The sequence below is a fragment of the Ruegeria sp. HKCCD4315 genome, from assembly GCF_013112245.1.
GTDB lineage: Bacteria > Pseudomonadota > Alphaproteobacteria > Rhodobacterales > Rhodobacteraceae > Ruegeria.
The window spans coordinates 1,241,623-1,298,833 of sequence record NZ_WVRN01000001.1 but is presented as its reverse complement, the minus strand read 5'-3'; the positions used below and the strand labels follow the sequence as shown (position 1 = coordinate 1,298,833).

At 57.4% G+C, this 57,211-nt stretch carries 55 protein-coding genes (2 of these 55 running past the window's edge); 24 read left to right on the top strand and 31 right to left on the bottom strand.

The features are described from left to right. Positions 1–1,399, bottom strand: partial view of an arginine--tRNA ligase gene (gene argS, locus GS646_RS06475; protein WP_171183589.1) — the 5' portion only. 347 nt of this gene lie to the left of the window's left edge; the window shows 1,399 of its 1,746 coding nt (coding positions 1–1,399); it begins with the start codon at positions 1,397–1,399; the stop codon falls past the left edge of the window. Positions 1,400–1,530: 131 nt separating this feature from the next. Here argS and GS646_RS06470 point away from each other — a divergent pair, with 131 nt between their 5' ends. Beyond that, a complete protein-coding gene (locus GS646_RS06470; protein WP_171183591.1) occupies positions 1,531–2,082 on the top strand; it encodes a hypothetical protein in 552 nt (183 codons plus the stop codon). Here the strand turns inward: GS646_RS06470 and GS646_RS06465 are convergent, their stop codons facing one another. Beyond that, on the bottom strand, positions 2,083–3,222 hold the full coding sequence (locus tag GS646_RS06465) for a deoxyguanosinetriphosphate triphosphohydrolase (protein WP_216600499.1): 1,140 nt from the start codon (positions 3,220–3,222) through the stop codon (positions 2,083–2,085). A 76-nt stretch (positions 3,223–3,298) separates the two neighbouring features. Between GS646_RS06465 and GS646_RS06460 the strand changes: the two genes are divergently transcribed. Both GS646_RS06460 and xth read left to right on the top strand, forming a co-directional pair. Continuing rightward, positions 3,299–3,622, top strand: coding sequence for an iron-sulfur cluster assembly accessory protein (locus GS646_RS06460; RefSeq protein ID WP_171183595.1), 324 nt, complete (start codon positions 3,299–3,301; stop codon positions 3,620–3,622). Positions 3,623–3,901: 279 nt separating this feature from the next. Beyond that, on the top strand, positions 3,902–4,681 hold the full coding sequence (gene xth, locus GS646_RS06455) for an exodeoxyribonuclease III (RefSeq protein ID WP_171183597.1): 780 nt from the start codon (positions 3,902–3,904) through the stop codon (positions 4,679–4,681). A gap of 4 nt (positions 4,682–4,685) precedes the next feature. Here xth and GS646_RS06450 read toward each other — a convergent pair whose 3' ends face one another. Further along, the gene (locus GS646_RS06450; RefSeq protein ID WP_171183599.1) at positions 4,686–5,837 is read right to left on the bottom strand and encodes an FAD-dependent monooxygenase; all 1,152 of its coding nucleotides are present in this window, start codon (positions 5,835–5,837) and stop codon (positions 4,686–4,688) included. A gap of 71 nt (positions 5,838–5,908) precedes the next feature. Continuing rightward, entirely contained in the window at positions 5,909–6,331 is a 423-nt protein-coding gene (gene dksA, locus GS646_RS06445; protein WP_170354457.1) for an RNA polymerase-binding protein DksA, read from the bottom strand. Between the two features lie 382 nt (positions 6,332–6,713). Between dksA and GS646_RS06440 the strand changes: the two genes are divergently transcribed. From GS646_RS06440 to GS646_RS06420, 5 genes are all read left to right on the top strand, one after another. Continuing rightward, positions 6,714–7,559, top strand: coding sequence for a MoxR family ATPase (locus GS646_RS06440; protein ID WP_171090569.1), 846 nt, complete (start codon positions 6,714–6,716; stop codon positions 7,557–7,559). Positions 7,560–7,660: 101 nt separating this feature from the next. After that, positions 7,661–8,110, top strand: coding sequence for an N-acetyltransferase family protein (locus GS646_RS06435; protein ID WP_371732058.1), 450 nt, complete (start codon positions 7,661–7,663; stop codon positions 8,108–8,110). Further along, on the top strand, positions 8,107–9,483 hold the full coding sequence (locus GS646_RS06430; protein WP_171648455.1) for a DUF2927 domain-containing protein: 1,377 nt from the start codon (positions 8,107–8,109) through the stop codon (positions 9,481–9,483). The genes GS646_RS06435 and GS646_RS06430 overlap by 4 nt, the downstream gene beginning before the upstream one ends. A gap of 7 nt (positions 9,484–9,490) precedes the next feature. Then, positions 9,491–9,661 carry a hypothetical protein gene (locus tag GS646_RS06425; RefSeq protein WP_171183603.1) on the top strand — a complete coding sequence of 57 codons (171 nt, stop codon included), beginning with the start codon at positions 9,491–9,493 and terminating at the stop codon, positions 9,659–9,661. Positions 9,662–9,665: 4 nt separating this feature from the next. Next, a complete protein-coding gene (locus GS646_RS06420) occupies positions 9,666–10,850 on the top strand; it encodes a VWA domain-containing protein (protein ID WP_171090575.1) in 1,185 nt (394 codons plus the stop codon). A gap of 152 nt (positions 10,851–11,002) precedes the next feature. Here GS646_RS06420 and GS646_RS06415 read toward each other — a convergent pair whose 3' ends face one another. Next, positions 11,003–11,293, bottom strand: coding sequence for a hypothetical protein (locus GS646_RS06415; protein WP_171648456.1), 291 nt, complete (start codon positions 11,291–11,293; stop codon positions 11,003–11,005). 202 nt (positions 11,294–11,495) lie between these two features. On the opposite strand from GS646_RS06415, the gene GS646_RS06410 reads away from it, so the two are divergent. Both GS646_RS06410 and GS646_RS06405 read left to right on the top strand, forming a co-directional pair. Further along, on the top strand, positions 11,496–12,767 hold the full coding sequence (locus GS646_RS06410; RefSeq protein WP_171678518.1) for a hypothetical protein: 1,272 nt from the start codon (positions 11,496–11,498) through the stop codon (positions 12,765–12,767). A gap of 90 nt (positions 12,768–12,857) precedes the next feature. After that, positions 12,858–13,544 (top strand): M48 family metallopeptidase, encoded by a 687-nt coding sequence (locus tag GS646_RS06405; protein WP_171186231.1) that lies wholly within the window; start codon positions 12,858–12,860, stop codon positions 13,542–13,544. Between the two features lie 70 nt (positions 13,545–13,614). Here GS646_RS06405 and GS646_RS06400 read toward each other — a convergent pair whose 3' ends face one another. The 5 genes from GS646_RS06400 to GS646_RS06380 are packed head-to-tail and all read right to left on the bottom strand — an operon-like array spanning position 13,615 to position 18,885. After that, positions 13,615–14,157 carry an RSP_2648 family PIN domain-containing protein gene (locus GS646_RS06400; protein WP_171647627.1) on the bottom strand — a complete coding sequence of 181 codons (543 nt, stop codon included), beginning with the start codon at positions 14,155–14,157 and terminating at the stop codon, positions 13,615–13,617. After that, positions 14,154–15,356 carry an RSP_2647 family RNA methyltransferase gene (locus tag GS646_RS06395; RefSeq protein WP_171185740.1) on the bottom strand — a complete coding sequence of 401 codons (1,203 nt, stop codon included), beginning with the start codon at positions 15,354–15,356 and terminating at the stop codon, positions 14,154–14,156. The genes GS646_RS06400 and GS646_RS06395 overlap by 4 nt, the downstream gene beginning before the upstream one ends. A 38-nt stretch (positions 15,357–15,394) precedes the next feature. Beyond that, positions 15,395–15,667: a hypothetical protein gene (locus tag GS646_RS06390; RefSeq protein WP_171185742.1), complete on the bottom strand. Its 273-nt coding sequence runs from the start codon at positions 15,665–15,667 to the stop codon at positions 15,395–15,397. Further along, complete coding sequence (locus GS646_RS06385) at positions 15,651–18,446, bottom strand: glutamine-synthetase adenylyltransferase (protein WP_171647629.1); 2,796 nt, start codon at positions 18,444–18,446, stop codon at positions 15,651–15,653. The genes GS646_RS06390 and GS646_RS06385 overlap by 17 nt, the downstream gene beginning before the upstream one ends. Positions 18,447–18,495: 49 nt before the next feature. After that, complete coding sequence (locus tag GS646_RS06380) at positions 18,496–18,885, bottom strand: nuclear transport factor 2 family protein (protein ID WP_171185745.1); 390 nt, start codon at positions 18,883–18,885, stop codon at positions 18,496–18,498. 141 nt (positions 18,886–19,026) lie between these two features. Between GS646_RS06380 and GS646_RS06375 the strand changes: the two genes are divergently transcribed. From GS646_RS06375 to GS646_RS06360, 4 genes are all read left to right on the top strand, one after another. Continuing rightward, positions 19,027–19,449 carry a DUF2852 domain-containing protein gene (locus GS646_RS06375; RefSeq protein WP_171647631.1) on the top strand — a complete coding sequence of 141 codons (423 nt, stop codon included), beginning with the start codon at positions 19,027–19,029 and terminating at the stop codon, positions 19,447–19,449. A 65-nt stretch (positions 19,450–19,514) separates the two neighbouring features. Next, complete coding sequence (locus tag GS646_RS06370; RefSeq protein WP_171090593.1) at positions 19,515–19,946, top strand: RDD family protein; 432 nt, start codon at positions 19,515–19,517, stop codon at positions 19,944–19,946. 75 nt (positions 19,947–20,021) lie between these two features. Next, positions 20,022–20,846: an arginyltransferase gene (locus GS646_RS06365; protein ID WP_171185747.1), complete on the top strand. Its 825-nt coding sequence runs from the start codon at positions 20,022–20,024 to the stop codon at positions 20,844–20,846. 7 nt (positions 20,847–20,853) lie between these two features. Then, positions 20,854–21,243 carry a VOC family protein gene (locus GS646_RS06360; protein WP_171647633.1) on the top strand — a complete coding sequence of 130 codons (390 nt, stop codon included), beginning with the start codon at positions 20,854–20,856 and terminating at the stop codon, positions 21,241–21,243. A gap of 130 nt (positions 21,244–21,373) precedes the next feature. On the opposite strand, the gene GS646_RS06355 is transcribed toward GS646_RS06360, so the two are convergent. The 3 genes from GS646_RS06355 to GS646_RS06345 form a co-directional block, all read right to left on the bottom strand. Further along, complete coding sequence (locus GS646_RS06355; RefSeq protein ID WP_171185751.1) at positions 21,374–23,728, bottom strand: TRAP transporter large permease subunit; 2,355 nt, start codon at positions 23,726–23,728, stop codon at positions 21,374–21,376. A gap of 17 nt (positions 23,729–23,745) precedes the next feature. Next, positions 23,746–24,672 carry a TRAP transporter small permease subunit gene (locus GS646_RS06350; RefSeq protein WP_171090601.1) on the bottom strand — a complete coding sequence of 309 codons (927 nt, stop codon included), beginning with the start codon at positions 24,670–24,672 and terminating at the stop codon, positions 23,746–23,748. Between the two features lie 120 nt (positions 24,673–24,792). Continuing rightward, positions 24,793–25,875: a TRAP transporter substrate-binding protein gene (locus tag GS646_RS06345; protein WP_171090603.1), complete on the bottom strand. Its 1,083-nt coding sequence runs from the start codon at positions 25,873–25,875 to the stop codon at positions 24,793–24,795. Positions 25,876–26,120: 245 nt separating this feature from the next. Here GS646_RS06345 and GS646_RS06340 point away from each other — a divergent pair, with 245 nt between their 5' ends. Together GS646_RS06340 and GS646_RS06335 are read left to right on the top strand one after the other, a co-directional pair. Beyond that, positions 26,121–27,554 carry a cache domain-containing protein gene (locus GS646_RS06340; RefSeq protein WP_171185753.1) on the top strand — a complete coding sequence of 478 codons (1,434 nt, stop codon included), beginning with the start codon at positions 26,121–26,123 and terminating at the stop codon, positions 27,552–27,554. Next, the gene (locus tag GS646_RS06335; protein ID WP_171185756.1) at positions 27,551–28,198 is read left to right on the top strand and encodes a response regulator transcription factor; all 648 of its coding nucleotides are present in this window, start codon (positions 27,551–27,553) and stop codon (positions 28,196–28,198) included. The genes GS646_RS06340 and GS646_RS06335 overlap by 4 nt, the downstream gene beginning before the upstream one ends. A 66-nt stretch (positions 28,199–28,264) precedes the next feature. Here GS646_RS06335 and GS646_RS06330 read toward each other — a convergent pair whose 3' ends face one another. Both GS646_RS06330 and GS646_RS06325 read right to left on the bottom strand, forming a co-directional pair. Next, positions 28,265–28,648, bottom strand: coding sequence for a VOC family protein (locus GS646_RS06330; RefSeq protein ID WP_171090609.1), 384 nt, complete (start codon positions 28,646–28,648; stop codon positions 28,265–28,267). Between the two features lie 46 nt (positions 28,649–28,694). Next, a complete protein-coding gene (locus tag GS646_RS06325) occupies positions 28,695–29,540 on the bottom strand; it encodes a 2OG-Fe(II) oxygenase (protein ID WP_171185758.1) in 846 nt (281 codons plus the stop codon). A gap of 423 nt (positions 29,541–29,963) precedes the next feature. Between GS646_RS06325 and GS646_RS06320 the strand changes: the two genes are divergently transcribed. The 3 genes from GS646_RS06320 (at position 29,964) to GS646_RS06310 (ending at position 33,371) form a co-directional block, all read left to right on the top strand. Next, a complete protein-coding gene (locus tag GS646_RS06320; protein ID WP_171090613.1) occupies positions 29,964–31,715 on the top strand; it encodes an acetolactate synthase 3 large subunit in 1,752 nt (583 codons plus the stop codon). A gap of 69 nt (positions 31,716–31,784) precedes the next feature. Further along, positions 31,785–32,345: an acetolactate synthase small subunit gene (gene ilvN / locus GS646_RS06315; RefSeq protein WP_170382781.1), complete on the top strand. Its 561-nt coding sequence runs from the start codon at positions 31,785–31,787 to the stop codon at positions 32,343–32,345. Between the two features lie 306 nt (positions 32,346–32,651). Beyond that, the gene (locus GS646_RS06310; RefSeq protein WP_171185759.1) at positions 32,652–33,371 is read left to right on the top strand and encodes a helix-turn-helix domain-containing protein; all 720 of its coding nucleotides are present in this window, start codon (positions 32,652–32,654) and stop codon (positions 33,369–33,371) included. Here the strand turns inward: GS646_RS06310 and GS646_RS06305 are convergent. The 4 genes from GS646_RS06305 to prfB all read right to left on the bottom strand — a co-directional run bounded on the left by GS646_RS06305 (position 33,368) and on the right by prfB (position 37,529). Further along, positions 33,368–34,165 (bottom strand): DUF2189 domain-containing protein, encoded by a 798-nt coding sequence (locus tag GS646_RS06305; protein ID WP_171185761.1) that lies wholly within the window; start codon positions 34,163–34,165, stop codon positions 33,368–33,370. The genes GS646_RS06310 and GS646_RS06305 overlap by 4 nt on opposite strands. Positions 34,166–34,190: 25 nt before the next feature. After that, on the bottom strand, positions 34,191–35,591 hold the full coding sequence (locus GS646_RS06300; protein ID WP_171185764.1) for an amidase: 1,401 nt from the start codon (positions 35,589–35,591) through the stop codon (positions 34,191–34,193). A 104-nt stretch (positions 35,592–35,695) separates the two neighbouring features. Continuing rightward, positions 35,696–36,400 carry a M50 family metallopeptidase gene (locus GS646_RS06295; RefSeq protein ID WP_371732055.1) on the bottom strand — a complete coding sequence of 235 codons (705 nt, stop codon included), beginning with the start codon at positions 36,398–36,400 and terminating at the stop codon, positions 35,696–35,698. A 1-nt stretch (position 36,401) separates the two neighbouring features. Continuing rightward, positions 36,402–37,529, bottom strand: coding sequence for a peptide chain release factor 2 (prfB, locus tag GS646_RS06290; RefSeq protein ID WP_171090621.1), 1,128 nt, complete (start codon positions 37,527–37,529; stop codon positions 36,402–36,404). A gap of 77 nt (positions 37,530–37,606) precedes the next feature. Between prfB and GS646_RS06285 the strand changes: the two genes are divergently transcribed. Continuing rightward, the gene (locus GS646_RS06285; protein WP_171647635.1) at positions 37,607–38,437 is read left to right on the top strand and encodes an aminoglycoside phosphotransferase family protein; all 831 of its coding nucleotides are present in this window, start codon (positions 37,607–37,609) and stop codon (positions 38,435–38,437) included. On the opposite strand, the gene GS646_RS06280 is transcribed toward GS646_RS06285, so the two are convergent. The 3 genes from GS646_RS06280 to GS646_RS06270 all read right to left on the bottom strand — a co-directional run bounded on the left by GS646_RS06280 (position 38,431) and on the right by GS646_RS06270 (position 43,465). Beyond that, on the bottom strand, positions 38,431–40,920 hold the full coding sequence (locus GS646_RS06280; protein ID WP_171647637.1) for a PBP1A family penicillin-binding protein: 2,490 nt from the start codon (positions 40,918–40,920) through the stop codon (positions 38,431–38,433). The two genes, GS646_RS06285 and GS646_RS06280, sit on opposite strands and share 7 nt — an antisense overlap. Positions 40,921–41,014: 94 nt before the next feature. Continuing rightward, entirely contained in the window at positions 41,015–42,235 is a 1,221-nt protein-coding gene (locus GS646_RS06275; protein ID WP_171185769.1) for an N-acetylmuramoyl-L-alanine amidase, read from the bottom strand. Between the two features lie 66 nt (positions 42,236–42,301). Continuing rightward, the gene (locus GS646_RS06270) at positions 42,302–43,465 is read right to left on the bottom strand and encodes a pyridoxal phosphate-dependent aminotransferase (RefSeq protein WP_171647639.1); all 1,164 of its coding nucleotides are present in this window, start codon (positions 43,463–43,465) and stop codon (positions 42,302–42,304) included. On the opposite strand from GS646_RS06270, the gene GS646_RS06265 reads away from it, so the two are divergent. After that, entirely contained in the window at positions 43,464–44,846 is a 1,383-nt protein-coding gene (locus tag GS646_RS06265; RefSeq protein ID WP_171647641.1) for a M48 family metalloprotease, read from the top strand. The two genes, GS646_RS06270 and GS646_RS06265, sit on opposite strands and share 2 nt — an antisense overlap. Further along, on the top strand, positions 44,843–45,601 hold the full coding sequence (locus GS646_RS06260) for a DsbA family protein (protein ID WP_171647643.1): 759 nt from the start codon (positions 44,843–44,845) through the stop codon (positions 45,599–45,601). The genes GS646_RS06265 and GS646_RS06260 overlap by 4 nt, the downstream gene beginning before the upstream one ends. 127 nt (positions 45,602–45,728) lie before the next feature. Here GS646_RS06260 and GS646_RS06255 read toward each other — a convergent pair whose 3' ends face one another. From GS646_RS06255 to hemA, 4 genes are all read right to left on the bottom strand, one after another. Then, complete coding sequence (locus tag GS646_RS06255) at positions 45,729–46,145, bottom strand: VOC family protein (RefSeq protein WP_171185776.1); 417 nt, start codon at positions 46,143–46,145, stop codon at positions 45,729–45,731. A 61-nt stretch (positions 46,146–46,206) separates the two neighbouring features. Then, positions 46,207–47,328 (bottom strand): flavodoxin-dependent (E)-4-hydroxy-3-methylbut-2-enyl-diphosphate synthase, encoded by a 1,122-nt coding sequence (gene ispG, locus GS646_RS06250; protein ID WP_171090637.1) that lies wholly within the window; start codon positions 47,326–47,328, stop codon positions 46,207–46,209. A 71-nt stretch (positions 47,329–47,399) separates the two neighbouring features. Beyond that, entirely contained in the window at positions 47,400–48,605 is a 1,206-nt protein-coding gene (locus tag GS646_RS06245; RefSeq protein WP_171185779.1) for a helix-turn-helix domain-containing protein, read from the bottom strand. 129 nt (positions 48,606–48,734) lie between these two features. After that, complete coding sequence (hemA, locus tag GS646_RS06240) at positions 48,735–49,958, bottom strand: 5-aminolevulinate synthase (RefSeq protein ID WP_171185781.1); 1,224 nt, start codon at positions 49,956–49,958, stop codon at positions 48,735–48,737. Between the two features lie 319 nt (positions 49,959–50,277). Between hemA and GS646_RS06235 the strand changes: the two genes are divergently transcribed. Beyond that, a complete protein-coding gene (locus tag GS646_RS06235) occupies positions 50,278–51,663 on the top strand; it encodes a M20/M25/M40 family metallo-hydrolase (RefSeq protein ID WP_171185783.1) in 1,386 nt (461 codons plus the stop codon). Between the two features lie 131 nt (positions 51,664–51,794). On the opposite strand, the gene lpdA is transcribed toward GS646_RS06235, so the two are convergent. Continuing rightward, entirely contained in the window at positions 51,795–53,189 is a 1,395-nt protein-coding gene (gene lpdA / locus GS646_RS06230) for a dihydrolipoyl dehydrogenase (RefSeq protein ID WP_171647645.1), read from the bottom strand. A gap of 214 nt (positions 53,190–53,403) precedes the next feature. Between lpdA and GS646_RS06225 the strand changes: the two genes are divergently transcribed. Then, positions 53,404–53,838, top strand: a complete 435-nt coding sequence (locus tag GS646_RS06225; protein ID WP_171185786.1) for a hypothetical protein — start codon at positions 53,404–53,406, stop codon at positions 53,836–53,838. 49 nt (positions 53,839–53,887) lie between these two features. Here GS646_RS06225 and GS646_RS06220 read toward each other — a convergent pair whose 3' ends face one another. From GS646_RS06220 to GS646_RS06205, 4 genes are all read right to left on the bottom strand, one after another. Further along, positions 53,888–54,463 carry a DUF924 family protein gene (locus GS646_RS06220; protein ID WP_171090649.1) on the bottom strand — a complete coding sequence of 192 codons (576 nt, stop codon included), beginning with the start codon at positions 54,461–54,463 and terminating at the stop codon, positions 53,888–53,890. 109 nt (positions 54,464–54,572) lie between these two features. Then, positions 54,573–55,850 (bottom strand): MFS transporter, encoded by a 1,278-nt coding sequence (locus GS646_RS06215; RefSeq protein ID WP_171090650.1) that lies wholly within the window; start codon positions 55,848–55,850, stop codon positions 54,573–54,575. Between the two features lie 111 nt (positions 55,851–55,961). Then, entirely contained in the window at positions 55,962–57,008 is a 1,047-nt protein-coding gene (queA, locus tag GS646_RS06210; RefSeq protein ID WP_171186235.1) for a tRNA preQ1(34) S-adenosylmethionine ribosyltransferase-isomerase QueA, read from the bottom strand. A 42-nt stretch (positions 57,009–57,050) separates the two neighbouring features. Continuing rightward, a protein-coding gene (locus GS646_RS06205) for a DUF3971 domain-containing protein (RefSeq protein WP_371732052.1) crosses the window boundary here: on the bottom strand, positions 57,051–57,211 show its 3' end. Its footprint extends 3,217 nt past the window's final position; 161 of the gene's 3,378 nt are visible here — the last part of the coding sequence; the start codon falls outside the window, past its right edge; its stop codon occupies positions 57,051–57,053.

Below are 57,211 nucleotides of genomic sequence, written 5' to 3'. Positions count from 1 at the left end.
CAGCAGCACGGCGCAGAACGCTCATCACACGGGCATGAGCGTATTGCACATAGAACACGGGGTTTTCCCGGCTCTGTTCCAACACCTTGTCAAAATCGAAATCCAAGGGCGCGTCGTTCTTGCGGGTCAGCATCACGAAACGGGTCACGTCCGGCCCCACCTGATCGACCACATCGCGCAAGGTGACAAAGTTCCCCGCCCGTTTGGACATTTTGAATGGCTCACCATTCTTCCACAGCTTCACCAACTGCGTCAGCTTGATATCCAGTGGCACTTTGCCGTCGGACAGTGCCGATACAGCCGCCTTCATCCGTTTGACATAACCGCCATGGTCGGCACCGAACACGTCGATCAGCGCGTCAAAGCCACGGCTGACCTTGTCATAGTGATAGGCGATATCCGGGGCGAAATAGGTCCAGCTGCCATCCGATTTCTTGACCGGACGGTCCACGTCATCACCATGCTCGGTCGACTTGAACAGGGTCTGCTCGCGCGGCTCCCAATCCTCGGGCTTCTTGCCCTTCGGCGGCTCAAGGACGCCTTCGTAGATCAAACCTTTGTCGGTCAGCGACTGAAGTGCCGCCTCGATCCGCCCTGTGCCATAGAGCGATTTTTCCGAGAAGAACACATCCATCTCGACGCCCAACGCCTTCAGGTCAGCGCGGATCAGGTCCATCATCGCGTCCGTGGCGAAGTTGCGCAGATCCTCCAGCCATTCGCTTTCCGGCTTGTCGATCAGGCTGTCGCCGTATTTCTCTTTCAGCGCCTCACCGATTGGGATCAAGTAGTCACCGGGATACAGACCCTCGGCAATCTCGGGGCTCAGACCATTGGCCTCGCGATACCGCTCATAGGCGGACCGCGCCAGCACATCCACCTGTGCGCCGCCGTCGTTGATATAGTACTCGCGGGTCACATCATGGCCGGAATAGGCCAGCAGGCTTGCCAAAGCATCTCCGAAAACGGCCCCCCGCGTATGGCCCACATGCAACGGGCCGGTGGGGTTGGCCGAGACGTATTCCACGTTGACCTTCTGTCCCTGCCCCATGGATGAGCGGCCATAGTCGGTACCTTTTTCCAACACCGCGGCTAGCACACCCTGCCAAACTGAAGCTGCGAGCCGGAGGTTGAGGAATCCGGGACCAGCCACTTCGGCGCTGGTGATCCGGTCATCCGCTGCTAGCTTCCCAGCCAGCACATCAGCGATATCCCGAGGCTTCATCTTGGCCGGTTTCGCAAGCACCATCGCAGCGTTGGTCGCCATGTCACCATGCGCGGAATCACGCGGGGGTTCGACCGCCACGTTGTCAAAGCTCAACCCCTCGGGCAAAGCGCCTTCGGACTGCATCTGCGTCAGTGCGTCCAGTACCAGGCCGCGGATCTCGGAAAACAAGTTCATTTCGGATGTCCTTTTGCTTGCCGGGCGGTTTAACACGCAAAGCGGCAAGGTCAATGGACGCCTAATGTTTAAGCTTGGTTTGAGCGCAAACCTCGCTACTCTCGGCCTGATCACAACGACCGGAGACACACATGCGCCGTGCCTTGCCTTTTGCCCTGCTTCTGACGACAGTTATTCCGGCTCTGGCCGATCTGCCACAGCCGCAAGGCCATGTGTTGCTGACGCTGGGCGGCGCTGTCAGCGAAACAAACCTGCCAGCGCGCGGTGAGAATGACGGCGGCTTGCTAGGATACCTCGAAGTCACACATGACGGCGCTGCCGGATTTGATGCGGCCATGCTGGATGCGCTGCAACAGGTTGAAATCACCATCCCCTATGGCTCTCCGGGCAATCAACGAGATTATACGTTCTCGGGCCCCCTTCTTTCAGAAGTCATGATCATGGCTGGTGCCGAAGGTAAATCAGCGCTGCCCATGGCTTTGGACGGGTATCAGGCCGAAATCGCGTGGGACAGCATCACCACCCATAAACCAATCATCGCCACGCACGCCGATGGTTCACCCATGGGGATCGGAGGGTACGGCCCCACGATGATCGTATTCCCGCCAACAGACGACGCTGACCAATCGGCGGAACAAGCGGGGCAGCAAGTCTGGGCCATAGCTTACATCGCTGTAGAGTGATCAGCCCGTCAGCCGGGCGTGATCCTGCAGAGCAAACCGGTCGGTCATACCCGCAATGTAGTCCGAAACAATACGCGCCAAGGCGGTCTCATCCTTGGCAGCTTCAATGTCATTGTGCCAGCGCGCAGGCATCTGTTTCGGATCATTCAGATAAATGGGGAACAGGTCCTCAACAATCGTTGCGACTTCGGCCCGGACCTTCATGACACTTGGGGCACGATACATCCGGGTAAACAGAAACGCCCTGATTTCGCGAAGTTGCGCCCAGACCCCGTGTGAAAACTGTATGACGGGATAGCCCAGATGGCGGATATCCTCGACAGACTGCGCCCCCGAGTTTTCAATCAGGTCACGGGACGTGTTGATAACGTCAGACACCATAACGCCAAACACCCGCCGCAGCGCTTCGTGACGCTGCCGATACGGGTCAAGGTTTGGATATTTTGCGTCTACTTCCGCGTAACACTGCCCAACAATGGGCATGTCGCGCAGATCATCGTCTTTGAACAAGCCTGCCCGCAACCCATCCAGCAGGTCGTGATTGTTGTAAGCGATGTCGTCAGACAGCGCCGCCACCTGCGCCTCGGCGCTGGCATGGGTGTGGAGTTCAAGATCGAATCCCTCATTGCACTCGGCCAGCGCCCAGGGCAGTTCTCCGACTACCGGGCCGTTATGTTTGGCGATCCCTTCCAGACATTCCCATGTCAGGTTGCAGCCGTCGAACTCGGCGTAGTGGCGCTCTAACCGCGTCACAATCCGAATGGCCTGAGCGTTGTGGTCAAAGCCACCATAGCGCTCCATCAAGGCATGTAAGGCGTCTTCACCAGTATGACCAAACGGCGTGTGCCCCAGATCATGGGCCAAAGCCACAGCCTCGGTGAGTTCTGGGTTCAGACCCAACGCCCCGGCGATGGTCCGCGCCACCTGCGCCACTTCTATGGAATGGGTCAGGCGCGTGCGATAGCTGTCGCCCTCATGCTCGACAAAGACCTGTGTCTTGTGCTTGAGCCGCCGAAATGCGCTGGCATGAATGATCCTGTCCCGATCGCGTTGAAAGCATGACCGGAAGCTGCTCTCTTCCTCAGGTACCAGCCGCCCTCTTGCGCGGTCCGGGTCCGAGGCAAAACTCGCTCTGACCAAAGGTCTAGTCCTTGTCGCCTGTCCTCGAGTTCCATATATTGTAGGATGCTGAGGAAATAAACCTTTGGAGAGCGGCATGAATCTGCCCCCTACAGTCACTGATCGCGCTTTTGAACGTCTGGCCGAAATTGGCGCGGCGGATCAGGGCCAGGCTCTGCGTGTTGCAGTGGAAGGCGGCGGTTGCTCGGGCTTTCAGTACGAAATCGCGCTGGACACCCCTAAAGAGGATGACCTGATCCTTGAAGGCAATGGTCAGAAAGTCATCGTTGATGCGATCTCGCTGCCTTTCCTGGAAAATGCGGTCATCGACTTCACTCAAGAGCTGATCGGCGCGCGTTTTGTGATCGACAATCCCAACGCAACCTCTTCCTGTGGATGCGGCACATCTTTTTCGATGTAAGCGCCGCGGGGGCTTTGCCCCCACACCCCCAAGGTATTTTTAGCCAGATGAAGCAGGGATCCGCTCTCTGACCCAACGATCAGAGAGCTTCACCTGGCGCGGTCATTGGCGCCTCCGCCTGTACCGCCTCAAAACCATCGAGTGAATGGGTTAAGGATCCGTTTCTACATCTGGCCAAATTACCTCGGAGCGCGAGGCAGAGCCTCGCAAACCCCACCGCCACCTTGCCGCTGGGTTCATTCTGAGCGATAGGTTGCCAAAGGCTTCGGAGGATCGCGCATGAAAATCGCCACATTCAACATCAACGGCATCAAAGCGCGGGCCGAAGCCCTTCCCCGTTGGCTGGACGACGGGCAACCTGACGTCGTTCTTTTGCAAGAAATCAAATCCATCGACGAGAACTTCCCCCGCGAAATGTTTGAAGAGCGTGGATATAACGTGGAAACCCACGGGCAAAAGAGTTTCAATGGCGTGGCCATCCTGTCGAAACTGCCATTGGAAGATGTCTCGCGCGGTCTGCCGGGTGACGAAGAAGACGAGCAAGCTCGCTGGATCGAAGCCACGGTTATCGGAAAAAAAGCGCTGCGGCTCTGCGGCCTGTACCTGCCCAATGGCAATCCCGTGCCTGGCCCGAAATACGACTATAAGCTGTCGTGGATGGAACGACTGTATCAACGCGCGCGTGACCTGCTGGACAGTGAAGAGCCAGCCCTGATGGCGGGTGACTACAATATCATCCCGCAGGCCGAAGATGCCAAACGTCCTGAGGCATGGCGGGAGGACGCCCTTTTCCGGCCCGAAAGCCGCGCGGCGTTTCGCAAGATCCTGAACCTTGGGTTTACCGAGGCATTCCGGGCCACGACCCAAGGCCCCGGGCATTATTCGTTCTGGGATTATCAGGCCGGTGCCTGGAACCGAAATGACGGCATTCGGATCGACCATTTCCTCTTGACCCCTCAGGCTGCGGATCTGATGCGCGATTGCCGGATCGACTTTGAAATCCGTGGACATGAAAAGCCTTCGGATCACGTGCCGGTCTGGGTTGATTTGGACCTGTAGTCCCTCAGGCCGTCGGATCGTAGCTGTAAATCCACTCGTATCGTTGCGCGAGCCTTGGACCAAGCGCCATCAAAGCGGCCTGTGCAGCTAGGCGCATTGGGCCCCTGAGATGAAAGTTCCGCGCGTTTGATCCCGCTGCAGCAACGACTTTTCGCGCGCGTGCTTTGCGCGCACTTTCGTATGCAGCCAACGCCTGTGCGACACCCGACTGCGCCTCGAAGGCGCGTGCAAGACACCATGCATCCTCCAGTGCCAAGCAAGCTCCTTGCGCCATGAAGGGCAGCGTCGGGTGCGCCGCATCCCCCAGCAGGGCAAGGCGACCGTTTTGCCATTTCTCGGCAACCGGGCGCAGGAACAAAGCCCAAATGTTGACATTCTGGACTTGCGCCAAAATATCGCCCACTTCCCCGCTAAAGTCCGCGAAGCGTGCACGCAGATCAACTGGATCGCCCTCCAGACGCCAGCCTTCCTCATGCCAGTCTGACCGTTCTTCGATCGCTACGATGTTCATCTGGCTTTGGTCGCGCAAAGGATACGTCACCACGTGACGTCCGGGGCCCATTGTCAGCGCTGCGCGCGGCATCTGCTCGGGACGGTTCCATGGAATCGTGGCCCGCCATGCGACTTGATGGGTGAAGGCTGGTGTTTCGGGCCCGTTGAGGATCGGCCGGATCGCGCTGCGTCCACCGTCTGCCGCAATGGCACATTCGGCCCGCAGCCTTTCGCCGCCTTCCAGAACGATCTCGGCCTCTCCGGGGTGTTTGCGCACTTCCGTAACGCGTGATCCTAGACGCAGTTCCACTCCGGCGCGCAACGCGGCCGTGTGCAGTAAATCAAGCAGGTCAGCGCGGTGGTAGTAATATGTTGATCCTGCGGCGGGACTGGGTACGCGGCTGATCACCCGCCCTTTCCGATAATCACGCAGAACTGTGCCAAACGATTTTTGCCCTAAAGCAGGCCTGCCCTCTGCAACGCCAAGAGCCCTCAGCACAGCCGTGCCATTGGCGCTGATTTGCAGACCTGCTCCGACTTCGGTCAGTTCGGCAGCCTGTTCAAGCACAGTGACCTGTGCGCCCCTGACTTGCAGTGCTAGCGCGGTGGCCAGACCTCCGATGCCGCCACCAATCACGCAGAATTTCAAACCATGGATATTCATGCCCCCGCCTTAACGCAAAAACGCCGGAGCCACAGGCCCCGGCGCTTAAGTTTTTAACCCCAAACCGGCGATCAATCGTCGCGGTGGACCTTTTCGCGGCGCTCGTGACGTTCTTGTGCCTCAAGCGTCATGGTGGCAATGGGACGCGCGTCCAGACGTTTCAGCGAGATCGGGTCGCCGGTCTTTTCGCAATACCCGTATTCCCCTTCGTCGATCCGGCGCAGGGCCGAGTCGATCTTGGCGACCAGCTTACGCTGACGATCCCGTGTACGCAGTTCCAGCGCACGGTCGGTTTCCTCGCTGGCGCGATCTGCGACGTCCGGAATGTTACGGGTGTTGTCCTGCAGCCCTTCAATCGTGTCGCGACTGCCTGCCAATAGTTCTGTCTTCCAATCCAGCAGCTTGCGCCGAAAATACTCAAGCTGACGATCATTCATGAAAGGTTCATCTTCGGCCGGACGGTAGTCCTCCGGCAGAAAAACTTCCTGCTTCATATTTGCTCCCTCGGTATGGCCAGAAACGTCGGTCGCGGTTGTTTCACCTGACATTTGGCTCTCCCTTCTGCGCAGCGTTTAGCCGACGGGCCGTGGAATGTCACTACACAAACTTTGCATCCACATTCGCCCACGCGGATTTGTCTAAATATGAGACAAACATCAAGAAAACCTTGTTTTTCTATGAAATTCAGCAGGCTTTTTTGGGGCGGCTAACTTAACGCCTTAACGTCGACTGCACGCGAATCAAGCAAAAGGGCTTGGAGATGCAGTAAAAATCCCGTTGTTCGACGCAGGGACGCGGGTTGTCAAAAACCTTGCCGCTCTGTAACCCGGAAAACACAGTTTGCCCGACCACGTCGCACAACCACATGAGAGGCCCATGACAGCACGTTTTCAAGGTACAGCCGAATATGTCGCCACAGACGATCTGACCATTGCCGTGAACGCAGCCGTCACACTCGAACGCCCTCTGCTGGTCAAAGGGGAACCCGGCACTGGCAAGACTGAGTTGGCCAAACAGGTGGCCGGCGCGTTGGGCGTACGGATGATCGAGTGGAACGTGAAATCCACCACCCGCGCGCAGCAGGGGCTGTATGAATATGATGCTGTCAGCCGCCTGCGCGACAGTCAGTTGGGCGAAGAGCGCGTGCATGACGTGTCGAACTATATCCGCAAGGGTAAGTTATGGCAGGCATTCGACGCCGATGAAAAGGTTGTTCTGCTGATCGATGAGATCGACAAGGCGGATATCGAATTTCCCAACGATCTTTTGCAGGAACTCGATAAGATGGAGTTCCATGTCTATGAGACCGGAGAAACAATCCGGGCCAAGAACCGCCCCATCGTCATCATCACTTCAAACAATGAAAAAGAGCTGCCCGACGCCTTTCTGCGCCGTTGCTTCTTTCACTATATCCGCTTCCCGGATGAGGCCACGATGCGCCGTATCGTCGAAGTTCACCACCCCGGCATCAAAGACGCGCTTTTGACCACGGCGCTCACCCAGTTCTATGAAATCCGTGAGACACAGGGTTTGAAGAAAAAACCTTCAACCTCAGAAGTTCTGGACTGGCTGAAGCTGTTGCTGGCCGAAGACCTGAGCGCCGAAGACCTCAAGCGCGACGGGGCCAGCGCCCTGCCCAAATTGCACGGAGCGTTGCTTAAAAATGAGCAGGATGTGCATTTGTTCGAACGCCTGGCCTTCATGGCACGCGGCAAACGGTAGCTGAAACCTGAACATTTGGTGATCTTGGCTTGCGTTGCTGCACCCCGGCTGTCAGCATCGCGAAAGTGACAGGCTCAACCTCACAGAATTGGATAGATCGCTTGGCGAACACATTGAAAATCCGCCCACTTCAAGCCGAAGACAAGGATCAGTGGGCTGACATGTGGCGGGACTATCTAGCGTTCTATGAAACCACGCTGCCCGCAGAGGTGTACGAGACGACATTCTCAAGACTGTTGGGTGATGATCCGCAGGATTTTTCATGTTTTGTCGCCGAGCAGGATGGCAATCTGGTCGGGTTGACGCATTACCTGTTTCACAGCCACGCATGGAAAGTGGAAAAGGTCTGCTATCTTCAAGACCTGTTCGCCCGCCCCGAAGCCCGTGGAACAGGCGCGGGCCGTGCGTTGATCCAGGCGGTGTATGACGAGGCTGACCGGCAAGGTGCCCCGTCTGTCTATTGGCTGACACAGGAGTTCAACAAAACCGCGCGCCAGCTCTATGACCGCATCGGAACGGTCACGCCATTTATCAAGTATTCCCGCACATGATGCGTTGGTCCGCTCTTGTTCTGGCGTTGTTTGCGGCGGGCTGTACAACTGTAGAAACCATTCAAACGGTTCCGGTGTCAGACGAGGTTCGCTCGGTTGAGGCGACATTGCCTCCGACCAAGACCTTTGGTGCTCCGCGGCCCTGGCCACCTGCCCGATCCAACAAGAACATCGCCGAAGACTTTGTGGCATTGCATTTCGCGTTAGAAAGCGGGGCCGCGCTGCCCGTGTTCACCCGGTTTGAAACACCGGTCACAGTAAGGCTGACAGGTTCACCCACCGCCAGCATGCAACAGGATCTGACACGACTGCTGAACCGCCTGAAACGCGAAGCCGGGATCAATATCCGGCAGATCCGTGAGGGTCAGGCCAATATCACGATCGAGGCAGTCAGCCAGGAAGACATCCTGCGCATTCTGCCCAATGCAGCCTGTTTCGTGGTTCCAAACGCCTCAAGCCTGGACGAATACCGCCGTGACCGCCGCAAGGCGAAAAGCAGTTGGACCGAACTGCGCCAACGCGAACGGCTTGGCATTTTCATCCCTTATGATGTCAGCCCACAAGAAATACGGGACTGCCTGCATGAAGAGCTGGCCCAGGCCCTTGGGCCGTTGAATGACCTCTATCACCTGCCGGATTCTGTGTTCAACGACGACAACATCCACACCGTTCTGACCGGGTTTGACATGTTGATCCTGCGTGCCGCTTATGCGCCCGAACTGCGCACGGGCATGAGCCGCGAAGAAGTTACCGCCGTGATCCCCGGGGTACTGAGCCGCCTGAACCCGCGCGGCAATCGGCTGGCTGCGCAACCTGCAACCGAAACTCCACGTGAATGGATCGACGCCATCCAGAAATCGCTGGGGCCTGGGCCCGGTTCGCCCCGGCAAATGCGGGCAGCCAGAAAAGCAGCAAGCATCGGTCAACGACTGGGATGGACGGACCACCGCCGCGGTTACCCCCACTACCTGATGGGTCGGATGGAGCAGTTCCGAAATCCGAACGAAGCGCTGCGCCAGTTCCAGATTGCTCAGCAGTTTCTGAAGGCAACGCCTGGAACCGAAGTTCACCAGGCCTATGTGACCACTCAGACCGCTGCATTTGCTTTGGCTCAAAACCAGGGGCCCCGCGTCTTGCCTGAACTGAACAACGCCATTGACGTGATGACCCGCGCCGAAAACGCCTCGATTTTAGCTACGTTGCTTCTGTTGAAGTCCGAAGCTTTGAAACAGTCCGGACAGCTTCAACAGGCCCGTTCGGTCAGGCTGGACAGCATTGGTTGGGCGCGATACGGGTTCGGCTCGGAACTGGTGGCCCAATCTTTGATTGAAAGTGCAGGCCAGCGGAGTTCCAGCAGCACGACAGACGGGTGAAACGCATATGGTGGTAGTTTTGGGAATGGCGATCCTGGGGGCAATCCTGGGCGCTTTGACCGCGAAGAGACGCAATGGCAACGGGGCCGACATGGCGCAATATGCGGCAGGCTACGGGATCGCGTTTGCGCTGGTCGGGTTAATAATATCGCTCGTTCTGGTCCGCTTGGTGGTATAGCGCGATGTTTCTGCCCTTCTTCGAAAACCTCCGCAAAGCTGGAATTCCGGTCTCGCTCCGAGAATACCTGACTTTTCTGGAGGGCATGAAAAAGGGTCTCGCCACTTATGATGTCGAAGCGTTTTATTACCTCGCGCGTGTGTCGATGGTGAAAGATGAACGCAACATCGACAAGTTTGACCGCGCTTTTGCTGCCAGCTTCGAAGGGCTGAATGAGATCAGTTTCGATCAGGTTCTGGAAGCCGTGGATATCCCTGGCGACTGGCTGGCCAAGATGGCCGAAAAGCACCTGTCGGATGAGGAAAAAGCCGAGATTGAAGCGCTTGGCGGGTTTGATAAGCTGATGGAAACCCTGCGCGAGCGGCTCAAGGAACAACAGGGCCGCCATCAAGGGGGCAACAAGTGGATTGGCACAGCCGGAACCTCTCCATTTGGGGCCTACGGGTATAACCCCGAAGGCGTCCGCATCGGTCAGAAGGAAAGCCGCCATCAGCGCGCCGTAAAGGTCTGGGACAAGCGGGAATTCAAAAACTTAGACGACACAGTTGAACTGGGCACACGCAACATCAAGGTCGCCTTGAAACGGCTGCGCCGCTGGGCCCGTGAAGGCGCGGCTGAAGAGCTGGATCTGGACGGCACCATCCGCGCCACGGCTGAACATGGCTATCTGGACGTCAAGACCCGCCCCGAGCGTCACAACGCGGTCAAGGTGCTGCTGTTTCTGGACGTGGGCGGATCAATGGACCCGCACATCAAGGTGGTCGAAGAACTGTTTTCCGCTGCCCGAACCGAGTTCAAGCATCTGGAATATTACTACTTCCACAACTGCCTTTATGAAGGTGTTTGGCGCGACAATCGCCGTCGCTGGGATCAACAGACCCCCACGCACGAAGTGCTGCGCACCTATGGCGGTGACTACAAATGCATCTTCGTCGGCGACGCCTCGATGAGCCCGTATGAAATCGCCTATCCCGGCGGTGCCAACGAACACTGGAATCAGGAAGCCGGACAAGTCTGGCTGCAACGGGCGCGCGAACAGTGGGCATCCAACCTTTGGATCAATCCAGTGCCCGAGAAATATTGGGAATACACCCATTCCATTGGGATGATCCGAGAGATTTTCGAGGATCGTATGGTGCCCATGACACTGGCCGGCCTGGAACAGGGCATGAGGGAACTTACGCGGTAGCCAAAGCAAGCCCCCAAGCGCCGCCTTATTGTTTCCGAATTATGAACAGATTTGAAAGATAGGCGCGCAAATGCGCCGATTGTTTGCGAGTTCCGTACTAAAGCGGCCTCAAGGCTCGCCGATCTTCAGTTTCATGTTAATGTGCAAGCGGGTCAAAGCTTGGGGGCAGACATGACCAACCGCAAATTAAGAAATCTTCTTGCGTCCGTGGCAACCGCCATTTCATTGATCGTTACGTTCGGGGCGGCCGCGACATTTGCACTTGCGCCGGATACAGCTTTTGCAAAGAACGGCAAAGGGAATGGGAATTCTGGGAAAGCAGACAATGGGGGCGGATCCAAAGGAAAAGGGAATTCGTCAAGGGGATCGCAGGCCGACGGCGGTGGCAAAGGAAACTCCTCAAAAGGATCCCATGCCAGTAGTGGTGGGAAAAACAAATCCAAGGGCAAATCCTCAGCTTCGGGGAAAGGTGCCGGAGCGAAAAAGCAACACGCGGCCAAGACAAAAAAGTCTAAATCTATCGCTGGAGGAAACCAAAAAGCTCGGCGGGTCTCACTTGGCGAATTTGGGCGAGAGTTCAAGAAGGATGTACGGCAGCTGTTTGGCAAACAGCCCACAAAGAAGTCCAACGGCAAGTCCGCAAAAATGACACGCGCATACAAGACCGTTTCAGTGAAACCGGTCGAACGTTCTTTACGTCCTGTTGTACGATATGATGTTGCTCCTGACTTGGATGGCCGCAAAAAACACCGCTATCACGACCCTTTGGTTGCTGCGATTACCGATCCTTACGGTTCGGATAAGCTGCGCAATCTGAATGCGTCGAAAGCGGCGGCTCCTGCCTTCCAGAACGCTGCAGCCAACAGCAATGTTGGGAAAATCGCCACTTATCAGGCTGCTGCCGCGGAATATTACGATTTGCGTGGGCAGTTGTATGACACGAGACGCGATTTGCTAGATCTGAACGAAAGCTATGACGGGCGAACCAGCGACCAAATTGCCGACGACATCGCAGCGCTTGATCCGAATGATCCGGATTATGACAGCAAACGCGAAGCTCTGGAATCCGAATTGCAGGACGCTGAAACATATGAGGAAACACGCGACGGATTGCGCGCCGATCTGAAAGACCTGCGGTATCAGACAAATGATGCGCTGCAAGAGGCAGAAGACGCGTTCTTTGACGCCTCCAAAGGGCGTTCCCTGACCAAAGATACTTTGGGAGATTTCCATGACAATCTTGGGCTTCCGCAACCCAAGAACCGTTACAAAGACGATGTGACTGTGCAACCGGTGCCTTACGATCCAAGCTATCATCAGTATTCTCAGACCCATAACTACAACCCGAAAGAAACCGAATTCCAACTTCGCCATAAGACGCCTTATAACGGTAAGAAACACCGCTATCATGACCCGCTGGTTGCTGAGATCACCGATCCTTACGGTTCGGACAAGCTGCGCAATCTGAATGCATCGAAAGCGGCGGCCCCAGCCTTCCAGAACGCTGCAGCCAACAGCAATGTTGGGAAAATCGCCACTTATCAGGCAGCGGCGACCGAATATTACGACTTGCGCGGGCAGTTATATGACGCACGGCGTGATTTGCGGGATCTGAACGAAAGCTACGACGGGCGAAGTAGCGACCAGATTGCCGATGACATCGCAGCGCTCGATCCCGGTGACCCGGACTACAACGAGAAACTCGATGCGTTGGAAAACGAACTGCGGGACGCACAGACCTTTGAGGAGGCACAGGACGCTCTGCGCGCTGATGTGAGAGATTTGAGAACGGATAGCCTGGTCGCGCAAAAAGAGGCTGAACACGCATTTTTTGAAGCCTCCAAGGGTTCCACACTGACAATCGAAACTCTGGCTGACCTACATGAAAACCTGAAGCTTCCTGCACCCCGGAAGTGATCATAGCCTGGGCAGTACAAAACGGTATTGAAGCGTCTGGCAGGGCCATTGTGCCTTGCCGAACTCGCGATGAAGAACCATATCTGGGCTATGATCAAACTCACCCCGATCTTTCTGGCCGTTTTGTATGGCCTTGCGATGTACCGGATATCCGTCTGGCGCACCCACCGAGAGCTGGACGCAAAGTCGACCGAACTGGCCGACCCCGCGCTGAAACGCATGACGGACCGGCTGGCCGCTGCTTTGGGTATCGATCGGGTACCGGTTTACATCTATGAGATCGACCCGGTGAATGGGTTGGCCGCCCCAGACGGGCGGATTTTCATTACGCGGGGGTTCTATCGCAAGTTTCGCAATGGCGAAGTTTCAGCCGAGGAAATGGCCAGTGTCATCGCGCATGAGTTGGGGCATGTGGCGCTGGGGCACGCACGTCGACGGATGATTGATTTTTCCGGTCAGAACGCGATGCGGACGGCGTTGATACTGGTCCTGAACCGGTTCATCCCGTTCATCGGTGCGATGATTGCCAATGCTTTGACCGCTCTTTTGGCCTCGCGCCTGTCACGTGGGGATGAGTATGAGGCCGACGAATATGCCGCAGCTTTGTTGACCAAGGCCGGGATCGGAATTGGACCGCAGAAATCACTGTTTCACAAGTTGGAGGACCTGACGCAGCAACGCGCCGGTGTCGTTCCGGCGTGGTTGATGAGCCACCCCAAGACGGACGAGCGGATTGCAGCGTTGGAAGCTCTTGAGCAGCGTTGGGAACGTGGCTGAGGGTGCGCAGCGAGAGGCCAGCCTCTCGCGCTCTCCGAGGTATTTTTAGCCAGACGAAGATAGATCCCGTTTACGTGGTAAGGGCTTTGCCCAATCGGGGAAAGCGGGCTTTTTTCATCAATGCGCGCAACGTCCATTGAACACCTGAGAGACGGTTGGCCTCGGCAAGGACCTGAGCCGCGAGTGCGTTCATCCCGGTTGCGTCTGCTTGCCAGAAACCGTGAAGCAGACTGTCAGGGTCGACGCGATCAAGCCCTTCTTCGGCTAGGATATTTCTGGGGAAATCTTTCGCATTCACCGTCACGATTACATCGGCGGACGCAGCAATTGCGGTGGCCAATACATGAATGTCAGCAGCATCAGGCAGCCAAAGGCGGTTTTGCAGTCCCTCGTTCGGCGCGCGCTCGGCATCGGGCCAATTGGCTTGTGTCAGTGCGATTTCGGCACGGGCTTGTGCCTCACCCGTTGGGCCAAGTTTGCGGGCGGCGCGGGCCCATTCCTCGAGGATACGTGCAGACCAAATCGGGGTGAAATGACCCAGACGCGCGGCCCCCAACAACATCTCGCGCATCACCGTGGGGTAGATCACGCAGGTGTCGAGCACGGCTTTCATAGGCGATAGAACACCGCTTTGAGATAGCCGCTTTCCGCCAGTTGCGGCAATTGCGGGTGATCCGGGCCCGCAAACCCGGTATGGATCAGTTGTGCCTGCCGTCCGGCCCGACCGATCCCGCGGGATGAGGCATCGCGGAATCGCCCCAGATCAGCGGCGTGTGAACATGAGCACAGCCCCAGGTAACCGCCGGATTTGACCAGAGGTGCGGCCAATCGGGCGATCCGCTCATAGGCGCGCAGCCCTGCATCCAGCGCTTGTTTCGACGGCGCAAAAGCGGGCGGGTCGCAGATCACGACGTCAAACTGCGCGCCCTCTTCCCCCAATTGGGTCAACACGTCGAACGCGTCGCCTTGCCGGGTTTGGAACTTGTCAGCAAGGCCCGAAGCCTCAGCACCCTTTGCCGCCAACTCCAGTGCGGCGGCAGAGCCATCCACAGACAGCGCCTGCCCAGCACCGCCTGCCAGCATGGCGAGACCAAAGCCGCCTACATGGCTGAAGACGTCCAACACGTGCGCTCCGGGATGAACAAGCCGCGCAGCGAAGGCATGATTGGGACGCTGGTCATAGAACAGGCCGGTTTTCTGCCCGCCGGTCAGATCGGCCATATAGGTCGCGCCATTCATCGGCACCGGCAGGGGTGCATCGGGTGCGGTGCCGCGCAGGGTTAGGTTGACATCGTCCAGCCCCTCCAGCCCGCGCGTGCGACCCGAGGCGTTCTTTAGAACCGTGGTCACGCCAGTGACCCTGACCAGAGCATCTGTCAGCAGGTCCAGATGCGCCTCGGCCCAGGCCGCGTTCGGTTGGATAACGCAGGCGTCTCCAAAACGGTCGATGATCACGCCGGGAAAGCCATCCGCCTCGGCATGGATCAGGCGGTAATACGGCGCGTCAAACAGGCGTTCGCGCATCTCAAGAGCGCGCCGCAGGCGGGTTTCGAACCACGCGGCGTCAAGCTGCGCGTCAATATCCCGGTCCAGCACCCGGCACATGATCTTGGACTCGGGGTTGACCGCCACCAGCGCGATGGGCGCGCGTTTTTCATCCTCAAGCACGGCCAGTGCACCGGCAGGGATTTTACGGGTACGGCGGTCGGTGACGATGTCGTTGGCATAGACCCAAGGGAAGCCATGACGCAGGCCGCGCGCATTGGCTTTGGGTTTCAGGCGGATACGGGGGCGGTCGGCAGATTGGGTCATGGCGCCCTCATAGTCATGAACGCGGCGGTCGAAAACCCCTAGCGGTTACGGGATCGCCATCCGCCTCGGCGTTTGGGGGTCTGAGCCGCCTGAAGACCCTCGCTCAGGACTTGTGTCATGGGATGATCGGGGTTTTGGTCCACGTAGCCCGCGTGCAATTCCGCCAGCGCTGTATTCTGATCGCGATCGGCAGGCAGGCTGAGCGCCCAGTCCAGAAAAATACTGCGGCATTCGGGCAAGGTGATGCCCTCAATGCGATAGGCTTCAAGGATCAGACCCTTGTGGTCGTTGGGATCAGTGCTGCGCGCCATCTTCGCCCCCTTTGATCACGCCTCCGATCAGATCGGCTGCGGTCGTGTAACTGTCCTGCAATGCCGCCTGCAGCGCCTCGACCTGTTCGAACCCGGTTGCGCGGCATAGAAACGCGGTGCCACCCTCACCGATCTTGTCCGCTTCGATGACCTTGCCCGACAGTAGGCGGGCGGCACATTGCACGGACCAGCATAAATCATAGCATTCTTTCAGCGATTGCGCCTGCGCGACATTCAGCAATCCGGCTGCGACGGCCCCATCCAGACCCGACGATACATCACGCTGCGCCGAGCCGGCCAGCAAAGCGCCGGTCTCGGCCATCAGTTCGATGTCCATCAGACGCCCCGGTCCGTTCTTGGCATCCCAGATGCCCGCAGGTGCCTTGGCGGCGGCGAGGCGCGCGCGCATCTCTGCCACTTCGCGCAGGACTTTAGCCTGTTCTCGTGGGTGAGACAGGAATTCAGCCCGGAAGGATTCAATGTCCTCAGCCAGCCCCGCGTCACCCGCGACGACATGCGCGCGAGTCAGGGCCAGATGCTCCCACACCCAGGCTTCGTTTTGCTGATAGTTGGTAAAACTGGCCCAGCTTGTTGCCACCGGCCCCTGATTGCCCGAGGGGCGCAATCGCATGTCGACCTCATACAAACGCCCTTGCGACATGGGGGCCGAGAGTGCGGTGATCAGCGCCTGCGTAAACCTTGCGTAATATGTCCGCGCGGCCAATGGGCGCGGGCCATCCGACATCTCTTGGTCCAAGGGATCATAGATCACGATCATGTCCAGATCGGATTGCGAGTTGATCCGCCCTGCCCCAAGTGAGCCCATGCCCAGAATAGCCGCCCCGCGCCCCGGCGCAGGACCATGTTTGCGGGCGAAGTTTTCAGTGACGTGTGGGAGTATGGCTGCAATCACCGATTGAGCAAGCTGTGCGTATTGCTGACCGGCCTGTGCCCCGTCAATCAGGCCGCGCAGATGGTGCACACCAATACGGAAATGCCATTCTTTGCACCAGCGCCGCGCCAGATCGAGCTGAGTTTCATAGTCCGTTTCCTCTGAAAGGGCTTGTGCCAGTTCGGCCTGCAGCGCCTCTTGCCCCGGCCAATCGGTAAAGAAACTGCCCCCGATCACTGCGTCAAACACAGACGCATTGCGTGACAGGTGCGAAGCAAGCGCATGGGATGTGCCAACAATATCGACCAAGAGGTCAATCAGATGCGGGTTCGCTTCGAACAAGGAAAACAGCTGCACGCCGGCGGGAAGACCGGCCAGAAACCCGTCCAAGGCCATAAGCGCCTCGTCTGGCTTGGCCGTCTTGGCGAGGCGCGACAGCAATTCTGGCCGCAGACGTTCGAAAATCCGAGCACCTCGCTGGCTTCGCAACGCCGGATATGTCGTCCAACGCGCCAGTATCTTTTTGTCGAACTCGACATCCTGCGCAGGCGCGGGCGGTTGTGATTGGCCCGGAGCAAAGAACCCCTCGGTCAGTTCATGTACTTCGGTCAGGCGGTTCGTCAGGTCTTGCATCAAATCGGCGCTGCTGATCCCCATCAGGCACGCAACACGTTCGATCCCATCCGGCGTTTTGGGAACCTTGTGGGTCTGCGCATCGTGGATCATCTGAATGCGATGCTCGACCTCGCGATGCGCCCGGTAATGATCGGTCAGTTTCTCGGCTACGTCCTCTGGCACCCAGCCTTTTGACGCCAGCGCTGCCAGCCCCGGAACAGTCCCCCGCACCCGCAGGTCAGCATCCCGCCCACCTGCGATCAGTTGGCGGGTTTGAGTGAAAAACTCGATCTCTCGGATACCGCCCTGCCCCAGCTTCATGTCGTGGCCGGGGATTGACATGGACCCACCCGTACCTTTGTTTTCGCGGATACGCAGACGCATATCATGGGCGTCCTGAATGGCCGCAAAGTCCAGATGACGGCGCCAGACGAATGGGCGCAGGCTGTCCAAAAACCTTTGACCCGCAACCAGATCCCCGGCACAGGGTCGTGCCTTGATATAGGCTGCCCGTTCCCAGGTACGACCAAGGCTTTCATAATACCGTTCAGCCGCCTCCATCGCCATGCAGACCGGTGTCACGGCGGGATCAGGACGCAGCCTCAGATCGGTACGAAACACATACCCGTCCGCCGTCTTGTCGCTGAGCGTTGCGCAAAAGTTTCGCGTCGCCCGGACCATGCCCTGCCGGGCTTCGTAAAAATCATCTGGGTCAAAACGCGTCTCATCAAACAGGACTATCAGGTCAATGTCCGAGCTATAGTTCAGCTCATGCGCGCCCATCTTGCCCATCGCAAGAATGACCAGCCCAGCTGCGTTTTCGACATCATCTTCAGTCATTCCGGGCAGTTTCTTGCGCCGGATCAAAGCAGCGATCTCGGCCTTGGCCGCAACATCCGCAGCCAGGGCTCCGAAATCCGTCAGGGCCGCCGTGACCTTCTCTAACGGCCACGCACCTGCAATATCAGCCAAGGCGGTCAGCAGCGCCAAACGTCGCTTGGCCTGCCGCAAGCCGGGTTTCAACTGATCGGGCGGCAGATCACGCGCTGCAGCCATAACGTTCGCAAGGGCCTGATCCGGCTGCTCCAATGCCTCGGGCAACCAGCTTTTCTCACGCTCGATCAGACCTTTCAGATAAGGGCTGGACCCGGCAGTGCCCGCCACGAGCTCACCCATTTCCTGCGGCAAATCTGGCATAAGGGCCCGCGCTTCATCTCCTAAAGACGGATCAAAAGCACGTGGAAGTCGGGTAATGGCAAGTGCGTCAGTCATGCGCGCACCCTGCGCATCGCGGCGCGTCATCGTCAATGGGGCATTCTGATCAGACGTCCTGAACGGGTGTGTCCTGACTGAAACTGTTGACCCAGACGTCGTTCCTTCGTTCCCACAATGAGGAAATCAGCATCGCTTCGCGCTCTGTCGCACCGGGACGCAAGTAATCAGCCCTATAAGACAACAAAACGATATCCGATGTCAGAACCCGCAACCGCGCATCGCTCAGATCAAACTCCACCATCGTCGGAGAATCCGCGAATTGGCCAACATGATCATCGCGATTGGCAAACCCGGTTGGGTAAACCCCCAGAAAATCTGCACTCAGCAAAGCACGGTCTGCGCTTGCATTACCTTCGACCAACGCCATCCAGACCTGCTTTTCCAGATCAAGAATTTCATTCAACGCCGGAGCTGTCTTGTTTTCAGTCATATTCATGACCGCACCCTGCGATCAGAGGTGTTCAACGTCAACCGAGTTGCAGAATGTAAATCTTTTTCACATCACCCCTTGCATCACCAAAATGCATCCCCATCTAGACAATGTGAAAAGAATTTACATCAACCCTGGAGAGCTTTCATGACTGCACTGTCAGACCCCGCCGTCCCCGCAAATCCGGGATGGCTTTACCGAATTGAAGCCTGGCTGGACGACAAAGGCAAAGGGGCCTGGATCGCCGCCATGGTCCTTGGGTTCATCTTCTTCTGGCCCGTTGGCCTAGCCCTTCTGGCTTATATGATCTGGAGCAAACGCATGTTCAGCAAGTCCTGCAGCCGCCGCAAATCCTGGCACAGTCACATGAGCGCGATGAAACCTTCGGGTAACAGCGCCTTTGACGCCTACAAGGCTGACACCCTTGCCCGTCTGGAGCGCGAACAGCAGGATTTCGAAGCCTTCCTGCGCCGTCTGCGCGAGGCCAAGGACAAGGCCGAGTTCGACCAGTTCATGGACGAACGCGCCAGCGAGAACCACGAAGACGACGGCAAAGGCGCACCTGCCTGATAGCCCTTGCCCTGCCCCGATTCTTCGGGTCAGGGTGCCTCAACCCTATCTTTCGGACCTGACGAATGAACCACCTGCCCAACCCGGATACTCAACCAGAATTCTACAGCTCGGTTGCGACCAAGCGCTTTGTCGCGTGGTTGTTCGATATCGCCTTCATCTCGCTGCTGTGCATCGTGCCCGTCTTCCTGACATTCGGTGCGGGGCTGTTTTTCCTACCGCTGATTTATGCGGTGATCAGCTTTGCGTATCGGGTCATCACCATCTCGAACGGCTCAGCCACGCTGGGTATGCGCTTCATGGGCATCGAACTGCGCGACGCGTTTGGCGAACGTATGGATATGGGCAAAGCCATCGCACATACTGCCGGTTATTTCGTCAGCATGGCGTTTTTCGTGGTCCAGATCATTTCGGTCATCATGATGCTGACAAGCGCTCGCGGTCAGGGCCTGACCGACAGTTTCCTGGGGACTGTTATGATCAATCAAAGAGCGTGAGGCCCAACTGCGTGAATCACTTGGCGGTCTCGGGAACGGTTGTTATCATCTGTCCCGAGGCTAGATGGGAACTTCATGCGACACACGCTGCCAATTGCGCCACAATTCTATGTGACCGCTCCACAACCCTGCCCCTATCTTGACGGCAGGATGGAGCGTAAATTGTTTACAGCCCTTCAAGGTGAAGGCGCTGAGCAGTTGAATAACTCGCTTTCGCAGCAGGGGTTTCGCCGATCGCAAAACGTGCTTTACCGACCGTCCTGCACGGACTGCGCAGCTTGTTTGTCCGCCCGGATCGACGTTTCGGCCTTTCGCGCCACCAAAAGCCAGAAACGCGCTGCAAAGCGCAACGGGTATCTGGAACGCCGCGCAACGTCACCCTGGGCTACAGACGAACAATACGAACTGTTCCGCCGTTATCTGGATACCCGGCACGCCGACGGCGGCATGGCCGACATGGATGTATTCGAATTTGCTGCCATGATCGAAGAGACTCCGATCCGCAGCCGTGTGGTGGAATATGCCGACCCGAAAACCGGCGATCTGATCGCAGTCAGTCTGACCGATGTGCTCGATGACGGGCTAAGCATGGTTTATTCCTTCTACGATCCAAACCAGCCCCAGAATTCGCTGGGCACATACATGATCCTCGATCACATAGACATCGCGCGCGAAGCCGGCCTGCCCTACATTTATTTGGGCTACTGGGTCCCGGGCAGCCCCAAGATGGGCTACAAGGCCAAGTTCTCAGGGCTCGAGGCTTATATTCAGGGCCAATGGCAAAAGATCAAAGATCCAGATGCCTTTTCCGATGCATCGCATCACCCGTTGTCCTCAGCCCCAATAGCGGAACAAGTGGCCAATATTCAGTTGCCCGACCGCCATCCGACCAAAGGCTGACATCATCATGAAGCAAAATTTGCACGCGGTTACCCTTGTGGTGCCCGACTACGATGCCGCGATCTCATTTTATACCGAAGCGCTCAAGTTCCAGCTTCTGCAGGACATCGACCTGGGCGACGGCAAACGCTGGGTATTGATCGCCCCACCCGGCTCAAATGGCAGTTCTCTTCTGCTGGCCAAAGCTGACGGCCCCGACCAGGAAACCGCTATTGGCAATCAGACCGGTGGCCGCGTGGGTTTCTTCCTGCAAACAGATGATTTCTATCGCGACCATACCGACATGTTGGCACGGGGCGTCACGTTTGAAGAAACCCCGCGCTCCGAGCCTTATGGCCAGGTCGCAGTCTGGCGTGACCCCTTCGGCAATCGTTGGGACCTGATAGAATTCAACTGATCCGCATCTTCATCTGGCTACAAATACCTCGGGGATGAATTGGCCGCAGGCCAAGAAGGGGCTGGCCCCTTTTCCAAAGCAAAAAAGAAAAGGGGGCCACCAGGCCCCCTTTGCATCTTGCTCACCGGGATCAATTCGGGATCAGATCCGGCACGATGGTGACGATCGAGGGGAAGAACCACAAGATCGCAATGCCAACCACCTGGATCAACACAAACGGTATGATCCCTCTGTATATGTGGCCGGTCGTGACCTCTTTTGGGGCAACCCCCCTTAGATAGAACAAGGCGAATCCGAAGGGTGGTGTCAGGAACGAGGTCTGCAGGTTCACAGCCACCATGATCGTCACCCATTTCGGATCGAAAGATCCACCATAAATCACCGGCCCCACAATGGGGATCACGATGTAGATGATTTCAAGGAAGTCTAGCACAAAGCCCAGAATGAACAGCACCAACATCACGATCAGGAAGACCGTAAACTCGTTGTCAAAGCTCTTCAGGAACTGCTGAATATAGTGCTCGCCTCCAAACGAGATCACCACAAGGTTCAGCAACTGTGACCCGATCAGAATGGTAAAGACCATCGAGGTCACTTTCGCTGTCTCGCGAACAACAGGCGTCAGAACACCGCTCGAAAACAACACCCAGCAGCCAAATAACAGGCCAAACAGAGCATACAGATACGTTGCATAAGCCAGAACAAAAGCGATCACGGTTTCGACCGAAGCACCTTCCTGATTGACCCTGAGGTCAAAGTTCACGCCCAACAGCAAACAGATGATCACGGCAAAGGTCGACCAGATGATGACGCCGCCGGAACGACCCTGATCATGCAGTTTGCGATAAGCGGCCAGCATGATTGCCCCGCCCGCACCCAATGCGGCGGCAGGTGTCGGGTTGGTGATACCGCCCAGGATCGAACCCAGCACCGCGATAATCAGAACCAAGGGTGGAAACACCACTCGGATCAGGTCGTTGGTCGCACAGCGTGCTGCCGCTTCCCGGCAACCATAGATCGCAATGGCAAAGGGAATGGCCAACAGAACAAATGTCAGCCCCGCAGATGTAGTCGGTGCAACAAACAGAACATCGACCAACAACATCAACAAAAGACCAATCGCACCAACGATCAATGGCTGTGGCGAGCGCGAGGGCGCGATGCCCCGACCCAGAACCAGGGTCAGCGCCAGCAGCACCACAAAAACCGCAACTCCGTTTCCAATCGGCGCTGCATTCGCGATTTTTGCCTCGCGGGCTTCGACCAGCTCTTCCTCGCTCAAACGCTCGGCATTGGCGATACCACCGGCAGCGTCGATCTCTTCCTGCTCGGCAACCGCCTGATCCCAGGCGGACTGGCCATGCAGATCGATCATCGATGCCTTGCATTCTTCCGATACGTTGGTGCGCAGCGATGCGCCCTGCCCGACATCCGAGAATGCTGAGACCGAGATGTTCTGGCTGCCGATGACGCCAGCACTGCCCAAAAGCACGGCACCGACAATGATCGCGACCGGCGCGCCCAGCAGCCAGGTCAGACCCTCAGAGCGGGTGATCGTCTCACCCGAGCCACCGGACATTTCAACGGCTGGCGCTTTGTCCGGGTTCAGCAACGCGTACCCAAAGGCATAGAGCGCATACAGCAAGGCCAGCATGATCCCTGGCAGAAGTGCCGCCTGAAACAGGGTTCCGACCGAGACCACTGCGGGCTCACCCAGATAGGTCAGCGCATCGGTACATCCGGCCTCGACCGCACGCGTTTCTTGCGCGGTCGAATAAAGATCACCGGCCAGCGTTCCCAACAAAACGATGACAATCGACGGTGGAATGATCTGTCCCAACGTGCCCGAGGCCGCAATCACACCAGTCGCCAGCTCTGGTGAGTAATTGTTCCGCAACATGGTCGGCAAGGCCAGCAGACCCATGGTCACCACGGTTGCGCCGACGATACCGGTCGAGGCCGCCAGAAACGCGCCAACAACCACAATCGACACTGCCAGACCGCCCGGCAATGGGCCAAAGACACGCGCCATTGTCGTCAACAGATCGTTTGCGATCTTCGAGCGTTCAAGCGTGATGCCCATCAGAACGAACATCAGCACGGCCAGAAGTGTCTCAATGGACTGACCGGCCAGAACACGTTCGTTCATTCGGTTCACGATGAACGAAACATTGCGGTCCAAAGCGGTTTCCCAACCTTGAACAAAGACCGGCTCGGCGATCCTCGGTAAGTCTGGGTATCGGAACACAGATATCGTGTCGGGTTTCACACCCGAGTTCACGACATCCCGGTAAGCTTGCGAGCCTGTGTCAATTGCCTGATGGATCAGCAATCCTGCGCTGTCCAAGGCTGCGATGATCCCGAATGAGATAACCCCGGCCCCGCCGATGGCAAAGGCCACCGGAAAACCGGACAGGATGCCTCCGAAAAGGCAAAAAAATACGATAATGAGGCCTATCTCGACGCCATCAAGTCCGAATAGCATTGTCTTGGTCTCCGTCCTTAATGTGCGCCTTCATAGGCTTCTTCGCCCTCGCCAAGGCTGTCCTTGTCGAGGTATTTTCCGGCGCTTTCCGGCCCTTCCACGTATTCCAGATACGACCGCCACAGGAAGGCAATCGCGTGCAGGAACACCATGCCTGCAAACAGCACCAGCAGGATCTTGAACAGGAAATACGCGTTGAACCCGTTGGGACTGAACCCGATGGTTTCAACGTTCCAGCGCAGTGCGCGTGACTTGGCCACGAGACGATCCAAGGTGTCACTGGCCGAAGGCTTCGGCACAATCAGGTGCCGCCACATAAAGTACCAGCCGTACATCCATGTCAGCACTGCCATGGGCATCATGAACAGCATCGCGCCGCACATATCGACAACGCGCTTGGCGCGGTGGCTGATGCCTGCATAGATCAGGTCAACCCGAACATGTCCGCCCTGAACGAAAGTGTATGTGCAGCACAGGCACACGACCATTGCGTTGTAGAGTTTAAGTTCTTCCGCGAACCAACTGATATCCTTCTGAAACGGTATACCCAGGCCAAAGGCCATGTCGGCCCGTGTGAACACGCGTTGCATGAATACGATGACGATCTGCTGAATAACCATCAGAAGACCTGCCCAGGCAAAGAAACGCCCGGTGACGTTTGCGAACCCTTCCAGCCCTCGAACCATGCCCCACATAAAGTTCCGATAGTAGAGGCCAATGGCCGTCAGAACCAAAAACAGCGTGAAGACCACAAAGAAGAACTCGACCGAGCCCCCATAGTAGACAAAGCGCATGATCGCTTCTTTGTCCGACCAGTTCAGCCACAGCTGCGGATGCGTCACCGCATATCCGAAATTATAGAAGGCTTCGGCAATGTTCTGAATGAACCAGATCAGTCCATTCCACAGGGCGCCGAAAAACGAAATACCGTTGTCGTCCTGCATGTTGTCCCCGGGTCGCGTCAGTTGCATTGCTTATTATAGCGGCATGATGGGTCCGCGCATATGCAACAGGAAAGGCTTCCCCGCGATTGCGGGGAAACCGTTTACTTTATTGGCTGATGTTTAGCCGCGAACGCGGTCGCGCTGAGCGGTATAGACACCCGACGACAGGTTGTTCCACGCGGACGATGCTGCCATCGACGTCATGGCGCTGTCGTGGATCTTCTTGAACAGCTCGTCGCCCATGTTTTCGTCCAGAACTTCTTGCGAAGCCTGACCGAAGGCGTCCCAAACGCTTTCCGGGAATTCCATGACCTTCACGCCACCGGATTGCAGACGCTGCAGGGCTGCACCGTTGTTGGCCAGGAACTGCGCCAGGTTCCACTGGTGCGCTTCGGCAGCGGCGATCTCGATGATCTTCTGCTGCGCCGGCGTCAGGCTGTCGAACACGTCGCGGTTGGTCGCCAGCGACAGACCTGCACCCGGCTCGTGGAAGCCAGCGGTGTAGTAAGTTTTGGTGATTTCCTGGAAACCGGCCTTTTCGTCCGCCCAGGGACCGATCCACTCGGTGCCGTCAATCGCACCCGAGGACAGCGCCTGATACACTTCCGAGCCCGGAATGTTCTGTACGGATGCGCCCAGCTTACCCAGCGCCTGACCACCCAGACCTGGCATACGGAACTTAAGACCCTGGAAATCCTCAGGGCCATTGATCTCTTTCGAGTACCAACCGCCTGCCTGCGCGCCGGTGTTACCCGCCAGGAAGGATTTCAGGCCAAAGATCGAGCCCAGTTCATCATGCAACTCCATGCCGCCATCATGGTAGTACCAGTTCACCAGTTCCTGCGCGGTCATACCAAAGGGCACAGCGGTAAAGAACGCGTAGCCCGGGTGCTGACCTACAAAGTAGTAGTCAGCGGCGTGATACATGTCGGCCTGACCGGAAGATACCGCGTCAAACACTTCGAAAGCGCCAACCAGTTCACCGGCTGCTTTGATCTCAACATTCAGGCTGCCATCAGACATCGCGTTGATGCTGTCGGCACAGCGCTGCGCGCTATCAAACACGCCCGCCAGACCGCGACCCCATGAGGTCACCATGGTCAGCGTGCGCTGGCCCTGAGCGTAGGCCGGTGCCGCCAGAGCGGTTGCTGCAGCTGCTGATCCGCCCAGCGCGGATTTTTTCAGAAATGAACGACGATCCATATGAGTGTTCCTCCCCTTCATAGTCATAATCCGGCACAGCCGGACCTGTCGCATTCAATGCGCGTCAGCCTAATGACAGTGATGTGAATGGGAATACCTACTACTGCGTAGGCAGGCGGTTTCTTTTGCCGTTTTTCACAGATTCTTTGACCATCCTCCAAGTAAACATCGCAAAAAACTCGCCATTTTGGTGATCCTGCCCATTCCTTTTGCATTTTCGCCGCCGCTTGCGTATCGATTCGACTATGCAAAGACTCCGTCAACTGGTCTCGCTGACCTATGCGCAGAAATTGTCTCTGGTGGCCGCGATCCCATTGGTGGTCGCTGTGGCTGCAATCGCCGTGTTGGTGGCTTACGAGGCCCGCGCGACAGCCGAGCGCGAGATCGAGGCACTGGAGCGCAGCCTGATCGAGGCCAAGAAGGAAGAGTTGCGCAACTATGTCACGCAAGCGCGTAACGGGTTTGCTTACATCTATGGTCGGGCTGAACCCGATGACGAGGTGGCAAAAAACCTGGTCACGCAAATCCTTTCGGCGATGATCTATGGTCAGGACGGGTTCTTCTTTGTTTATGACTATGACGGAAACAACTTGGTCAGCCCCAGACAGACGCAGTTCATCAACCAGAACTGGGAAGGGCTGACCGACAGCGAAGGCACGCCCATCGTCGACGAATTCATTCGCCTCGCCCGCCAAGGGGCGGGTTGGCACAGCTTCATGTGGCAAAAGCCGTCGACCGGGGAAGAGGCGCAGATGATCGCTTATGTGGTCGGGCTTCAGGACTGGCGTTGGGTCGTGGGCACGGGTGTATTCATTGATGACATTGTCGCCACAGTGGCCAACGCGCGGGCCGAGGTCGAAGCCCGTGTACAACGCACCTTCATGTATATCGGTGCAATCGTGCTAGCGGCTGTCCTCATCGTTTTTGCCTCGGGCATGTTGCTGAACATTCGCGAACGCCGGTTGGCTGACGCCAAGCTGAAAGAACTGACCCAACGAGTCTTCGACGCGCAGGAAGAAGAACGTGGCCGGGTCGCGCGTGAGCTGCACGACGGCATCAGCCAAATCCTTGTCGGTGTTCGCTATGCGCTGGACAATGCCCGCCGCCGTCTGTCACGCGGCGACGATATCGGCGCGCGCGATCCGCTGGAAAAAGGGATCGACCACCTTGGCACCGCCATTACCGAGGTACGGCGCATCAGCCGCGACCTTCGCCCGGGTGTGCTGGACGATCTGGGCCTGGGGCCGGCACTGAAAGCGCTGACTGACGATTTCCGCGACCGCACCGGGATTGAGACCGAATTCTCGACGGTCGTGTTCCGCAACCGGCTGGATCAGGACAGCAAGATTGCCCTCTACCGCATAGCCCAAGAGGCTCTGACCAATATTGAACGCCATTCCGGCGCTACGCATGTTACGATAGACCTGCGCGGACATAAGAAAGGCGCGACCATGCGGATCACCGATAACGGCCACGGATTGCGCACCGAGCCCGGGACGGCAACCACAGGCATCGGCCTGCGCAACATGCAGGAGCGTATCGAACAGCTTGACGGATCGTTGCGGATTCTGTCATCACGCGGACCGCGAGGCGGAACGGTGATCGAAGCCAGCTTGCCGCTCAGCCACCTTCTGCCGCCGCAGGAAGACGCAACTCCCAACCGAAAGGCCGGTACATGAGTTCTGACAGCACACGGGTTCTTATTGTGGACGACCACCCGATGGTGGCCGAAGGCATCCAGTCTATCCTGGAAAGCTATGAGGACATCAACGTGGTCGGCACACTCGGTAGTGGTCAGGCGGCTGTGGATCAGGCCGTCGACCTGGCCCCTGATGTCATCCTGATGGACCTAAACATGCCCGGTCTCGGTGGTCTCAGCGCGACGGAAATCATCCTCGAACGCCTTCCCGAAACGCGCATCCTGATCCTGTCGATGCATGATAGTCCCGAATACATCTCAACAGCTCTCAGCCATGGTGCCAAAGGCTATATTCTCAAGGATGTACCCACCGAAGAGATCAAGCAGGCCATCGATGCCGTTATGCAGGACGAACAATACCTGTGCACAGGCGCCAGCGGGTCCCTCAAACCAAAACAAGACAGCGCGCGCGAGGCACTGACCGGGCGCGAACAGACGATCCTGCTGGAACTTGCACAGGGCAAATCCAACAAGGAAGTCGCCCAAAAACTCGAGATTTCGGTGCGCACGGTCGAGACCCACCGCAAGAACATCAAGCGCAAACTGGGTATTTCTTCCACCGCTGGTCTGACACGCTATGCGCTGGAACATGGTGTGCTGCAAGGTACTGGCGTCGGCTTCTGATCTACGCGCACGCGCGGCGCGTCTGACTTGAAGTTACATGACTGAAGGTCGACGCCGGGCGGGTACTCAGGTCCGGGGTCTTATGTCCTGCCCAAAAAACACCAGTGTTCCGTCCTCGTCCAAAACGTGAAATTCGCGCTGAAGATAAGGTTGGTCAAACGGCGGGCGCACGCGCCCTTCGGGCAAATCAGCCAGCCCGGATTTCAGGCTTTCGTACAGGCCGTCTACATCGTCGACATCAATGTAAAACGACTGATCGTCGCCCAGTGACTTGCCGTCTTCCCGCGCGGGACATTCCAACAAGCGAATAGCCACCGACCCGAGCGACAGGAAGGCGTAGTTTTCCTGCCTGAACCCGCAGGAAAACCCAAGTCGGTCACAGTAGAAATCGATCTGGTTCTGTAAGGACGAACACAGCACGAATGGGGTAAGTTGCAAAATCTCAGGCATTTGAAGCTCCGACCATGAACCGCTTCAGTTTACCCACGACGGGTTTTCAATCCAGCAATTGATCTTTGCGCAGACCCGCGCGTTCATAGTGGTGCGGCAACACACGGCCATAAAGCTGCTGCGTCCGCTCGACCCCGCCGCACATGCCTTCAGCTTCGACAAACGAGAAAATTCCGACGTAGCGGCGTCGCGTTCCGGTGACAGGTGCCACCCGGTGCAGGGAATACCTCCCCTTGAAAATCTGCAAATCCCCGGGCTGAAGCTCTAGTTGGTGAACACGCGTCATGTTGCCGTCCAGAACCGAGGCGACCTGAGCAAAGTTCTCGTCTTCAGATGTGCGAAGATTGGGAACGTATTCGAATGCCCCTCCTGCCTCGCCATTCTGGATGGCCAGGGTCACTGTGTAGTTGTTCGTATCGAAGTGCCAGGGAAAGCCCTGCCCTTCTTCCACCACGTTGATGATCACATCCGCAAGCGGATCATCATAGCGGAAGAACCGATCCTCGGGTTCATTCAGAGCTTCCCGAATGAACGGCAGAAAGTCCGCGAACTCATAAATCCGCCGCAAGGGACCGGACTGATGGAAGTTGTCCGCCGGGACAAAGGCGTTTGAACGTTCATAGAACCGACGTATCGGATGCCCGATACCAAATCGTGGATCGTCCTTGGTGAAATATGCATTTGTGCGGCTGAAAGAGCGGTGCGCGTTGGGGGCAACGGCATCGGCTTCCTCGGCCAAAAGCGCGATGCCTTTTTCATGCACAAACCCGGGCAGGACCGCGCACCCATCATGCTCCAGCTCCTGCCTCAGGTCTCTGATCAACCGATCATAGGCTGGAGAGTCTGGGCAATCGATCGGGTACCGTCCAAGGTCTACCAGGTCTTGCAGCATTTTCCACCTCCCTTGCATGCGCCCTACGGATGACCGTGCAGCAGACATATCGGCGGATCATGCCAATTTCAGACATTGGCTTGACGCTTTCAGACCCCAAAATGCGACGGCAAAACCAGAGAATCGAGCCGCGCTTTCCCGGAAGTTCCCAACATGCGGCAATCTGCGCAATAAAATGTCGCAAAATACCACCCTCAGGACAGGAAATTTGCGATTTTGCCTGTTGACGCCCCTTCCCCCCGACCATAATGTCCCTGCACGCAAAGAAGGAGCCTCTGGCGATGAAAGCGCTAGTCGTAATCGTAGGAAAAACGCGCATGGGCCGGTAACGGAAAACCATAATCGAACCCATGCGCCTCCGAAAAAATCGGGGGCTTTTTTTTGGCAAAACGCAAGACACATGTCGCGAACGGAGCAAAGCAGATGACACGTGAGATGACCGGCGCAAAGATGGTGGTTCAGGCCCTCAAGGATCAGGGCGTGGACACGGTATTCGGATACCCCGGTGGCGCCGTCCTACCGATCTATGATGAGATCTTTCTGCAGAATGACATTCGCCACATTCTGGTGCGTCACGAACAAGGTGCGGTTCACGCTGCCGAAGGCTATGCGCGTTCGACCGGCAAGCCCGGCGTTGCGCTTGTGACCTCTGGTCCCGGGGCCACCAACGCTGTTACCGGCCTGACTGATGCTTTGATGGATTCGATCCCGATTGTGGTCCTGACGGGTCAGGTTCCCACTTTCATGATCGGATCAGACGCGTTTCAAGAGGCTGACACAGTTGGCATCACCCGCCCCTGCACCAAGCACAACTGGCTGGTGAAGGACACGGATTCGCTGGCCGAGACCATGCATGAGGCGTTCCATGTCGCTACCTCGGGCCGCCCCGGCCCTGTGTTGATCGACATCCCCAAGGACGTTCAGTTTGCGTCCGGCGAATACACCAGCCCGAAGCCTTCGACATCGCATTACCAGCCGGTATTGAAGGGCGACCTTGAGGAAATCACCGAGCTGGTTGCCGCCATCGAAACCGCCAAAAAGCCGGTTTTCTACACAGGTGGCGGCGTGATCAACTCGGGCCCCGCGGCCAGCCAACTGCTGCGTGAGCTGGTCGATTCGACCGGTATCCCGGTCACCTCGACCCTGATGGGATTGGGGGCCTACCCGGCGTCCGGTGAAAACTGGCTGGGCATGTTGGGAATGCATGGTCTCTATGAGGCCAACCTTGCGATGCATGACTGCGACCTGATGATCAATATCGGTGCACGGTTCGATGACCGGATCACAGGGCGCGTCGATGCGTTCTCTCCAAACTCGAAGAAAGCGCATATCGATATTGACCCCTCTTCCATCAACAAGGTGATCCGCGTCGATATCCCGATCGTGGGCGATGTGGCCCATGTGCTGGAAGACATCCTGAAGGTCTGGAAAGCGCGCGGTCGCAAGACCGACGCGGCGGCTATCAAGCAATGGCAAGCGCAGATCTCTGAGTGGCGCAAGGTGAACTGCCTTGCCTTCACAGCCAGCGAAAAGACCATCAAACCTCAGCACGCGTTGCAACGGCTTGAGGAACTGACCAAAAAGCACGACCGCTATATCACCACCGAAGTGGGCCAGCATCAGATGTGGGCCGCGCAGTACCTTGGCTTCGAAGACCCCAACCGCTGGATGACCTCGGGCGGTCTGGGCACGATGGGTTACGGCTTCCCGGCCTCTATCGGTGTGCAGATGGCGCACCCGGACGCGCTGGTGATCAATGTGGCCGGTGAAGCGTCGTGGCTGATGAACATGCAGGAAATGGGCACCGCGGTTCAATACCGCCTGCCGGTGAAACAGTTCATCCTGAACAACGAACGTCTGGGCATGGTCCGCCAGTGGCAGGAGTTGCTGCATGGCGAGCGCTATTCGCACAGCTGGTCCGAGGCCTTGCCCGATTTTGTCAAGCTGGCTGAAGCGTTTGGCGCGAAAGGCATCCTGTGTTCCGACCCCGCCGATCTGGACGATGCGATCATGGAAATGATCACCTATGACGGCCCGGTGATCTTCGACTGTCTGGTTGAAAAGCACGAGAACTGCTTCCCCATGATCCCGTCGGGCAAGGCCCATAACGAGATGCTGCTGGGCGAGGCCGAGACGCAGGGCGTGATCGACTCTAAAGGTTCGGTTCTGGTTTAACGCAATTCGACGGATTTAGTCGGGCGCCTTGTTGCGCCCGGCATCTCAAGGATGATGAAAGGGACATAAATGTCTGCCCTACATATCAAAAAAGGCTCTACCCGCCATTCTGCCTATAACCTACGCCCCACCTTCTCGGACGTACAGGAACGCCATACAATCGCGGTTCTGGTCGAAAACGAACCCGGCGTTCTGGCCCGTGTGATCGGATTGTTCTCAGGCCGTGGCTATAACATCGAAAGCCTGACCGTGGCCGAGGTGGATCACACCGGCCATCTCAGCCGCATCACCATCGTCACCACCGGAACCCCTCAGGTAATCGAGCAGATCAAGGCGCAGTTGGGCCGGATCGTGACCGTGCATGATGTGCATGATCTGACGGTCGAAGGCCCATCGGTCGAACGGGAATTGGCCATCATCAAAGTGGTTGGTGAAGGAGACAAACGGGTCGAGGCGTTGCGCCTGGCCGATATTTTCCGCGCCAATGTGGTGGACAGCACGCTCAACTCGTTCATCTTTGAAATCACCGGCGCGCCTGACAAGATCGATGCGTTTGCCGATCTCATGCGCCCGTTGGGCCTTGTCGAGATCGCGCGGACCGGTGTCGCAGCGTTGCTGCGCGGCGATTAAACTTCGTTCCCGTTCCGAGGTAATTTGGGGCGGGGATACTTCATGGGTTGGCGGCGCAATGCGCTCGCCGCCCACGTGGCCTTGTTGCGCTATAATTGCAATAGGGGCCCGAGCTTCCGGATAAAGATCAGTCATTTTCAGATAAAGCCTATTGCCTTTGCGCTATACGGCGCTAGCGTTGGGTGTGCAACGCGACGTGGGGATACGTTGCTTGGGGTTATTCTGTGCGATTTATCACTGTTCAACTGGCTTTGGCCGTGGTGTTCAGTTGGTTTCATCCGAAGGCAAAGCAACACTTGGACGGCCATGACCGACGATACCCGCAGTCCTGAAGAGCTACGCGCAATGTTCAGCGAGAATCTTCGGCGCTTGGCGCAGCAACATCGCTCGATCTCGGCCCTGTGTCGCAAACTCGGGGTGAACCGGACGCAGTTTAACAGGTATCTCTCTGGAGAAAGCGTGCCCCGACCGGATGTTCTGGACCGGATCTGTCGTTTTTTCGACGTGGACGCCCGCATCCTTCTGAAACCGCTGGATGAGATCGAAAAGTCAGAAAGTCACCCGGCAACCTCAGCCCTGACCGAGTTTCTGGGCTCCGGGTCAGACGCGATTGAGAAATCGCCGTTTGCACCCGGGTTTTATGCGGTGATCGAAAGCCTTTCGGACGAGCATCGCATGACATTGTTGCACGCCCGACCACTGACCCAATGCACCTTGATACGGGGCTATGTTTCGCGTGCCGCAATGCCCGAAGCCCCGCCACAGGCACGTGAAATACAAGGGATCGCAGCCTGTAGCGGCGATACCGTGTACATGCTGACATCCCAGCGGGGCGGGCATAACAGCCGGGTCTATCTGATCTCACCCGATGCCACGGGAACCGCGGTTCAATGGCGCGGATCTGTGGTCAACTCGGCCGATACATCCAACCCGGAACCGGTAGTCCTCAAGTATCTGGGGCACGACTCGGCCGCGATTTTTGCCGCTGCGCGCCTGTCCACAAACAATCTGGCGCAGCATTTCTAATCGGTCGCGGTTGCGGCTTCCGGCCGACCATCACCCTGCGTGATCTGCCGATACAGATGCCAGCTGGCGTGGCCGAGCAAAGGCAGCACAACTAACAACCCCAGAAACCACGGCACCATCGCCACGAACGTTACAACCGCAATAAAGGCGCCCCAGCCCAGCATGACAAACAGGTTTTCCTTTACGTAGGAAAAGCTTGTGATCATGGCTGTAACAAAATCCAGTTCACGATCCAGCAGCAACGGGATCGACAGAACGGTGATCATATACAGAACGGTCGCAAAGATCGCCCCTACCGCCGTTCCAACGGCCAGCATGGTCAGGCCGTTCAGAGTGAAGAAGACTTCGGTTGAGGTCGAAATGTTGGTCATCGTGGCCAGCCCCAGAAACAAGGCAAAGATCATGTGCCCTAAAAAGAACCAGAACAGAAACATCACGACGATGATCGCGCAGATCGACGGCAACTGCCTGCGGCTCTGCTGTAGCACCACACCAAAGATCGCAGCAAAATCCAGAGGATCACCCTGCTCAACCCGGTGCGAGACCTCGTAAAGCCCGACCGCTGCGAAAGGTCCGATCAACGGAAACCCGATGGCCGCCAGCACCAGCCAGAAGGTTGTTCCGGTCTGCACTGTCACCCACGCCATGGCCCAGCCCGCCAGCACGTAAAAACCCGCAAAGATCAGCCCGAATAAAGGTGCGCGACGGAAATCGGCCCATGCGCGCTGCAATGCCGTGCGCAGCATGTCGGTATCGACCGGTCGCATTTCCGGCACTCCAAAAGGCTTGTCCATGATGTCCTCTCCTCCCTGTCCGGCGTTATGGCATCGCCGGTCTCTTATTTGGCCATTTGGTTTCGGCATGATAGGCCGCCCCAATTGACAGTAGTTTCTTGTCTGAGCCTCTTGGTCCAAACAGCTGGAACCCCATCGGCAATCCGTTTGACCCAAAGCCAGCAGGCGCAGCCAAACAGGGCAATCCAATCAGGCTGACCGGCACTGTGACGTGCATCCACCGGTGATAGGTATCCATGGCCCGACCCGCGATGCTGGTCGGGTACGGGGTCTCGATCCCGAAGGGCCAGACCTGTGCGGATGGCAAAACCAGTGCGTCAAACCGAGTGAACAGGTCCGCCGCGCAGCGGAACCAGTCCGAGCGGATAACGCTGGCGTGCTGCACCTCCATCGCGCGCATGGACAGGCCGCGATCCAGTTCCCATTGTGCGGTATCTTTCAGATGATCCTTTTGTGCGGCCAAGGGCTCCAACCCCGCCGCAACGCTGAACGACCGCAGCGTGATCCAACTTGTCCAAAGCTGTTCAGCATCGAAGGGCGGATCCACGTCTTGCACATCAGCGCCAAGGCTTTCACACACGGCCAACGCATCTTTGCAAAGGTCGAGAATGCCAGGCTCGATCGGGAACGCCCCGCCCCAATCCCCAAGCCAACCGATCCGCAGCCCCTGCATGTCCGCCGGTGTCACCGGCGACACCAGAGTACTTTCAGAGGCTAAAGGCAGGCGCGGGTCTGGTCCTGAAATCACGTCGAGCAAAATGCCCAGATCCTCGGGGCTGCGGGCCATAGGGCCAAGTGTTGACAATTGATGCAGAAAGCTGTCGCCGACAGGATCAGACGGCACCCTGCCCCAGCTTGGGCGAAAGCCGTAGATATTGTTCCAGGCCGCTGGGTTACGCAGACTGCCCATCATGTCGGATCCGTCTGCCAGCGCCACCATACCCATGGCCAGGGCCACCGCCGCCCCACCGGACGAACCCCCGCAGGTATGGTTGGCGTCATACGGGTTGCGCGTCGCACCATAAACCGGGTTGAATGTGTGCGAGCCCAATCCGAATTCCGGCGTGTTGGTCTTTCCGATCAGGATCGCACCTGCGTCCCGCATCCGGGCGGCAATCAGATCGTCACTGTCCGGCACGACACCCTTGAACAGCGGTGATCCATGAGACGAGACCACACCGGCCACATTGACCAAATCCTTGACCGCAATTGGCAGCCCGTGCAGCGGGCCGGTGATTGGGCCACTGTCGTGCTTGCGCGCCTCGTCCATCAACGCACTCTCATCGCGCAGCGCAACGATGGCATTCACATCGCCATTCACCGCCGCGATACGATCAAGTGTGGCACGCATCACGTCCGTGGCTGAAACCTGCCGCGTTGTAAGTTGTTTCAAAAGCTCTGCGGCCGATATCCGGGTCAGATCCATAACACGCCAGTCTGTTGTTCGTCTTCAACAGCCTAGCGAGCGGTTCAGCTCATTTAAACCCACTGTTTAAATGTGTCTTTTCGCCACCACAGCACTGGAACACTTCACCTTGCTGTACGACCAAAATGCAAGTTGCTGTCCGGCCCAAGGCAATGACGCAGGCACAGATAAATCGCGAGGGCACTCAGCACCAACCACATCCCGCCCCACATCATTGTTGTTCCGCCGAACTCCTCGGCCAACATGAACGCATCGGACCGCATCCCAGAACGCCGGATCGTGTCGTCAAAGATGTCGAACGGCACATAGATCACGCTGGTCAACCCGATGACGCGCAGCACAAGGTCGCTGAGCTCGCGGCGTAGATACCAGGCGGTGGCGATCATCGCCGACCCGACGCCGATACAAAACACAAGTGCAAACAGATCGCGGATGTAAAGCACAGCTACCAAACACATGACCCCGCCAAAACCTGCCAGAACGGCACGGTCAGCCCGCGTGCGCAATGCAATGATCAAAAGGCCCATGCCCAGCAAAAGCGAGCCAAGATACCCGGCGGACAGGCTGAGAAACCGGTTGCCACCCCAACCGATCACCAGCCCACCCTGCTGTGGTGAGATCGAAAAGCTTTCGACCGAGCCGCCGGTCAAAATTATCGTCACGGCGTGAGACAGCTCGTGCAGAAAGACGATCAGAATTTTCAGCGGAACCACAGCGGGAGTGTTCCAAAGCAGAAAAACCAATGTGGTGATCGCAATAAGCTGCCAGTGCCCTTTCAACAAATTCAGAAAAGAGCTTTGGCGCTTCACCTTAGCTGTCGCCCTGCGCCTCGGACCGGCTTTTACCTGCCACGTTCAGAGCCAGCGTTGCAGCCATGAAACCGTCCAGATCGCCATCCAGCACGCCCTTGGTGTCCGAAGTCTCATGGTTCGTGCGCAGATCCTTGACCATCTGGTACGGCTGCAACACGTAGGACCGGATCTGGTTGCCCCAACCGGCATCGCCTTTGGCCTCATGCGCGGCGTTGATATCCGCGTTCCGACGGTCCAGTTCCTGTTGATACAGGCGCGATTTCAGGGCCTTCATGGCGATATCGCGGTTCTGGTGTTGCGATTTCTCGGACGAGGTCACCACAATCCCGGTTGGAATGTGCGTTATCCGTACCGCCGAGTCCGTGGTGTTGACGTGCTGACCACCTGCGCCGGATGACCGATACGTGTCGATGCGAATATCCGCCGGGTTCACCTCGATCTCGATATTGTCATCCACCACCGGGTAGACCCAGACCGAACTGAACGAGGTATGGCGCTTCGCCGCCGAGTCAAAAGGCGAAATCCGCACCAGCCGGTGTACACCGCTTTCCGATTTCAGCCAGCCATAAGCGTTGTGGCCCGAGATCTTGTACGCGGCAGATTTGATGCCCGCCTCTTCGCCTGCCGTTTCGGACTGCAGCTCAACCGTATAGCCCTTTTTCTCGGCCCAGCGAACGTACATCCGCGCCAGCATCGAAGCCCAGTCACAACTTTCGGTACCACCTGCGCCCGAGTTGATTTCAAGGAAGGTGTCGTTGCTGTCGGCCTCACCGTCCAGCAATGCTTCAAGCTCTTTCTTGGCGGCTTTGCCCTGTAGCGCCTTGATCGCAGCTTCGGCGTCCTGAACGACCTCTTCATCCTCTTCCATCTCGCCCAGTTCGATCAGCTCGATATTGTCGCTGAGATCGGTCTTGATGGTTTCATAGGTCTCGATGGCGTCAACCAGCATCTGCCGTTCGCGCATCAGCTTCTGCGCGTTTTCAGGGTTGTCCCACAGGTTCGGATCTTCGACACGCGCGTTGAATTCCTCAAGGCGATGCGGCGCGGTTTCATAGTCCATACGCTGCGCCAGCAGCTCCAGCGACTTTTCGATTTCCGCCACGATGTTCTGGGTTTCGGCGCGCATGGTCTTGTCCCAACTTGCTCAATCAGGCTTGCGTGATAGCAAGAGGTGCGAGACACCACAAGACGGGCCGGACGCGAATGCCAAGCACATGCGACGAGTTTCTGGACGAATGGAACCTGCAGCAGTCAGAGCTGGTTGCCGAGACCGGTCAGGCGCAGGTTTGGAAAGTGCTATCGAAACACGGACCCGCCGCATTGAAACTCTATCGCAGACCGGATCGCGGCAACGAAGCACCCGGCAGCGCGCTGTTAAATGCGTGGCGAGACCGAGGTGCGGTTCGTATTTTCAACGAAGAGCGGAGCGCTGTTCTGATGGAATGGCTGGATGGCCCGTCATTAGGTGACATTGCGCGTTCGGGGCGCCCCGATGATGCCACTAGAATCCTTGCCGAAACTGCTGCGCATCTGCATGGAAAGCCCTCCGTCCGGGTTCAGGGGTTGAGACCCCTGGACCAGGTTTTCACCCCGTTGTTTAACTGCGCTTTTGCGCCAAAATGCCCAACCCTTCTGCGCAATGACATGCTGTCCGCCATGGCCATGGGCCGGCAACTGTTGAATACCCAGCCAGCGCCCGTGCCCCTTCACGGGGATCTTCACCCTGACAACATCATCATGACCGATGCAGGCCCACGGGTTTTCGATGCCAAAGGGTATGTCGGAGACCCGGCGTTTGAGTTGGCAAATGCATTACGCCACCCAAAAGGAATGCCAGATTTGGTGCGTGATCCTCAGCAAATCGAAACCTGCCTGTCGCTCTACTCCAAAGCGCTGAAAGTGCCAAAGAAACGGCTGGCCCAATGGGCCGCCGCCAAATGCGCCTTGTCCATTTATTGGCGATCGGACGGTGCAATCGATAACGATCCTGAAGCAGATCTTTTGACTCTGCTTCTGCGTTTTTCTGGTCAGTAAAGCCCGCCAGTGCTCAGGTCGCCCTGCGTGGCTTTGGGCCCGACAGTGACCGTCTGACCTGTCGAGGTCTGAACCTGCACGCCTGCGCGCTGCACTTCCTCAAACAAAGGAAGGTCCGAACCGATGGCAAATCCGCCGTCGTAAACACGGTCGATAAACCCGTCGACGCCGTCACGGAAGAATTCGGCTACAACATAGTCACCGCTGGCATCGTCAGGCAGCCGTGCGCCGCTGAACCGGTCGATCTTGATGAAATGACCGCCTTCCGGCACTTCGAACGGACCGCCGCCGTATTTCTCGACAGCTTTTTCCATGAAGCTTTGGAACACAGGGCCACACATCGTGCCGCCGTAAGCCCCCCGCCCCATCGGACGCGGTCGGTCGTAGCCGATGTAGCATCCCGCCACGATGTTCGAGGTAAATCCGATGAACCACGCATCCTTGGATTCATTGGTGGTTCCGGTCTTGCCCGCTGTCGGAACCGGCAGGTTGACATAACGCGAAGCAGTACCGCGATCCACAACGCCCGTCATCATTGAGGTCAACTGATAGGCCGTGATCGCATCCATCACCTGAGGGCGGTCCGTCACAAGGGTCGGAGATTCATCAGCGGCCATCCATGTGGAATCGCAATCCAGACACTGACGGTCGTCGTGGCGATAGATGGTTTTGCCGAAACGGTCCTGAATGCGGTCGACCAGAGTGGGTTCGACCCGCTGACCGCCATTGGCAAACATCGCATAGGCGGCCACCATCTTGTAAAGCGTCGTCTCTTCGGACCCCAGCGAGTTGGCAAGGAATGCCCCCATACGGTCGTAGACGCCAAAGCGTTCCGCATAGCCTGCAACCACCGGCATCGTGACTTCTTGCGCCAGACGGATGGTCATCAGGTTCCGCGACTGCTCGATCCCGGTGCGCAGCGGCGTCGGTCCGTAGAACTTGTTCGACGAGTTCTTGGGACGCCACAGACCCTGTGGCGTGTTCACCTCAATCGGGGCATCCACAACGATGGTTGCGGGGCTATAGCCACTGTCCAGCGCGGCGGCATAGACGAAGGGTTTGAAAGACGATCCGGGCTGACGCTGCGCCTGTGTGGCGCGATTGAACACGGTGTCCTGATACGAGAACCCGCCCTGCATCGCCAGAACACGCCCCGAGTTCACATCCATCGCAACAAAGCCGCCCTGCACTTCGGGCACCTGTCGGGCGGACCACTGCCCCTCTTCCCCAGCCATGACAAGGATCACGTCACCGCGTTTGAAGTTCGCTGCAAAATCGCCCTGCATCCATTTGATGTCTGAACGTGGGACAACACCATCCGCAGGCCCGTTTTCGATCCCGACCGTGAGTTGCTGGTCCGCGACATTCAAGACGACCGCAGGATACCATCGGGTCGGTAGCACCACATCGCGTGGAATTTCCATGACCGACAACGCTTCGCGCCACTGCGCCTCATCCGCCAACGTTTCTTCCGGGATCACTTCGCCGGTTCCACGCCACCTGCCGCGTGAGCGGTCGTATTTCTGCAACGCCTCGCGCAGAGCTTTGGCAGCTTCGATCTGCATTTCTTCGTCTACAGACGCACGGACCGTAAAGCCGCCGGTAAAGAACTCGCCTTCGCCAAAATCCTCGCTCAACTGGCGGCGGATTTCGTCGGTGAAATAGTCCCGCGGCGGTAAAGCGGTGCGGAAGCTTTCAAAGTCACCGTTCTGAACCGAACGCAGCGGCATTTCGACTTCGACCTCATAGGTCGCCTGATCGATATAGCCGTTCTGGTTCATCTCACGCAGCACATAGTTACGGCGGGCCAGAAGGCGTTCTTTTTGGCGAACCGGGTGGTAATCCGACGGTGCCTTGGGCATTGCGGCCAACATCGCGGCCTCATGCGGAGCAAGTTCCTGCAAGGTCTTGTTGAAATAGGTCTGCGCCGCAGCCGTCACACCGTACGAGTTCTGACCCAGAAAGATCTCGTTCATGTAAAGCTCGAGGATCTGTTCCTTGTCCAAGGTATCCTCAAGCCGGGTGGCGAGGATGATTTCCTTGATCTTGCGTTCAGCCCGGCGGTCACCCGATAGCAGGAAGTTCTTCATCACCTGCTGGGTGATGGTCGAGGCCCCGCGCACGGTTTCGCCCTTGCTGCGCACGGCCTCAACCCCCGCGGCGATGATACCACGCGGGTCATATCCCTGATGGGTGTAAAAGTTCTTGTCTTCCGCCGAGATAAAAGCCTGCTTCACCAGATCAGGAATTTCCTCGGATGGGGTGAACAGACGACGCTCTTGCGCGAATTCGTCGATCAGCTGACCTTCGCCCGAATAGATCCGGCTGATGGTCGGAGGCTTGTACTGTGCCAGTGATTCATGGCTGGGCAGGTCGCGCCCATACATCCAAAACACCGCACCGATTACCAGTGCGGCCATGAAAATACCCAAAGTTACGAGGCTGAAGATAGCCCCGAAAAACGAAAGAATGAACCGGATCACGTTACTGCCTTTTTCTCGCGGTGCCGTCTATATAGTGATGCGCCGCCTGAGGGTCAAAACACCAAGCGTATTCTAGCCGGTTTGCGCCGCAAGGTCACTGGCCAATCAGGGATTTACGGATCACGTCCTGCTGTCGCCAGTCCTCAAGCCCCTGATAAATACCCAGAGCCATTTTCGATCGCCATTCCGGATCCTTGAGGTTTTTCAGGTCTCTGGGACTGGACAAGAACCCAAGCTCGACCAGAACAGAAGGGATATCCGCCGCCTTGAGCACGGAAAAAGACGCCGTGCGCAGCGGTTTGCGGTTCATTGGGCCACCTTGCTGCGCCATGCCGTTGGCAATCGCCGAAGCCAGCGACCGTGTGCGCGGCTTGGTTTCCTGCCGCGCCAGATCCAGCAGAACATCGGCCACCTGATCGTCCGAGCCGCTGAGATCAACACCCGACAGCAAATCCCCCCGGTCGTGTCGCTCGGCCAGTTTTGAACTTGCCACATCCGAGGCATCATCGGACAAAGTATAGACCGCCGCGCCATGAGCCTGCCCCTCGGACAGGGAATCAGCGTGCAGCGAAATGAACAGGTCCGCACCCGCCCGATGGGCCAAGGCAATCCGACGCTCAAGCGACACGAACTGATCCTCAACCCGCGTCAGGACCACCTCGTATCTGCCTGAACGCAAAAGAACTTCCCGCAGCTCACGCGCGAAAGTCAGCATCATCGTCTTCTCATTCACATCGCCGACTTCGGCACCCGGATCAATTCCGCCATGACCCGGATCCAGCATGACACGCAGGGGCCGGTCGGCGCTGCGTGGTTCCGCTTGCGGCAGGTTGGCGGGTTCCGGCAGGTCCCAGCCCGGATTGCGCGGCGCACCTGCGGTTGCGTTGAACGTGTCGAAATCCGTGCCCTTGAGGTTCAGGGACAACACGGCAGCACCCGAATCCTCGGCAACTGACAATTGCGCTGTATCAACCGCCATGGGTGCGCCTAGCTCCAGCACCAGACGTGACCAGCCAGGAACATAAGCTCCGAACTGAACACCGCTTATGCGATCTGATTGCAGGAAGTCCTGCGACTTCAAACCCGTCCAGTCGACCTCGTTAAAGTCCAGAACCATCCGATACGGGTCCTGCAAGGTGAAGATCCGGTACGGCACCCCTTGGCTGAGACCGATATTCACCTGCACCCCAGTACGCCCGACGTCCGTAATGCGGCTTTGGTCTGGCTGGACACGCGCCAGCGCGCTGAAATCCTGCGCCATCGCACCGCTGGCCAGCGCCCATATCAGGGCGATGCAAAAGAAGATCCTGCTCATAGCCTCAAGTTTTCCCGAGATCGTTTGGACGGCAGCCTATACCACAAGCTGCGTTTTGTGAACGGTTCAGGCCTGTTCCCTGATCGCGCCACGCGCGGCCATGAACAGGCGCAAACGCTCAAGACCGTCTTCGATATCCGCCGTGGCCCTTGCGTAAGAGAAACGCAGGGTCGTGTGACCGCGCTGGGGATCGAAGTCGAGACCCGGAGTTACCGCAACGCCCGCCTTTTCAAGAATCTCGGCCGCGAAGGCACGGCTGTCATTGGTCAGGTCAGACACGTCAGCATAAACATAAAACGCACCGTCGGGCGGGGCTATGTTTGTGAACCCGGCCTTGGGCAGACCGTCCAGCATCAACGCGCGGTTACGGCGGTACACGTCCAGATTGGCCTGCAATTCGTCTTCGCAATCCATTGCCGCCAGTGCCGCGACCTGGCTGGCATGGGGCGCGCAAATGAACATGTTCTGGGCAATCCGCTCGACCACGCGCACCTGATCCTCGGGAACGACCATCCATCCGACGCGCCAGCCGGTCATCGAGAAATATTTGGAGAATGAGTTGATCACATAGCACTCATCCGTCAGCTCCAGTGCGGTGACAGCTTTGGCTTCGTATTCCAGCCCGTGATAGATTTCGTCACTTATGAACGACGCCCCTTGCCCCTGCGCTGCGTCAATAAGCGCCCCCATGGCCGCGTGATCCAGCATCGTGCCGGTTGGGTTTGCGGGCGAGGCCACCATCAGCCCCCTCAGGTCCATACCTCGAATGTCATCGGCGACAGGCTGCAACCTGTTTTCAGCGGCAGTGGGCAGATCGACGGGCACCAGACCCAACGCCTTGAGGATCTGGCGGTATGACGGATAACCGGGCGCGCCGATACCCACCCGATCCCCGCTGTCAAAAAGCGCCGTAAACGCAAGCAGAAACCCGCCAGAAGATCCGGGTGTGACCACCACCCTCTCGGGGTTCAGGTCAACATCGTACCATTGCCCGTAAAGCTGCGCGATCCGCTGGCGCAGCGCAGGCAGACCCAAGGACACTGTATAGCCCAAAGGGGTTTCCTCCATGGCACTGGCCAAAGCTTGCGTGGCCCCTTTTGGTGCTCCTGTTCCTGGCTGGCCGACTTCCATGTGGATGATATGGCGTCCGGCCTCTTCCGCTTTGCGCGCGGCCTCCATCACGTCCATCACAATAAACGGATCGACCCCGGACCGGGTTGAGTTTCTCATGCCCATCTCCCATGTTGCAGCCATGGCTTTTGAACGCGTATCCAGGCTGGCGTCAATCCCGGCTCTGATGCTTGCAGCTGTTGTCTGGCTGGCGGCAGTGGCGCAAACCCATGCGCAAAGCCTGATCCGCGATCCCGATATCGAGTATGGGCTGCGTGAACTGGCCTTTCCCGTGTTGCGCGCAGCGGGGTTGAACACAAACCGCGTTCAAATCCTGGTCGTCAACGACAACACGTTCAACGCTTTTGTCATCGACTACAATGCCATCTACGTGAACTACGGTCTGATTCTGAGCGTAGAGAACCCGGAAATGCTGCAGGCTGTCATCGCACATGAAGCCGCTCATATCGCAAATGGTCACCTGGCGCGCCGGGCCGAAAACCTCAAAGCTGCTCAGCGTAATGCGGGCCTTGGCACAGCCTTGGCTCTGCTTGCGGCTGCAGCGGGCGGCGGAGAAGCTGCTATTGGCATCGCCGCCGGCACGCGGGGCGCAGCCCTTCGCAGTTTTCTGGGCCACACCCGCGCCGAAGAAGCTTCGGCGGACCGCAGTGCCGCCAGCTATCTTCGGTGGGCCCAGATTTCACCCAGCGGCATGGTGGAACTGCACAGAAAATTCGCAGGTCAGGAGTTGCTGAGCGTAGCCAATCAGGATCCCTATATGCGGTCGCACCCCACCAGCCGCGAACGCCTGCGCGCAGCCGAAGCTTTTCTGGACGAATTTGGAGACAAGGCCGTTCCGAATCCGACCGCCGACTACTGGTTTGCCCGCGTCAAAGGCAAACTCTCGGCGTTTTTGCGATCACCCAATTGGACCTTGCGGCGCGCCAAGGAAGAGACCGATCGGGACATTCGCCTAATGCGCGAAGCCTCGGCCCATCATCAAAACCGCAACCTCTCCCAAGCCCGTGCCGCAATTGATGAAGCGTTGGCTATCCGTCCGGATGATCCGTTTTATTATGATCTGAAGGGGCAAATTCTGTTGGAAAACAGGCAGGTAAGCGAAGCTGTTGAAGCTTATGCAAATGCCGTTGAAATGGCCCCCAACAATGCCCTGATCCTTGCAGGTTATGGGCGGGCCCTGCTGGCGCAAGGCAAGACTAAACAGGCCCTTACTGCCCTGGAACAAGCGCGTGCGCGCGATTTTCGCAACGCGCGTTTGATGCAGGACCTGGGCGTTGCATATGCAAAAGTGGGCAACAACGGCATGGCATCGACTGTGACAGCCGAGCGGTATGCGCTGCAAGGGCGACTAGAAGATGCCGGAATTCACGCAAAACGCGCCGTGGCGCGACTGCCCGAAGGTTCACCGGGTTGGCAAAGGGCACAAGACGTGCTGATTGCATCCGAACGATTCAAGAGAAACAAAAGGAAACGGAAATGATCCTCAGACATGCTGCACCCGCCCTTCTGGGGCTTTCCATGGCTGCGACCTCGGCGCAGGCGCTGGACCTGAACGCGATGAGCGATGCCGAAAAGGTTGAGTTTGGCGCGCAGGTACGGGAATACCTGCTGGAAAACCCCGAAGTCATTATCGAAGCGATCAACATCCTGGAACAGCGCAACGCCGCAGCCGAAGCGCTGGCTGACAAGGAACTGATCGCGGCCAACGAAGACGAGCTTTTCAACGACGGCTATAGCTGGGTGGGCGGCAACCCGGATGGAGACATCACTCTGGTCGAATTCATGGACTACCGCTGTGGCTATTGCCGCCGTGCCGTACCCGAAGTTGCCAGCCTGTTGGCCGAAGATGGTAATATCCGCCTTGTCATCAAAGAGCTTCCTATTCTGGGTGATGCCTCTGTCTTGTCCTCGCGCTTTGCGGTTGCGACCAAGCAGGTGGCCGGAGACGACGCTTACAAACAGGTCCACGACGCGCTGCTGGAGTTCACCGGCGAGCCAAATGAAATCTCTTTACGCCGCATCTCGGACGGATTGGGCCTGGACAGCGACGCGATCATCGCCGCGATGGACAGCGACAGCGTTACGGATGAAATCACCCGCACCCGAGCGCTGGCGCAACGGATGCAAATCTCGGGTACGCCTTCTTTTGTTCTGGGCACCGAAATGCTGCGTGGCTTCCTGCCTGCCGATCAGATGAAACAGATCGCGGATGGTGTTCGGGCTGAGCGCGGGTAAACGAAGGATGGGGCGGCTTGGCCCGCCCCAATTCCGTTTCCTGTGCGCGTGCGACGTAGAACAAAATTCACGAAGACCCTGCTAGATCTCGAAGCCTCTCACCTTAAGAACTTCGATAACGTCTGATCTATCCGTCTCGTCCAGGTTCGTCTGGATTGCTGGAAAACAACGCGATCTTGTTGCCTTGAGGGTCGCGAAGGTACCCAACATAGAAATGCGCACCGTATGCGTCCCGAAAGCCTGGCTGGCCTTCATCCGCCCCACCGGCGGCAATCGCTGCGGCGTGAAGATCACGAACCTGCTTTTGATTTCGTGCCTCAAACGCAACCATCGTACCATTACCGGCTGAGGCTGGTTGCCCGTCGAACGGGGATTTCACATAAAATTCTGGCAAGGCAACGGACTGGCCTGGCTGGACCGGCAGGGCATAGCTCAAGTCGCCATGATACCTCTCCAGTTCATACCCCAAGGACGGCAGGAAAGCAGAGTAAAACTGCTCGGCGCGTGCGATGTCGTCTACGCCAACGGTGATATAGGCGATCATTCCTTGGCCCCTTTTGCAGACTTGCCATTTAAGTCGCGTAGCAGGTCTCGACCGAGTGTATCTACTCTGCCGCTTCGGCCTGTGCGTCCAGTTCAGCCGCTTTTTTTTCGACCTGCTCCACGATGTGATCAATCATCTGATCGTTGGACATCTTGTGGCTGGCCTTGCCCGCCAGATAGACCATGCCGGACCCTGCCCCGCCGCCGGTAAAGCCAACGTCGGTCATCAAAGCCTCGCCCGGACCGTTCACGACACAGCCGATGATCGAAAGGCTCATCGGCGTCTTGATGTGCTCTAGCCTGTGCTCAAGCTGTTCCACGGTTTTGATCACGTCAAATCCCTGCCGGGCGCAGGACGGGCATGAAATGATGTTCACACCGCGATGGCGAAGACCCAGAGATTTCAGGATTTCAAAGCCAACTTTGACCTCTTCCACCGGGTCTGCGGACAAGCTGACGCGGATCGTGTCGCCGATTCCCATCCACAGCAGGTTGCCCAGACCGATGGCCGATTTGATGGTGCCGCTGACCAGCCCACCAGCCTCGGTGATACCGAGGTGGATAGGCGCGTCTGTGGCCTCGGCAATGCCCTGATAAGCGGCGGCAGACAGGAAGACATCGCTGGCCTTCACGCTGATCTTGAATTCGTGAAAGTCGTTGTCTTGCAGGATACGGATATGTTCCAACCCGCTTTCCACCATCGCCTCGGGGCATGGTTCGCCGTATTTCTCAAGCAGGTGCTTTTCCAAAGACCCCGCGTTCACGCCGATGCGGATCGAACAATTATGGTCGCGCGCAGCTTGGATCACTTCCTTCACACGAGTTTCATCGCCAATGTTGCCGGGATTGATACGAAGGCAAGCCGCCCCTGCCTCGGCTGCTTCGATGCCACGGCGGTAGTGAAAGTGAATATCTGCCACAATCGGCACGGGGCTTTCGCGCACGATTTCTTTCAGCGCTTTGGACGATGCCTCATCCGGGACCGAAACGCGTACAATATCGGCGCCCGCTTCGGCTGCGGCCTGAACCTGCGCCACGGTCGCTGCCACATCGGTGGTCAGCGTGTTGGTCATGGTTTGCACCGCGATAGGCGCGTCGCCGCCAACCGGGACGTTGCCAACCATGATTTGACGGGATTTACGGCGATAGATGTCGCGCCAGGGGCGTACGTGATTGAGGGACATAAGGACGGATCCGCGTCTGCCAGAGTTGCGACTGTAGATAGTTCGGCAACGGGGTCACCGCAATGGCTAGATCACTCGGCGGGCGCTTCTGTCGCCTCGGTCTGCAGTTCAGCCACCAGTTGCTTGAGCGCGCTGTTCTGCTCGGCCTCAAGATCGGCAACGGCATAAGTCTCGGACACGGCATCTTTCGACAGGACGACACCTTTGGCAACCGTACCTGGTGCCCCGGCCGGGCCGTAATGCTCACCGTTCATTGAGAAGTAAACCGACCCAGACGCCCCGGCCCGCAACTGCGGTGGTTCTTCTGTCAGGGGCACCTCAAAAACGCTGCCCTGCTCAACCGTGCCCAAAGTGCCTTCAAAGATGATGCTGCCGTCAGCCGCAGTCACGCGCATCCAAGCCGGGTCCACGGCCACGATCTTTAGCGTTGTGTCGATCTGCTCGACCACCTGTGGCAATGCAGGACGTTCAACTGTGTGTACATCTGCCACTTCGAACTGCGGCAGCTCGGGCGGACGGAACGTTCCGACCTCACGCGGATCAAGCGTTGAAATAGGCGCATCACGCGCCACCAGAACCGGAACGTCCAAAGCCTGCGGACGATAAAGACGGTCGAGTGCTTCGGCGCTTGCCGTCTCGACAGGACCGTCCGAAACTGTGCTGCGCGCTGCATCCAGCGGGTCCAAATCTGACAAAACGACGGGGGCTTGTTCTACCGGGTTGACTTGCACCTGCTGGATTTTGTTCAGAACGGCCCAGCCGCCGTAGCCGATGCCGCCAATGACCGCCAACAAGACCAGCGAAGACCCGATGGCCCGAGGCTCAATCTGGCTGACCAGAGGTTCCTTGCCCGGAATGAAGGGCGTGTTGGGCGAGATGAACGGATCGCGTCCCATCGGACCACGTGCCGGAAGACCACCCGTGGGTTTGCGGACAACCGATGCTTCGGCCGACATGCCGTGCGCGACTTCAAACCCGCTTTCCTGACAGAAGGTCGCAAAAGTCTCATCCGGGTTCATGCCCAGATAACGTGCATAAGAACGCACATACCCGGCTATGAAGCCGGGTGTATCAAATGCATCAGGATCGGCGTTTTCGATTGCGGCGATGTAGTTGGCTTTGATCCGCAGCTCGCGTTGAACATCCAGAAGAGATTTGCCCATCGTTGCGCGTTCACCGCGCATCTTGTCGCCTAAACGAATCTCGTAATCGTCAAACCCTTTTGGCCTGACGTCTACATCTTCTTCGGACTCGCGCTGAGATCTGCGCCCAATCATCCCTGCTGCCCCATTCTGCCTGTCGCGTATTTCGCGTTAGCGGCGAATCATCCCCACAATGATTCGTCTGCCAATTTTGTTAACCTAAGCTTAACACGCGGCAATCACGTTGCACACTTTGGCGTGAGGTTAACCGGCAAGTTCGGCGCGATTTAGCGCACAATGTGACCAAAGTTCGTCCATCGCCTGCACCAAACGGTTCATTTCGTCGGGTCCATGCACCGGAGACGGGGTAAACCGAAGCCTTTCGGTGCCGCGCGGGACAGTCGGGAAATTGATGGGCTGCACGTAAATGCCATAATCATCCAGCAACATATCGCTGAGCTTTTTGGTGTGCACAGGGTTACCAACGATCACGGGCACAATGTGGCTGCCATGATCAATCAAAGGCAGACCCATACCTTTCAGTCGCAGCTTGAGGATCTTGGCCTGGGTCTGATGCTGGTCACGCAGCTCTTGCGCGGTTTTCAGATGCGCGACCGAAGCGGCGGCGCCCGCAGCGACAGCAGGCGGCAACGAAGTGGTGAAAATGAAACCCGGCGCGTAAGAGCGCACAGCGTCACACATCTTGGCGCTGGCGGCGATATAGCCCCCCATAACGCCATATGCTTTGGCGAGCGTGCCATTGATAATGTCGATCCGATGGGCCAGACGGTCCCGCTCGGTCACGCCGCCACCACGCGGGCCGTACATCCCAACCGCGTGAACTTCGTCGATATAGGTCAGAGCGCCGAATTCATCTGCCAGATCGCAGATTTCTTCAATCGGACCAAAATCGCCGTCCATCGAATAGACCGACTCAAACGCAATCAGCTTAGGCGCGGCAGGATCGTCTGCTTCAAGCAACTCACGCAGATGCGCCAAGTCGTTGTGCCGGAAGATCCGCTTGGCGCCACCATTGCGGCGCACACCTTCAATCATCGATGCATGATTCAGCGCGTCGGAATAAATGATCAGACCAGGAAACAGCTTGGGCAGAGTGCTGAGCGTTGCGTCATTGGCAATATAAGCGCTTGTGAACAGCAGCGCGGCTTCTTTGCCGTGCAGATCGGCCAGCTCGGCCTCAAGCCTTTTATGGTAGACCGTGGTGCCAGAGATGTTGCGCGTCCCGCCAGATCCTGCACCTGCGGCGTCCACAGCCTCGTGCATGGCATTCAGAACAACAGGGTGCTGGCCCATGCCCAAGTAATCATTGCCGCACCATACGGTGATGTTCTGCTGCGACCCATCCGGACGCGTGCGTACCGCATGAGGGAAATGTCCGTTGCGACGTTCGATGTCGATGAAGGTCCGGTAGCGTCCTTCGTCGTGCAGCCTTGCGATCGCTGAATCGAGCTGAGCAGTATAGTCCAACGGACCCTCCTTGAGCGCCCAAATTGGTTTCCCTTGGGCTAATAGTCTGCCGCCTTAAACAGTGTAACCTGCTTCAGCGGCTTTGCGTTCCTTAGTTTAGCTGGTTACAGCCGAACAGGTGAACCCAACTTTGATTTGCATCAAATAAAAGGTTGCGCCCCCTACGACAAGTAAAGTTACGGCCATCGAACGCGTGGAAACGACGCAGGCGCCGTCAAGTCAGTGTGCTGAGTAGACTTTAACTTTTCGACACAACCGCTCTGGACGGCGCCGTTGACGCTGCTAGGGTTCGCCCAAACTAGAAAAGCAGGAGCCCCCTATGTCGCTAGACACCGTGCTGAACCGGATTGACGATGATCTGCAAACGTCGATCGACCGTCTGATGGAATTGCTGCGAATCCAGTCCATTTCAACCGATCCCGCATTCAAGGACGAGGTAAGCCGCGCCGCAGATTGGCTAGTCGATGACCTCCGCAGTATCGGGATTGCTGCTGAAAAGCGGGAAACTCCCGGCCACCCTATGGTTGTCGGTCATGTGGGAGAGGACACAGACGCCCCGCATATTCTGTTCTACGGTCACTACGATGTTCAGCCAGTCGACCCTTTGAACCTCTGGACCCGCGATCCTTTCGATCCCGCGATTGAAGAAACAGCACATGGTCCGGTGATCCGCGGGCGCGGCGCATCTGACGACAAAGGACAATTGATGACCTTTGTCGAAGCCTGCCGGGCCTGGAAGGCCGTCCATGGGTCCATGCCCTGTCGCATCACCTTTTTCTTCGAAGGCGAGGAAGAATCCGGCTCGCCCTCTCTGGTTCCTTTCCTCAAGGAAAATGCGGCCGAGCTTAAAGCAGATTTGGCACTTGTTTGCGACACCTCGATGGTGTCACGCGGCGTTCCCTCGATTGCCGCCCAATTGCGCGGCATGCTGAAGGACGAGTTCACAATCATAGGTCCCCGGATCGATCTGCATTCCGGCCACTATGGTGGCCCCGGCCTGAACCCGCTGCGGGAATTGTCCAAGATCGTCTCTTCGTTCTACGATGACGAAACCGGGCGCGTCGCGATCGAAGGGTTTTATGAGGGCGTGCACGAAGTACCCGAAGACCAGCTTCGCCAGTGGCAAAACTGCGGTTTCGACGAAGCAGATTATCTGAACTCGGTCGGTTATACCCAACCGCATGGTGAAAAGGGGTATTCGACACTTGAACAGCAATGGGCACGTCCAACACTAGAGGTGAACGGCCTATGGGGCGGCTATAATGGCGCTGGTTCGAAAACCGTGATCCCGTCGGAAGCCCATTGTAAAATTACCTGCCGCCTTGTGGGCGATATGAACCCCGATGCGTTGCGCAGGAAGATCCGCAAACACGTCGAGGAACGCCTGTCTCCAGATGCTAAAGTCGTTTGGGATAATGACTCCGAAGGCTCTCCTGCTTCCGTCATGAACATCAACCGACCGGAATTCGAAGCCGCGCGCGCAGCCCTTTCCGATGAATGGGAGCGCGAGGCTGTGTTTACAGGCATGGGCGGGTCCATCCCGGTCGTCGGGTATTTCAACACCGTGCTGGGGCTCGATTCGATGCTGGTTGGCTATGCAAACGAAGATGATGCCATCCATTCTCCGAATGAGAAATATGACGTCAAAAGTTTCCATAAGGGCATCCGCTCGTGGGCCCGAATTCTGGATGCTTTGAACAAGTAGTTTTTTGCGAGGCTCTGCCTCGCGCTCCGAGGTATTTTGGGCCAGATGAAGTACGGATCCCCTGCTTCATCTGGCTATAAATACCTCGGGGGAGTCGCGGCTTGCCGCGGCGGGGGCAGCGCCCCCTTCCCTTACATGTGGATCACGCGATCATAAGCGTCCAGAACGCTTTCGTGCATCATCTCTGACAAGGTTGGATGTGGGAAGACCGTGTTCATGAGGTCTTCTTCAGTGGTCTCCAACTGGCAACCCACAACGTATCCCTGAATCAGTTCGGTGACTTCTGCGCCGATCATGTGCGCACCCAGAAGTTCTCCGGTCTTTGCGTCAAAGACGGTTTTGATCAACCCCTCCGGCTCACCCAACGCTATCGCCTTGCCGTTGCCGATGAAGGGGAAGCGACCAACTTTGATGTCATAGCCCAGCTCTTTGGCTTTGGCTTCCGTGTAGCCCACGGACGCGACCTGAGGCTGGCAGTAGGTACATCCTGCAATGCTCTCGGGTTTAACCGGGTGCGCATGTTGGCCCGCGATCAGGTCGGCAACCATTACACCTTCGTGGCTGGCCTTGTGCGCCAACCAGGGCGCGCCGGCGATGTCACCGATTGCATACAGGCCTTCGACACCGGTACGGCAGAATTCATCCGTCACCACATGTGTGCGGTCGATCTTGACCCCCAGAGCTTCAAGCCCAAGGTTTTCGACATTGCCGACAATGCCAACAGCCGAGATCACGGTGTCGAATTCGTGTTTCTCGACCTTGCCCTTGACCTCGATATGGGCCGTTACCTTGCCCTTGGCCCGGTCCAGCTGCTTGACCATAGCTTTTTCCATGATGGTCATGCCTTGCTTGGTGAATGCCTTTTTAGCAAAGGCGCTGATCTCGGCATCTTCCACCGGCAGCACCCGGTCCATCACCTCGACCACGGTCGTGTCTGCGCCCAGCGTGTTGTAGAAGCTGGCGAATTCGATGCCGATTGCGCCAGACCCAATGACCAGCAGCTTCTTTGGCATCCGTGGCGGTTGCAGCGCATGTTTGTAGGTCCAGACCAGATCGCCGTCTGCCTCAAGCCCCGGCAACTCCCGTGCCCGCGCGCCGGTGGCCAGAATGATGTTCTTGGCTGTGAGTTCTTCGGTACCTTTTTCGGTTTTGACACTGACCTTGCCCTTGGCAGGGATCGTGGCTTCGCCCATCACCACGGCAACCTTGTTCTTCTTCAACAGGTGGCCAATCCCACCCGACAGTTGCCCGGCCACACCCCGTGACCTTTTAACCACCGCATCCAGATCGTAGCCAATCTTGTCGGCCTTCAAACCAAAATCCTTGGCGCGTTCCATCAGGTGAAACACCTCGGACGAGCGCAACAAGGCTTTGGTCGGAATGCAGCCCCAGTTCAGGCAAATACCACCCAGATGTTCGCGTTCGACAACAACGGTTTTCAGACCCAGCTGAGCTGCGCGGATTGCAGCGACATAGCCGCCGGGGCCAGCCCCGATTACGATCAGATCATAAGATTGTGCAGCCATGTGTCCCTCTCGGCGCAGGTGTTGAGAAATTAGTTTACCATTAAACTACTTTCCGAAACACATCAACAGGCCGCCCCCGCGACAAAAGCGACGCAGGGTAAGCAATGCCTGAATGTGCGGGATTCAGCCTATACCCAAGCTCTCTCTGTGGCTAGAACAGAACCGCCGACACCGTTCGAGCAATTCTTAACAAATGACATTCAAGAGGCTGATCATGGCAAAAACCCTTAAAGACCTGCTGCTTGCTCTGCTCAACGCCACATTGATCCTTGTGGCGCTGTGTCTGTTTCTGGGCTGGCAACTTGCGTCCAAGGTCGAGAGCATCACAGCAGAGTTTTCCCAAACCGTGCAAGCTGTTGCCCCTATCCGGGATGAAGTGAATGGCACGAGAACAGAGCTTGCGGCATTGCGTGCAGACCTGGCCGATTTGTCGCTGGAAAATCCTGGGGCGAATAGTGCAGCCGCGCAAGAGCTCCGGTCAGCCTTGGCCCGCCTGAACAGTTTGGAACAAAAGTTACAGGCAGCGCAGGAACGGTTGAGCAGCCTGTCGGACGAACCTCAGGTTCTGATTGCTCAAACCATCGAAAAGGGTGCCGACATCGTGTCTCAGCGCGTACTGGATTTCAAAGGGTGCGAGCCAGGTTCATGAGGCTGCGCCGCGCAAAATACTGCGCGGCCTGCCAACACGTCGGGTGCCGTCAAACGGTCGCTTGAAGCTCGCGCACGGTGGTGCCGTAACCACCCATGTCGACATATGCGACCTCGTGGGGGGTCGAATTACGCGACAGCGCTTCGTTTCGATACGGGAACCGGCCAAACTTGCGGATCACTTCGCGATGCGCCCGCGCATGCAGCAGATTGCTTGTGTCGCGGCTCAGGTTTTCGCAAATCAACCTCACACAGCGCTCCTGATCGCACAGGTTTTCTGAATGCATCAAGGGCAGGTAAAAGAACTGCCGCGCCGGTTCGTCGATCTTTTTGTCCCAGCCTTTGTCGACCGCGCATTTCGCCGCCGCCAAAGCCGCCCGGTCTGTCGCGAAAGCACGCGCCTGACCCCGGAACATGTTACGTGGAAACTGGTCCGTCAAAATAATGTAAGCCAGTGCGCCGCTGGGATATGTCAGCCAGAGCGAAAACTTGCCCTCTACCGCTGCCTCCCAAGTTGACAGGAAACGATCGCGGATTTCTGCATCCAGCGCCTCATCCTGTATGTACCAGCCTTTCGGACCAACTTTATCTAACCAAAAACTCAATACCTCTTCAGGCGTTGCCATTGCCTTAAACTCCGTCTTATGCCCGCAAAAGGGACGTAAGGTCATTTAAGGCCGTTTTACAGAACTGTTACAGTAACATATTGCAACATATTCGACATAAATTCGTGTCTTAAGCGGTTTCCTGCGCGCTTTCTTCTGCTTCTGCTTCGGCTGCTTCGATCGCAACCTCTTGCGCAACTTCGAATGCGACTGGTGACGCTGTTGGATACAATGTCGCCATTGTGCCGGTTTCGTCCACGGGAACCGAGGCGCGCTGCGTCATCCGATATGCGGAATACACCGCAAGGAAGAACAGCAGCACAGCAATGATCAGGAAAAAGCCGGGCGGGCCGAACACGGCATCGTCCATCAGCCAACCGGTGATCAATGGACCTGCGACGGCACCTAAGCCGTTGATGAACACAAGGCCACCGGACGCGGCGGCCATATCTTCGTGTTCCAGAAAGTCGTTGGTATGTGCGATCAACAATGAATACAACGGGTTGGACATACCGCCGATCAAAAAAGCCGAGACCAACAGGATTTCGAAAGTCACCCCGTAGAGCATTCCTGCGAGGGCCGCGACCGCCCCTACCGTTGCGACCAGAAAGATCAGAACACGCCGGTCCATGCGATCCGAAAACCACCCCAGCGGATATTGAAGCACAACCGCACCAACGTAGAAGGCAGCTACAAAGGTTGAGATTTCAACAAGGCTCAGCCCCGCCTGCGCCCCGTACACCGCGGACATACCGAACTGAGCAGAGAAAACCCCTCCCAAAAGGAACAAGCCGATACAGCCCAGCGGCGATTTTTGCATCAATTCGCGTAGGGTCATGGGCTTGGTGGTGTCAAAGGCCGGTGTTGGTGAAATGGACAGCAAAATTGGCGCAAAAGACACAGATACCAGGATCGAAGCGATGACAAAGGTCTCATATCCCGCCGGATCACCGACCAGGAACAGGGCTTGCGCACCAATGATCCCTGACATCTGAACAATCATATACAGGGACAATGCCTGCCCCCGGTTCTCGTTATTGGCCGCGTTGTTCAGCCAGCTTTCTGCGGTGACATACACGCCCGAGAAACAGAAGCCAATCACCACCCGCCCCAAAACCCAAGCGATTGGGTCCGTGAGCATCGGGTACATAATCATGACGGCCGAAATGAAAGACGCCAGCGCCGCAAAAACCCGTACATGACCCACGCGTCGGATCATTTCAGGTGCAAGACGAGAGCCACCGAGGAAACCGACAAAATAGGCTGACATCACAAATGACATCTGCAGCGTCGAGAACCCTTCGATTTCGCCCCGGACACCCAGAAGCGTGCCTTGAAGGCCGTTTCCGACCATCAGCAACCCCATGCCGAGCAGCAACGCCCATGCGCTGGAAAGAACCTGAATCATTGGGGTCTCCGACTGATGCCAACCTAAAGTGCGAGCTGTTCTGCGATCAAAGACCGCTTCTGTCGCGCTTGTCTACGACATTGAACTGTTTTGATGCTTCGCCTGCGCCCTTCACGGGATTAAAAGCGACGCGTCGCCGTAAGAAAAGAAACGGTATTTCTGCTCAATCGCATGATCATACACTTTAAGCATCCGGTCTTGCCCCATGAGCGCCGACACCAGCATCAACAGCGTTGATTTCGGCAGGTGGAAATTGGTCATCAGCGCGTCGGTGACGTGGAACTTGAAACCGGGATAGATGAATATATCGGTGTCCCCTTCCCAAGGTTGGATTGTTCCGGACAGCGCGGCGCTTTCGATCAACCTCAATGCCGTGGTGCCCACCGGGATTACACGCCCGCCTGCGTCTTTGGTCGCCTGAATCTCGGCTGCTGCCTCAGGGCTCACCTGCCCCCATTCTGCATGCATCTTGTGGGTCGTCACGTCTTCTACTTTGACGGGCAGGAACGTGCCTGCGCCCACGTGAAGGGTGACGTGCGTGAAACCAACACCTCGGTCCGCTAACGCGCTCATCAGCGCATCATCGAAATGCAACGAGGCGGTCGGGGCGGCAACCGCACCAGAATTTCGCGCCCAGATGGTTTGGTAATCGGTCCTATCCTGTTCATCCGCGGGACGTTTGGCCGCGATATAAGGTGGCAGGGGCATCGCACCGGCCTGCTCTAACGCGGCATCAAAATCCTCTCCGCTCAGGTTGAACCTCAGATACGCCTGACCGTCCTCAACCTTGCACAGCGTTGCACTCAGATCGTCCGAGAAGACAATCTCTTCCCCAATCTTCACTTTTTTCAGCGGCTTGATCAGTGCCGACCATGTGCCATCGGCCTGAGGGTCCAGCAATGTGGCCTCAATCCCTGCCGAGACCGGGCCTTGCGCACTGTCCCGATGACGGCGCCCGTTCAGCCGTGCCGGGATAACGCGCGTGTCATTCAGAACCAGCCGATCGCCTGGTTGCAGAAAATCCGGCAGGTCGAACACATGGCTGTCCGTCGTCACATCGCCCTGTGCCACCAGCAAACGCGCAGACGAGCGCGGACTGGCAGGTCGCGTGGCAATCAGGTCTTCGGGCAGATGGAAATCAAAATCGCTGAGTTTCATGCGCGCGCCATACATCCCCGAAAGGGATTCGGCCATATGCTCTCAGCGGTCGCTGGGACGCGAGCCAAAGGTGGGTTTCGGCTCGTCTGGTTTCAGGGGAACCGCATTGGGGCCGTCTGACACCTTTGGGGCGGGCTGGCGCAGCAGGTCGCGCAGAAACAGCGGAGCAAGGCCAGACAAGGGGTTGACCGACACTTTCGGCG

Excerpts from the sequence above, each read along its gene's own strand:
- GS646_RS06430 (WP_171648455.1), top strand. The coding sequence starts at position 8,107 with ATGATGCGTTGGTCCGCTCTTGTTCTGGCGTTGTTTGCGGCGGGCTGT.
- GS646_RS06260 (WP_171647643.1), top strand. The coding sequence starts at position 44,843 with ATGATCCTCAGACATGCTGCACCCGCCCTTCTGGGGCTTTCCATGGCT.
- GS646_RS06405 (WP_171186231.1), top strand. The coding sequence starts at position 12,858 with ATGATCAAACTCACCCCGATCTTTCTGGCCGTTTTGTATGGCCTTGCG.
- GS646_RS06215 (WP_171090650.1), bottom strand. The coding sequence starts at position 55,850 with ATGATTCAGGTTCTTTCCAGCGCATGGGCGTTGCTGCTCGGCATGGGG.
- GS646_RS06440 (WP_171090569.1), top strand. The coding sequence starts at position 6,714 with ATGACAGCACGTTTTCAAGGTACAGCCGAATATGTCGCCACAGACGAT.
- GS646_RS06460 (WP_171183595.1), top strand. The coding sequence starts at position 3,299 with ATGAATCTGCCCCCTACAGTCACTGATCGCGCTTTTGAACGTCTGGCC.
- GS646_RS06470 (WP_171183591.1), top strand. The coding sequence starts at position 1,531 with ATGCGCCGTGCCTTGCCTTTTGCCCTGCTTCTGACGACAGTTATTCCG.
- GS646_RS06450 (WP_171183599.1), bottom strand. The coding sequence starts at position 5,837 with ATGAATATCCATGGTTTGAAATTCTGCGTGATTGGTGGCGGCATCGGA.
- GS646_RS06310 (WP_171185759.1), top strand. The coding sequence starts at position 32,652 with ATGACCGACGATACCCGCAGTCCTGAAGAGCTACGCGCAATGTTCAGC.
- GS646_RS06305 (WP_171185761.1), bottom strand. The coding sequence starts at position 34,165 with ATGGACAAGCCTTTTGGAGTGCCGGAAATGCGACCGGTCGATACCGAC.
- ispG (WP_171090637.1), bottom strand. The coding sequence starts at position 47,328 with ATGTCCCTCAATCACGTACGCCCCTGGCGCGACATCTATCGCCGTAAA.
- queA (WP_171186235.1), bottom strand. The coding sequence starts at position 57,008 with ATGAAACTCAGCGATTTTGATTTCCATCTGCCCGAAGACCTGATTGCC.
- GS646_RS06365 (WP_171185747.1), top strand. The coding sequence starts at position 20,022 with ATGCGACACACGCTGCCAATTGCGCCACAATTCTATGTGACCGCTCCA.
- GS646_RS06270 (WP_171647639.1), bottom strand. The coding sequence starts at position 43,465 with ATGAGAAACTCAACCCGGTCCGGGGTCGATCCGTTTATTGTGATGGAC.
- dksA (WP_170354457.1), bottom strand. The coding sequence starts at position 6,331 with ATGAAGCAGGAAGTTTTTCTGCCGGAGGACTACCGTCCGGCCGAAGAT.
- GS646_RS06335 (WP_171185756.1), top strand. The coding sequence starts at position 27,551 with ATGAGTTCTGACAGCACACGGGTTCTTATTGTGGACGACCACCCGATG.
- GS646_RS06395 (WP_171185740.1), bottom strand. The coding sequence starts at position 15,356 with ATGACCCAATCTGCCGACCGCCCCCGTATCCGCCTGAAACCCAAAGCC.
- GS646_RS06350 (WP_171090601.1), bottom strand. The coding sequence starts at position 24,672 with ATGCAGGACGACAACGGTATTTCGTTTTTCGGCGCCCTGTGGAATGGA.
- GS646_RS06370 (WP_171090593.1), top strand. The coding sequence starts at position 19,515 with ATGAACCACCTGCCCAACCCGGATACTCAACCAGAATTCTACAGCTCG.
- GS646_RS06255 (WP_171185776.1), bottom strand. The coding sequence starts at position 46,145 with ATGATCGCCTATATCACCGTTGGCGTAGACGACATCGCACGCGCCGAG.
- GS646_RS06245 (WP_171185779.1), bottom strand. The coding sequence starts at position 48,605 with ATGATTGGGCGCAGATCTCAGCGCGAGTCCGAAGAAGATGTAGACGTC.
- GS646_RS06275 (WP_171185769.1), bottom strand. The coding sequence starts at position 42,235 with ATGAGCAGGATCTTCTTTTGCATCGCCCTGATATGGGCGCTGGCCAGC.
- GS646_RS06400 (WP_171647627.1), bottom strand. The coding sequence starts at position 14,157 with ATGAAAGCCGTGCTCGACACCTGCGTGATCTACCCCACGGTGATGCGC.
- GS646_RS06375 (WP_171647631.1), top strand. The coding sequence starts at position 19,027 with ATGACTGCACTGTCAGACCCCGCCGTCCCCGCAAATCCGGGATGGCTT.
- GS646_RS06355 (WP_171185751.1), bottom strand. The coding sequence starts at position 23,728 with ATGCTATTCGGACTTGATGGCGTCGAGATAGGCCTCATTATCGTATTT.
- prfB (WP_171090621.1), bottom strand. The coding sequence starts at position 37,529 with ATGCGCGCCGAAACCCAGAACATCGTGGCGGAAATCGAAAAGTCGCTG.
- GS646_RS06225 (WP_171185786.1), top strand. The coding sequence starts at position 53,404 with ATGGCAAAAACCCTTAAAGACCTGCTGCTTGCTCTGCTCAACGCCACA.
- GS646_RS06285 (WP_171647635.1), top strand. The coding sequence starts at position 37,607 with ATGCCAAGCACATGCGACGAGTTTCTGGACGAATGGAACCTGCAGCAG.
- GS646_RS06235 (WP_171185783.1), top strand. The coding sequence starts at position 50,278 with ATGTCGCTAGACACCGTGCTGAACCGGATTGACGATGATCTGCAAACG.
- GS646_RS06390 (WP_171185742.1), bottom strand. The coding sequence starts at position 15,667 with ATGGCGCGCAGCACTGATCCCAACGACCACAAGGGTCTGATCCTTGAA.
- GS646_RS06330 (WP_171090609.1), bottom strand. The coding sequence starts at position 28,648 with ATGCCTGAGATTTTGCAACTTACCCCATTCGTGCTGTGTTCGTCCTTA.
- GS646_RS06320 (WP_171090613.1), top strand. The coding sequence starts at position 29,964 with ATGACACGTGAGATGACCGGCGCAAAGATGGTGGTTCAGGCCCTCAAG.
- GS646_RS06300 (WP_171185764.1), bottom strand. The coding sequence starts at position 35,591 with ATGGATCTGACCCGGATATCGGCCGCAGAGCTTTTGAAACAACTTACA.
- GS646_RS06360 (WP_171647633.1), top strand. The coding sequence starts at position 20,854 with ATGAAGCAAAATTTGCACGCGGTTACCCTTGTGGTGCCCGACTACGAT.
- GS646_RS06385 (WP_171647629.1), bottom strand. The coding sequence starts at position 18,446 with ATGACTGACGCACTTGCCATTACCCGACTTCCACGTGCTTTTGATCCG.
- ilvN (WP_170382781.1), top strand. The coding sequence starts at position 31,785 with ATGTCTGCCCTACATATCAAAAAAGGCTCTACCCGCCATTCTGCCTAT.
- xth (WP_171183597.1), top strand. The coding sequence starts at position 3,902 with ATGAAAATCGCCACATTCAACATCAACGGCATCAAAGCGCGGGCCGAA.
- GS646_RS06420 (WP_171090575.1), top strand. The coding sequence starts at position 9,666 with ATGTTTCTGCCCTTCTTCGAAAACCTCCGCAAAGCTGGAATTCCGGTC.
- GS646_RS06325 (WP_171185758.1), bottom strand. The coding sequence starts at position 29,540 with ATGCTGCAAGACCTGGTAGACCTTGGACGGTACCCGATCGATTGCCCA.
- lpdA (WP_171647645.1), bottom strand. The coding sequence starts at position 53,189 with ATGGCTGCACAATCTTATGATCTGATCGTAATCGGGGCTGGCCCCGGC.
- GS646_RS06345 (WP_171090603.1), bottom strand. The coding sequence starts at position 25,875 with ATGGATCGTCGTTCATTTCTGAAAAAATCCGCGCTGGGCGGATCAGCA.
- GS646_RS06380 (WP_171185745.1), bottom strand. The coding sequence starts at position 18,885 with ATGAATATGACTGAAAACAAGACAGCTCCGGCGTTGAATGAAATTCTT.
- GS646_RS06425 (WP_171183603.1), top strand. The coding sequence starts at position 9,491 with ATGGTGGTAGTTTTGGGAATGGCGATCCTGGGGGCAATCCTGGGCGCT.
- GS646_RS06410 (WP_171678518.1), top strand. The coding sequence starts at position 11,496 with ATGACACGCGCATACAAGACCGTTTCAGTGAAACCGGTCGAACGTTCT.
- GS646_RS06340 (WP_171185753.1), top strand. The coding sequence starts at position 26,121 with ATGCAAAGACTCCGTCAACTGGTCTCGCTGACCTATGCGCAGAAATTG.
- GS646_RS06220 (WP_171090649.1), bottom strand. The coding sequence starts at position 54,463 with ATGGCAACGCCTGAAGAGGTATTGAGTTTTTGGTTAGATAAAGTTGGT.
- GS646_RS06265 (WP_171647641.1), top strand. The coding sequence starts at position 43,464 with ATGCCCATCTCCCATGTTGCAGCCATGGCTTTTGAACGCGTATCCAGG.